The 54,851-nt window shown below is 64.5% G+C and carries 56 protein-coding genes and 2 pseudogenes (1 of these 58 running past the window's edge); 39 read left to right on the top strand and 19 right to left on the bottom strand.

Annotated features, from left to right (window positions below):
• The 7 genes from ACTJI6_RS10100 to ACTJI6_RS10070 form a co-directional block, all read right to left on the bottom strand.
• A protein-coding gene (locus ACTJI6_RS10100; RefSeq protein ID WP_440800318.1) for a 3-hydroxyacyl-CoA dehydrogenase NAD-binding domain-containing protein crosses the window boundary here: on the bottom strand, positions 1-1,458 show its 5' portion. Its footprint begins 726 nt before the window's first position; 1,458 of the gene's 2,184 nt are visible here — the first part of the coding sequence; the start codon lies at positions 1,456-1,458; the stop codon falls past the left edge of the window.
• The gene (locus ACTJI6_RS10095) at positions 1,455-1,934 is read right to left on the bottom strand and encodes a cupin domain-containing protein (protein WP_440800316.1); all 480 of its coding nucleotides are present in this window, start codon (positions 1,932-1,934) and stop codon (positions 1,455-1,457) included. The genes ACTJI6_RS10100 and ACTJI6_RS10095 overlap by 4 nt, the downstream gene beginning before the upstream one ends.
• Positions 1,934-3,145: an acetyl-CoA C-acetyltransferase gene (locus ACTJI6_RS10090; RefSeq protein ID WP_440800314.1), complete on the bottom strand. Its 1,212-nt coding sequence runs from the start codon at positions 3,143-3,145 to the stop codon at positions 1,934-1,936. The genes ACTJI6_RS10095 and ACTJI6_RS10090 overlap by 1 nt, the downstream gene beginning before the upstream one ends.
• On the bottom strand, positions 3,142-3,783 hold the full coding sequence (locus ACTJI6_RS10085; protein WP_440800312.1) for a glutathione S-transferase family protein: 642 nt from the start codon (positions 3,781-3,783) through the stop codon (positions 3,142-3,144). Before ACTJI6_RS10085 ends, ACTJI6_RS10090 begins: the two co-directional genes overlap by 4 nt.
• Before the next feature lie 274 nt (positions 3,784-4,057).
• A complete protein-coding gene (locus ACTJI6_RS10080; RefSeq protein WP_440800310.1) occupies positions 4,058-5,830 on the bottom strand; it encodes an acyl-CoA dehydrogenase C-terminal domain-containing protein in 1,773 nt (590 codons plus the stop codon).
• Between the two features lie 4 nt (positions 5,831-5,834).
• Positions 5,835-6,233, bottom strand: coding sequence for a MerR family transcriptional regulator (locus ACTJI6_RS10075; protein ID WP_126155917.1), 399 nt, complete (start codon positions 6,231-6,233; stop codon positions 5,835-5,837).
• A gap of 122 nt (positions 6,234-6,355) precedes the next feature.
• Positions 6,356-6,736: a MerR family transcriptional regulator gene (locus tag ACTJI6_RS10070; RefSeq protein ID WP_126155918.1), complete on the bottom strand. Its 381-nt coding sequence runs from the start codon at positions 6,734-6,736 to the stop codon at positions 6,356-6,358.
• Between the two features lie 142 nt (positions 6,737-6,878).
• On the opposite strand from ACTJI6_RS10070, the gene ACTJI6_RS10065 reads away from it, so the two are divergent.
• From ACTJI6_RS10065 to ACTJI6_RS10055, 3 genes are read left to right on the top strand one after another with little or no spacing between them, the layout of a single operon-like run.
• Positions 6,879-7,301 carry a PaaI family thioesterase gene (locus ACTJI6_RS10065; RefSeq protein WP_440800307.1) on the top strand — a complete coding sequence of 141 codons (423 nt, stop codon included), beginning with the start codon at positions 6,879-6,881 and terminating at the stop codon, positions 7,299-7,301.
• A complete protein-coding gene (locus ACTJI6_RS10060) occupies positions 7,301-7,804 on the top strand; it encodes a PaaI family thioesterase (protein ID WP_126155919.1) in 504 nt (167 codons plus the stop codon). Before ACTJI6_RS10065 ends, ACTJI6_RS10060 begins: the two co-directional genes overlap by 1 nt.
• Before the next feature lie 10 nt (positions 7,805-7,814).
• Positions 7,815-9,113 (top strand): MATE family efflux transporter, encoded by a 1,299-nt coding sequence (locus ACTJI6_RS10055; RefSeq protein ID WP_440800304.1) that lies wholly within the window; start codon positions 7,815-7,817, stop codon positions 9,111-9,113.
• Positions 9,114-9,157: 44 nt separating this feature from the next.
• On the opposite strand, the gene ACTJI6_RS10050 is transcribed toward ACTJI6_RS10055, so the two are convergent.
• The gene (locus ACTJI6_RS10050) at positions 9,158-9,475 is read right to left on the bottom strand and encodes a DUF1476 domain-containing protein (RefSeq protein ID WP_126155921.1); all 318 of its coding nucleotides are present in this window, start codon (positions 9,473-9,475) and stop codon (positions 9,158-9,160) included.
• A gap of 129 nt (positions 9,476-9,604) precedes the next feature.
• Between ACTJI6_RS10050 and purC the strand changes: the two genes are divergently transcribed.
• The 8 genes from purC (at position 9,605) to ACTJI6_RS10010 (ending at position 16,749) form a co-directional block, all read left to right on the top strand.
• The gene (gene purC, locus ACTJI6_RS10045) at positions 9,605-10,366 is read left to right on the top strand and encodes a phosphoribosylaminoimidazolesuccinocarboxamide synthase (RefSeq protein ID WP_126155922.1); all 762 of its coding nucleotides are present in this window, start codon (positions 9,605-9,607) and stop codon (positions 10,364-10,366) included.
• An 11-nt stretch (positions 10,367-10,377) separates the two neighbouring features.
• Positions 10,378-10,617, top strand: coding sequence for a phosphoribosylformylglycinamidine synthase subunit PurS (gene purS / locus ACTJI6_RS10040; RefSeq protein ID WP_126155923.1), 240 nt, complete (start codon positions 10,378-10,380; stop codon positions 10,615-10,617).
• A gap of 81 nt (positions 10,618-10,698) precedes the next feature.
• Complete coding sequence (locus tag ACTJI6_RS10035; protein ID WP_440800301.1) at positions 10,699-11,493, top strand: ABC transporter ATP-binding protein; 795 nt, start codon at positions 10,699-10,701, stop codon at positions 11,491-11,493.
• A gap of 27 nt (positions 11,494-11,520) precedes the next feature.
• Positions 11,521-12,246 carry a transporter substrate-binding domain-containing protein gene (locus ACTJI6_RS10030; protein WP_440800299.1) on the top strand — a complete coding sequence of 242 codons (726 nt, stop codon included), beginning with the start codon at positions 11,521-11,523 and terminating at the stop codon, positions 12,244-12,246.
• A 45-nt stretch (positions 12,247-12,291) separates the two neighbouring features.
• Positions 12,292-13,173 (top strand): ABC transporter permease, encoded by an 882-nt coding sequence (locus ACTJI6_RS10025; RefSeq protein ID WP_440800297.1) that lies wholly within the window; start codon positions 12,292-12,294, stop codon positions 13,171-13,173.
• The gene (locus ACTJI6_RS10020; RefSeq protein WP_440800295.1) at positions 13,170-13,994 is read left to right on the top strand and encodes an ABC transporter permease; all 825 of its coding nucleotides are present in this window, start codon (positions 13,170-13,172) and stop codon (positions 13,992-13,994) included. The genes ACTJI6_RS10025 and ACTJI6_RS10020 overlap by 4 nt, the downstream gene beginning before the upstream one ends.
• 4 nt (positions 13,995-13,998) lie before the next feature.
• Positions 13,999-15,330, top strand: coding sequence for a glutamine synthetase family protein (locus tag ACTJI6_RS10015; protein WP_440800293.1), 1,332 nt, complete (start codon positions 13,999-14,001; stop codon positions 15,328-15,330).
• 312 nt (positions 15,331-15,642) lie between these two features.
• A complete protein-coding gene (locus ACTJI6_RS10010; protein WP_440800291.1) occupies positions 15,643-16,749 on the top strand; it encodes an AAA family ATPase in 1,107 nt (368 codons plus the stop codon).
• Positions 16,750-16,844: 95 nt separating this feature from the next.
• Here ACTJI6_RS10010 and ACTJI6_RS10005 read toward each other — a convergent pair.
• A pseudogene (locus ACTJI6_RS10005) lies at positions 16,845-16,943 on the bottom strand (type I restriction enzyme endonuclease domain-containing protein); the annotation flags it as partial.
• A 541-nt stretch (positions 16,944-17,484) separates the two neighbouring features.
• On the opposite strand from ACTJI6_RS10005, the gene ACTJI6_RS10000 reads away from it, so the two are divergent.
• The 18 genes and pseudogenes from ACTJI6_RS10000 to ACTJI6_RS09915 all read left to right on the top strand — a co-directional run bounded on the left by ACTJI6_RS10000 (position 17,485) and on the right by ACTJI6_RS09915 (position 34,982).
• The gene (locus tag ACTJI6_RS10000) at positions 17,485-18,531 is read left to right on the top strand and encodes an ABC transporter substrate-binding protein (protein WP_440800289.1); all 1,047 of its coding nucleotides are present in this window, start codon (positions 17,485-17,487) and stop codon (positions 18,529-18,531) included.
• A 24-nt stretch (positions 18,532-18,555) separates the two neighbouring features.
• A complete protein-coding gene (locus tag ACTJI6_RS09995) occupies positions 18,556-19,599 on the top strand; it encodes an ABC transporter substrate-binding protein (protein WP_440800287.1) in 1,044 nt (347 codons plus the stop codon).
• On the top strand, positions 19,599-20,675 hold the full coding sequence (locus ACTJI6_RS09990) for an SIS domain-containing protein (RefSeq protein ID WP_440800285.1): 1,077 nt from the start codon (positions 19,599-19,601) through the stop codon (positions 20,673-20,675). Before ACTJI6_RS09995 ends, ACTJI6_RS09990 begins: the two co-directional genes overlap by 1 nt.
• A complete protein-coding gene (locus ACTJI6_RS09985) occupies positions 20,672-21,532 on the top strand; it encodes a carbohydrate kinase family protein (protein WP_440800283.1) in 861 nt (286 codons plus the stop codon). The genes ACTJI6_RS09990 and ACTJI6_RS09985 overlap by 4 nt, the downstream gene beginning before the upstream one ends.
• On the top strand, positions 21,529-22,575 hold the full coding sequence (locus ACTJI6_RS09980) for an ABC transporter ATP-binding protein (RefSeq protein ID WP_167621974.1): 1,047 nt from the start codon (positions 21,529-21,531) through the stop codon (positions 22,573-22,575). Before ACTJI6_RS09985 ends, ACTJI6_RS09980 begins: the two co-directional genes overlap by 4 nt.
• Positions 22,568-23,485 (top strand): ABC transporter permease, encoded by a 918-nt coding sequence (locus tag ACTJI6_RS09975; RefSeq protein ID WP_167621975.1) that lies wholly within the window; start codon positions 22,568-22,570, stop codon positions 23,483-23,485. The genes ACTJI6_RS09980 and ACTJI6_RS09975 overlap by 8 nt, the downstream gene beginning before the upstream one ends.
• Positions 23,486-23,493: 8 nt before the next feature.
• Positions 23,494-24,285 (top strand): ABC transporter permease, encoded by a 792-nt coding sequence (locus ACTJI6_RS09970; RefSeq protein ID WP_440800280.1) that lies wholly within the window; start codon positions 23,494-23,496, stop codon positions 24,283-24,285.
• Positions 24,286-24,302: 17 nt separating this feature from the next.
• The gene (locus tag ACTJI6_RS09965) at positions 24,303-25,418 is read left to right on the top strand and encodes an SIS domain-containing protein (protein WP_440800278.1); all 1,116 of its coding nucleotides are present in this window, start codon (positions 24,303-24,305) and stop codon (positions 25,416-25,418) included.
• Positions 25,415-26,392, top strand: a complete 978-nt coding sequence (locus ACTJI6_RS09960; protein ID WP_440800276.1) for a carbohydrate kinase family protein — start codon at positions 25,415-25,417, stop codon at positions 26,390-26,392. Before ACTJI6_RS09965 ends, ACTJI6_RS09960 begins: the two co-directional genes overlap by 4 nt.
• Positions 26,389-27,186 carry a BtpA/SgcQ family protein gene (locus ACTJI6_RS09955; RefSeq protein ID WP_440800274.1) on the top strand — a complete coding sequence of 266 codons (798 nt, stop codon included), beginning with the start codon at positions 26,389-26,391 and terminating at the stop codon, positions 27,184-27,186. Before ACTJI6_RS09960 ends, ACTJI6_RS09955 begins: the two co-directional genes overlap by 4 nt.
• Positions 27,183-28,082 (top strand): polysaccharide deacetylase family protein, encoded by a 900-nt coding sequence (locus tag ACTJI6_RS09950; protein WP_440800272.1) that lies wholly within the window; start codon positions 27,183-27,185, stop codon positions 28,080-28,082. The genes ACTJI6_RS09955 and ACTJI6_RS09950 overlap by 4 nt, the downstream gene beginning before the upstream one ends.
• Positions 28,079-28,972, top strand: a complete 894-nt coding sequence (locus tag ACTJI6_RS09945) for a polysaccharide deacetylase family protein (RefSeq protein ID WP_440800270.1) — start codon at positions 28,079-28,081, stop codon at positions 28,970-28,972. The genes ACTJI6_RS09950 and ACTJI6_RS09945 overlap by 4 nt, the downstream gene beginning before the upstream one ends.
• Entirely contained in the window at positions 28,969-29,625 is a 657-nt protein-coding gene (locus tag ACTJI6_RS09940) for an aspartate/glutamate racemase family protein (RefSeq protein ID WP_440800268.1), read from the top strand. Before ACTJI6_RS09945 ends, ACTJI6_RS09940 begins: the two co-directional genes overlap by 4 nt.
• Positions 29,622-31,118, top strand: a complete 1,497-nt coding sequence (locus ACTJI6_RS09935; protein ID WP_440800266.1) for an amidohydrolase family protein — start codon at positions 29,622-29,624, stop codon at positions 31,116-31,118. The genes ACTJI6_RS09940 and ACTJI6_RS09935 overlap by 4 nt, the downstream gene beginning before the upstream one ends.
• A 238-nt stretch (positions 31,119-31,356) precedes the next feature.
• Positions 31,357-32,811, top strand: a complete 1,455-nt coding sequence (locus tag ACTJI6_RS09930; RefSeq protein ID WP_440800264.1) for a Na+/H+ antiporter family protein — start codon at positions 31,357-31,359, stop codon at positions 32,809-32,811.
• Between the two features lie 319 nt (positions 32,812-33,130).
• On the top strand, positions 33,131-33,511 hold the full coding sequence (locus tag ACTJI6_RS09925) for a hypothetical protein (RefSeq protein ID WP_440800262.1): 381 nt from the start codon (positions 33,131-33,133) through the stop codon (positions 33,509-33,511).
• Positions 33,512-33,513: 2 nt separating this feature from the next.
• A pseudogene (locus ACTJI6_RS09920) lies at positions 33,514-33,921 on the top strand (TniQ family protein); the annotation flags it as partial.
• Between the two features lie 413 nt (positions 33,922-34,334).
• Positions 34,335-34,982 (top strand): hypothetical protein, encoded by a 648-nt coding sequence (locus tag ACTJI6_RS09915; RefSeq protein WP_440800619.1) that lies wholly within the window; start codon positions 34,335-34,337, stop codon positions 34,980-34,982.
• A gap of 243 nt (positions 34,983-35,225) precedes the next feature.
• Here the strand turns inward: ACTJI6_RS09915 and ACTJI6_RS09910 are convergent, their stop codons facing one another.
• The 4 genes from ACTJI6_RS09910 to surE all read right to left on the bottom strand — a co-directional run bounded on the left by ACTJI6_RS09910 (position 35,226) and on the right by surE (position 38,219).
• Entirely contained in the window at positions 35,226-35,522 is a 297-nt protein-coding gene (locus ACTJI6_RS09910; protein ID WP_275106165.1) for a PRC-barrel domain-containing protein, read from the bottom strand.
• 66 nt (positions 35,523-35,588) lie between these two features.
• Positions 35,589-36,716, bottom strand: coding sequence for a LysM peptidoglycan-binding domain-containing protein (locus ACTJI6_RS09905; RefSeq protein WP_440800259.1), 1,128 nt, complete (start codon positions 36,714-36,716; stop codon positions 35,589-35,591).
• Between the two features lie 37 nt (positions 36,717-36,753).
• Positions 36,754-37,407, bottom strand: coding sequence for a protein-L-isoaspartate(D-aspartate) O-methyltransferase (locus ACTJI6_RS09900; RefSeq protein ID WP_126155930.1), 654 nt, complete (start codon positions 37,405-37,407; stop codon positions 36,754-36,756).
• Positions 37,404-38,219 carry a 5'/3'-nucleotidase SurE gene (gene surE, locus ACTJI6_RS09895; protein ID WP_440800257.1) on the bottom strand — a complete coding sequence of 272 codons (816 nt, stop codon included), beginning with the start codon at positions 38,217-38,219 and terminating at the stop codon, positions 37,404-37,406. The genes ACTJI6_RS09900 and surE overlap by 4 nt, the downstream gene beginning before the upstream one ends.
• 172 nt (positions 38,220-38,391) lie before the next feature.
• On the opposite strand from surE, the gene ACTJI6_RS09890 reads away from it, so the two are divergent.
• From ACTJI6_RS09890 to ACTJI6_RS09880, 3 genes are read left to right on the top strand one after another with little or no spacing between them, the layout of a single operon-like run.
• A complete protein-coding gene (locus tag ACTJI6_RS09890) occupies positions 38,392-39,306 on the top strand; it encodes a sulfite exporter TauE/SafE family protein (RefSeq protein WP_126155932.1) in 915 nt (304 codons plus the stop codon).
• Positions 39,306-40,124: a TIGR02186 family protein gene (locus ACTJI6_RS09885; protein WP_440800255.1), complete on the top strand. Its 819-nt coding sequence runs from the start codon at positions 39,306-39,308 to the stop codon at positions 40,122-40,124. Before ACTJI6_RS09890 ends, ACTJI6_RS09885 begins: the two co-directional genes overlap by 1 nt.
• 15 nt (positions 40,125-40,139) lie before the next feature.
• Entirely contained in the window at positions 40,140-40,703 is a 564-nt protein-coding gene (locus ACTJI6_RS09880; protein ID WP_440800253.1) for a DUF2585 domain-containing protein, read from the top strand.
• 18 nt (positions 40,704-40,721) lie between these two features.
• Here ACTJI6_RS09880 and ACTJI6_RS09875 read toward each other — a convergent pair whose 3' ends face one another.
• Complete coding sequence (locus ACTJI6_RS09875; RefSeq protein ID WP_440800251.1) at positions 40,722-41,678, bottom strand: L-malyl-CoA/beta-methylmalyl-CoA lyase; 957 nt, start codon at positions 41,676-41,678, stop codon at positions 40,722-40,724.
• A gap of 151 nt (positions 41,679-41,829) precedes the next feature.
• On the opposite strand from ACTJI6_RS09875, the gene ACTJI6_RS09870 reads away from it, so the two are divergent.
• Positions 41,830-42,690, top strand: coding sequence for a D-amino-acid transaminase (locus ACTJI6_RS09870; RefSeq protein WP_440800249.1), 861 nt, complete (start codon positions 41,830-41,832; stop codon positions 42,688-42,690).
• A gap of 106 nt (positions 42,691-42,796) precedes the next feature.
• Here the strand turns inward: ACTJI6_RS09870 and ACTJI6_RS09865 are convergent, their stop codons facing one another.
• Together ACTJI6_RS09865 and pepN are read right to left on the bottom strand one after the other, a co-directional pair.
• On the bottom strand, positions 42,797-43,705 hold the full coding sequence (locus ACTJI6_RS09865; protein WP_440800247.1) for a 1-acyl-sn-glycerol-3-phosphate acyltransferase: 909 nt from the start codon (positions 43,703-43,705) through the stop codon (positions 42,797-42,799).
• 42 nt (positions 43,706-43,747) lie between these two features.
• A complete protein-coding gene (gene pepN, locus ACTJI6_RS09860; protein ID WP_440800245.1) occupies positions 43,748-46,339 on the bottom strand; it encodes an aminopeptidase N in 2,592 nt (863 codons plus the stop codon).
• 199 nt (positions 46,340-46,538) lie between these two features.
• Between pepN and ACTJI6_RS09855 the strand changes: the two genes are divergently transcribed.
• The 5 genes from ACTJI6_RS09855 to ACTJI6_RS09835 all read left to right on the top strand — a co-directional run bounded on the left by ACTJI6_RS09855 (position 46,539) and on the right by ACTJI6_RS09835 (position 52,241).
• The gene (locus ACTJI6_RS09855) at positions 46,539-47,192 is read left to right on the top strand and encodes a hypothetical protein (protein ID WP_440800243.1); all 654 of its coding nucleotides are present in this window, start codon (positions 46,539-46,541) and stop codon (positions 47,190-47,192) included.
• Between the two features lie 172 nt (positions 47,193-47,364).
• Positions 47,365-48,936 (top strand): Re/Si-specific NAD(P)(+) transhydrogenase subunit alpha, encoded by a 1,572-nt coding sequence (locus ACTJI6_RS09850; RefSeq protein ID WP_440800241.1) that lies wholly within the window; start codon positions 47,365-47,367, stop codon positions 48,934-48,936.
• 10 nt (positions 48,937-48,946) lie between these two features.
• Positions 48,947-50,389 carry an NAD(P)(+) transhydrogenase (Re/Si-specific) subunit beta gene (locus ACTJI6_RS09845; protein WP_440800239.1) on the top strand — a complete coding sequence of 481 codons (1,443 nt, stop codon included), beginning with the start codon at positions 48,947-48,949 and terminating at the stop codon, positions 50,387-50,389.
• A gap of 55 nt (positions 50,390-50,444) precedes the next feature.
• Positions 50,445-51,752: a DUF3422 family protein gene (locus ACTJI6_RS09840; RefSeq protein WP_440800237.1), complete on the top strand. Its 1,308-nt coding sequence runs from the start codon at positions 50,445-50,447 to the stop codon at positions 51,750-51,752.
• Between the two features lie 147 nt (positions 51,753-51,899).
• Positions 51,900-52,241, top strand: coding sequence for an arsenate reductase family protein (locus tag ACTJI6_RS09835; RefSeq protein WP_440800235.1), 342 nt, complete (start codon positions 51,900-51,902; stop codon positions 52,239-52,241).
• A 1-nt stretch (position 52,242) separates the two neighbouring features.
• Here the strand turns inward: ACTJI6_RS09835 and ACTJI6_RS09830 are convergent, their stop codons facing one another.
• The 3 genes from ACTJI6_RS09830 to ACTJI6_RS09820 form a co-directional block, all read right to left on the bottom strand.
• Positions 52,243-52,668, bottom strand: coding sequence for a TIGR01244 family sulfur transferase (locus tag ACTJI6_RS09830; RefSeq protein ID WP_440800233.1), 426 nt, complete (start codon positions 52,666-52,668; stop codon positions 52,243-52,245).
• 86 nt (positions 52,669-52,754) lie between these two features.
• A complete protein-coding gene (gene gph / locus ACTJI6_RS09825) occupies positions 52,755-53,432 on the bottom strand; it encodes a phosphoglycolate phosphatase (RefSeq protein ID WP_440800231.1) in 678 nt (225 codons plus the stop codon).
• Positions 53,429-53,983: a thioredoxin family protein gene (locus tag ACTJI6_RS09820; RefSeq protein ID WP_440800229.1), complete on the bottom strand. Its 555-nt coding sequence runs from the start codon at positions 53,981-53,983 to the stop codon at positions 53,429-53,431. The genes gph and ACTJI6_RS09820 overlap by 4 nt, the downstream gene beginning before the upstream one ends.
• 180 nt (positions 53,984-54,163) lie before the next feature.
• Here ACTJI6_RS09820 and ACTJI6_RS09815 point away from each other — a divergent pair.
• Positions 54,164-54,851 (top strand): IS30 family transposase (locus ACTJI6_RS09815; RefSeq protein ID WP_440800227.1); only part of this gene is annotated, 688 nt, incomplete at its 3' end.

Here is a 54,851-nt window from a genome sequence, read left to right as displayed (position 1 = left end):
CAGCGCCTTGGCGACGGCGCGCGGGCCGGTCTGGCGGCCCTTGATGATCTCGACCAGGGCCATCTTGTCCACCGGGCTGAAGAAATGGATGCCGATGAACTGATCGGGCCGCCCGCTGGCTTTCGCCAGATCGCTGATCGGCAGGGTCGAGGTGTTGGTGGCGAAGATCGCGTCCGGGGGGATCACGGCCTCGGCGCGTTTCGTCACATCGGCCTTGATGGCGGGGTCTTCGAAGACCGCCTCGACGATCAGGTCGCAGCCTTCCAGCATGGCGTAGTCGGTGGTGGCGGTGATGCGGGCCAGCACTTCGGCCTTCTTGTCCTCGGTCGCCTTCCGGCGGCTGATGGCCTTGTCCAGCAGGTCTGCGGAATGCGCCTTGCCACGGTCGGCGCTGTCCTGTTTCGCGTCGATCAGCACCACCTCAATCCCCGCCATCGCGCTGACATAGGCGATGCCCGCGCCCATCATGCCCGCGCCCAGGATGCCGACCTTCCTGACCGACTGGTCCGGCGCCTCGGGGCGGTTGGCGCCTTTCTCCAAGGCTTCCTTGTTGATGAACAGGCTGCGGATCATCGCGGTCGAGGACGGGTTCATCAGCACATTCGTGAACCACCGCGCCTCGATTTTCAGCGCCGTGTCGAAGGGAACCTGCGCGCCTTCATAGACGGCGGACAGCAGCGCCCTGGCGGCGGGATAGACGCCCATCGTCTTGCCGTTCACCATGGCCGAGGCGCCGACGAAGGTCATGAACCCCGCCGGGTGATAAGGCTCCCCGCCCGGCATCTTGTAGCCCTTCTGGTCCCAGGGCTTGACCAGATCGGCGTCCTTGGCGTTCAGCACCCAGTCGCGTGCAGCCGCGACGGGATCCTCGACCACGTCATCGATCAGGCCAGCGGCCTTGGCCTTCTTCGGATCGGACAGCTTGCCTTCCAGCAGGAACGGCGAGGCCGCCATTGCGCCCAGCTTGCGGGTCAGGCGGATCGTGCCGCCGCCGCCGGGGAAGATGCCGACCATGATTTCCGGCAGGCCGATCTTGGCCTTGGGATTGTCGGCGGCAAAGATGCGATGGGTGGCCAGCGGCAGTTCCAGCCCGATGCCAAGCGCGGTGCCGGGCAGGGCGGTGGCGATGGGCTTGCCGCCCTTCAGGGTCTTGGGGTCCATGCCCGCGCGCTCGATCTTGCGCAGGACGTGGTGCAGCGACATGATCCCGTCAAAGACCTGCTGCGCGCCACCCTGCCTCATCCCCGCGATGACGTTCAGGTCCATTCCGGCGGCGAAATCCTTCTTGCCGCTGGTGATGACGATGCCCTTCACCGCATCATCTGCCAGGGCGTCGTCGATCAGCGCGTTCAGTTCGGCGGCGCCGTCCAGAGAAAGCACGTTCATCGACTTGCCGGGCACGTCCCAGGTGATGACGGCCACGCCGTCGGCGTCCTTCTGCATGGTGAAATCGGTCATTCGTTCTCTCCCTCGGGGGCATAGAGCCGCCCGTCCTTATGGGTATAGGTCGCCACCCCGTCCTTCAGGGTCAGCACCAGATCGACATCGGAATAGGTCGCCACTTCCTCGGCCGCCTTGCTGCCGATCACCAGAAAGCGGGCCGGGGCGGTGCTGCGGTTGACGAAGTGATGCCCGTCAGGGGTGTTGGCGGGAAATCCCACGCAGTCGCCGGGACGCATGATCTCCTCGCCGTCATCGGTGATCATGACGCATTCGCCCTCGGTCACCATGACGAACTCGTCCTCGGCCCGGTGCCAGTGGCGCAGCGAGGACAGGGCGCCGGGTTCCAGCGTCACCAGGTTCACGCCGAACTGAGTCAGCCCCGCCGCCTGGCCCAGGCGCAGGCTGGACCTCCCCGCCATCATCGCCGCGTAGGGCGCGGGATAGATCGAGCCGGTCTTGACCGGCACCGCGGTCAGATCAAGCTTTCGCATCACACCCGCTCGATGATGGTGGCGGCGCCCATGCCGGATGCGATGCACAGCGTGGCAAGGCCGATTTCCTTGTCCTGGCGCTCCAACTCGTCCAGCAGCGTGCCGATGATGATCGCGCCGGTTGCGCCCAACGGATGGCCAAGCGCCATTGCGCCGCCGTTGACGTTCACCTTGCCGGGATCGACCTGGAAGGCCTGCATGAAGCGGAGGACCACGGCGGCAAAGGCCTCGTTCACTTCGAACAGGTCGATGTCGCTGATAGACATGCCGCTGTCGGTCAGGATTTTCTCGGTCACGGGAACCGGGCCGGTCAGCATGATGGTCGGATCGGTGCCGATCTTCGCCGTGGCGCGGATCCGGGCGCGGGGCTTCAGGCCATGGGCCTTGCCGAACTCTGCGTTTCCGATCAGCACGGCTGCCGCGCCATCCACGATGCCCGAACTGTTCCCGGCGTGGTGGATGTGGTCGATCCGGTCCAGATGCGGATATTTCAGCATTGCCACCTTGTCGAAGCCGGGCATCGTCTCGCCCATGTCCTTGAAGGCGGGCTTCAGCTTGGCCAGATCCTCCATGGTCGTGCCGGGGCGCATGTATTCGTCCCGGTCCAGGATGGTCAGCCCGTTCTGGTCCTTGACCGACACGAGGGATTTGGCGAAGCGCCCTTCGTCCCAGGCCATGGCGGCGCGGCGCTGGCTTTCGACGGCCAGCTTGTCGGCCTCCTCGCGCGAGAAGCCGTATTCGGTGGCGATGATGTCGGCGCTGATCCCCTGCGGCACGAAATAGGTTTTCATCGCCAGGCTGGGATCGACCGCGATGGCGGCCCCGTCACTGCCCATCGCGACGCGGCCCATCATCTCGACCCCGCCGGCGATATAGGCGCTGCCCGCGCCGCCCCTGATCTGGTTGGCGGCGAGGTTCACGGCCTCCATGCCGCTGGCGCAGAAGCGGTTGATCGACAGGCCGGGAATGCGTTCGTCCAGATCCGAGGCCAGCACGGCGCTGCGCGCCAGGCAACCGCCCTGTTCCTTGACCTGGGTGACATTGCCCCAGATCACATCCTCGACCGCGTGCCCTTCCAGGTTGTTGCGTTCCTTGACGGCGTTCAGCAGACGGGCGGACAGCGCCAGAGAAGTGACTTCGTGCAGGCTGCCATCGGGGCGGCCCTTGCCGCGCGGGGTACGGGCGGCGTCATAGATATAGGCGTCGGTCATGTGTCCTCCTTCGGCGCCCGGTCGGCAGGATTGCCGGGCATCAGGTCATAGGGGTGTTTCCAGCCGGGCAGGGCGCTGATAGCCTCCAGCCAGCGGTCGATATGGGGCCAGTCCTTGCGGTCGAAACCGAACGGCTCAGGGTAAAACAGATAGCCGCAGCAGGCGAAGTCGGCGATCGTGGGGGCGGTATCGGCGATCCAATTCCGCGAGGCGAGGTGGTCGTCCAGCACCTTGAAGGAGGCCTTCAGCCGCCCTTGCAGATATTCCGCCGCGCCTGCCGGGCGCTTCGCCTGGGGCACGAAGTTCAGCAGGAACCGCGCCGGGCCCGCCTGACCCGACAGCCTGTGATTGTCGAACATCAGCCAGCGGAGCGTTTCATTGCGGTCGGCGCCCAGGAATTTTCCGGTCCGTTCGGCGATATGCATCTGGATCACCGCCGATTGCGTCAGGGTCAGGTCGCCTTCGCGGAAGACCGGTACCTCGCCCATGGCGTTGATTGCGCGAAAGGCGGAGCTGCGGGCCTCTCCGTTGAAGAAATCGACATAGACCGGCGACCAGTCGTAACCGGCCAGTTCCATGGTCAGCGCCGGCTTGTACGCATTGCCCGATTCGCCAAAGCACCAGAGTTGCGCGGTCATCCTGTTCCTTTCACCGCCGGGGGCTTCGCGCCCCCGGACCCCCGCGGGGTATTTCCTGCAAAGAAGAAGAGCCGTTAAGTCTTCTTCAAGCTTTTCATCCTATCCCGGTCATTGCGGTACAGGCTGGGGAGCCGATGACCGCCAAAGGAGAAGCCGTCCCGGTTCCTGGCTGAGACATGCCATACCTGTCGGAAGGCAGGAGGGGCCGGGACGCACCTGCTTGTGCTTCTTCTTTGCACAAATACCCATACCGACCCCGCCACACGTGAACCCGTCAGAACGCCTCTGCCTCAAGCTCCATCACCGGCGCGGCCCCGGACTGGATGCGCGCCAGATGCGTCGCGGTCATCGGCAACTGCCGTTTCATATAATAGCCCCCGGTGGCCAGCTTGGTCTTCAGGAACGCCGCGTCACCCGTCCCCGCGTCCAGCGCCGCCTGTGCGGCGGCCGCCATTTGCGCCCACATGAAGCCCAGCGCGACATGGCCGAACAGGTGCATGAAGTCATAGCTGCCAGCCAGGGCATCGTTCGGGTTCTTCATGCCACGTTCCATGAAGAACATCGCCGCCGTTTGCAGATCCTTGGAGGCGGCCTTCAGAGGGCCCACGAAGTCGGCGGCGATGGGGCTGTCGGCGTGGTCCTTGCAGAATCCCTTGATCAGTTCGAAGAAGGCCATGACATGCTTGCCGCCGTCTTGGGCCAGCTTGCGGCCGACCAGATCCAGCGCCTGCACACCGTTCGCGCCTTCATAGATCATCGTGATCCGGGCGTCGCGAACGAACTGGGACATGCCCTGTTCCTCGATATAGCCGTGGCCGCCATAGACCTGCTGCGCCAGCACCGCGGTTTCGAACCCCTTGTCGGTCAGGAAGCCCTTGATGACGGGCGTCAGCAGCGACACCAGCCCCTCGGCATCCGCGTCGCCATTGTGGCCCTTGTCGATCAGGTGCGCGCCCCACAGCGCCAGCATCCGCGCGCCTTCCAGGAACGACTTCTGATCCATCAGGCTGCGGCGGATGTCAGGGTGGACGATCAGCGGATCGGCGGGGCCCGACGGGTTCGCGGCCCCCGTTACGGCGCGGCCCTGCAAGCGGTCCTTCGCATAGGCCACCGCGTTCTGATAGGCGGGCACCGCGCAGGCATAGCCTTGCAGGCCGACACCCACGCGCGCCTCGTTCATCATCGTGAACATGGCCCGCATTCCCTTGTGCAGGTCGCCCAGCAACCAGCCCTTCGCGCCGTCATAGTTCATGACGCAGGTGGCGTTGCCGTGGATGCCCATCTTTTCTTCCAGCGCGCCGACCGTCACGCCGTTGCGTTCGCCAAGGCTGCCGTCCGCGTTCACAAGGAATTTCGGCACGATGAACAGGCTGATGCCCCTGGTGCCCTCGCCGCCGCCGGGGGCCTTGGCCAAGACCAGGTGGATGACGTTTTCAGCCAGGTCGTGATCGCCGGCCGAGATGAAGATCTTGGTTCCGGTGATCAGATAGCTGCCGTCTTCCTGCGGTTCGGCCCTGGTGCGCAGCATCCCCAGATCGGTGCCGCAATCCGGTTCGGTCAGGTTCATGGTGCCGGTCCAGTCGCAGCTGACCATCTTCGGCAGATACATCGCCTTCTGTTCGTCCGTGCCGTGGGCATGGATAGCCGAATAGGCGCCGTGGGTCAGGCCCTGATACATGTTGAAGGCCATGTTCGCCGACACGAACATCTCGCCCGTGGCCACGCCCAGCACATAGGGCATTCCCTGCCCGCCATAGTCCGGATCGCAGTCGAGCGCGGTCCAGCCGCCCTCTTTCATCGCCTGGAAGGCCTGGTCGAATCCCTCGGGCGTGCGCACCACGCCGTTTTCCAGCCGGCATCCCTGCCGGTCGCCCACCGCGTTCAGCGGCGCCAGAACCTCGGCCGCCAGCTTGCCCGCCGCGTCCAGCACGGCTTCGGTGAAGTCGCGGTCCAGGTCATCGTGCCCCGGCAGGCCGGATTGCGACAGCTTCAGCACATCATGCAGCGCGAACTGCATGTCGCGGACAGGCGGGATATAGATCGTCATGGCATTACCCTGTGGTCGTGTCGTTGGACGCGGCGGCAAGTCGGGTTTCTGCGTCGGAAAGCTGGGACTTGAGATCGACAATCGCCTCGCTCAGTTCAGCATATTGGCGTTCCATGTCGGCAAGGCGTTGGCGCCCGACCGTGATGGTCGCGGCGATCTGCGCCTTGTTCGTCCCGCCCGGCTCGTACAGTTCAAGCAACTGGCGGATTTCCTCGAGGCTGAAGCCGAACCGCTTGCCGCGCAGGATCAATGTCAGCCGCGCCCGGTCCCGGCGGTCGTACAGGCGATGCTGCCCGCGACGTTCGGGAAAGATCAGCTCGCGCGCCTCATAGAAACGCAGCGTGCGGGGGGTGACATCGAACGCATCGCACATCTGGCGAATCGTCATCAGCTCGTCGGACATGGATCGCGGTTCCTCCTCGTTCACCGTCTGCCGTCCTTGACCACAGATATAGGGGCAAGTTGACGCGAACGTAAGCGAGACGCCGCGTCACAGGCGAAGTCAAGGCGATACCTGACGTATGGTCAAGCCATATCGGACAATTCCCGCGCCGCGGTTTCGCGCAGGGCCTTCAGATCGGCGCGCGCGGCCGTCAGGTCGGCGATCTGTTCATCAAGGACGGTAAGCTGCCGGTCCGCCAGATCCAGCCAGACCTGATACTGTTCGCGCGACCCCTTTTGTTCATAGATCAGCAGCCATTGCCGGATATCCTCCAGCGAGAAGCCGAACCGCCTTCCCCGCAGGATCAGGGTCATGCGGGCGATCTCGCGCGGTCCGTAGAAACGCGACCGGCCTTCCTTCCGGGGGTTCAGCAGTTCGATATATTCGTAATAGCGCAGCGTCCGGGGCGTCACGTCGAAGCGCGTGCACATCTCCTTGAAGCTGACTGTCTGCTCGCCCGGCATCGGCCCCTCCCGTCATCGTCAGGGCGAAGGCTATCCGGTTGGCGCGCCTGTGCGCAAGGGACGGGGGTTGAGTGCGCGCCCCTGTCGCGGATAGCGTGGCGGCGGCAAGCGGGGGGAAAACGCGATGGACAGGGATGCAGGCATGGCGGATTCGGACCAGACGCGGATCGCCCAGCAATTCATCGAGGCGATTCCCCATGCCCGCGCCCTGGGAATGCGGGTCGATGCGCTTGGCGCGGGGATGGCGACCATCAGCATGCCCTGGGCGGAACATCTGGTCGGCGATCCGCGCAGCGGGGTCGTGCATGGCGGGGTGGTGTCGGCGCTGATGGACACCTGCTGCGGGGCGGCCGTGATGGCCCATCCCGAAGGGCCGCCGTCGACCGCGACCATCGACCTGCGCATCGACTATATGCGGTCCGCCACGAAGGGGCAGCGGATCACGGCGCGGGCCGAATGCTATCACATCACCCGCACCGTGGCCTTCGTTCGCGCCGTGGCCCTGGACCAGGACGAGGACAAGCCCGTCGCCGCCGCCACCGGCGCCTTCACGGTGGAACGGTGATGGCCATGGACCGCCGCGAACCGCTGGACCAGATCAAGTCGCGCCGCGATTCGGCGCTGTCGGCGCTTGTGTCGGGGGTGCCCTACCTCGCCTGGCTGGGCATCCGCTTCGACCGGCGCGGGGACGAATTGACCGCGATCCTGCCCTATGACGAAAAGCTGATCGGCAACCCGCTGCTGCCCGCGCTTCATGGCGGCGTGACGGCGGCGTTCCTGGAGACAACCGCGATCATCGAACTGGCCTGGACCGCCATGTGGGAGGATATGGAATCGGGCCGTGCCGTTCCCGATGCGGCGGTCGCCATCGCCCCGCCGCGCCTGCCCAAGACCATCGACTTCACCGTGGATTACCTGCGCAGCGGCCTGCCGCGCGACGCCTATGCCCGCGCGCGGGTGGTCCGGTCCGGGCGGCGTTATGCGTCCGTGCAGGTCGAGGCCTGGCAGGACAACCGCTCGCGGCTGCTGGCGCAGGCGACCGGGCATTTCCTGATGCCGCAGGGCTGAGCCGGACCGGATGGACCGGCTGACCAACCGGCGGGTGCTGTCGATCGCGCTGCCGATCGTCCTGTCGAACGTCACCGTGCCGCTGCTGGGGTTGGTCGATACCGGCGTGATCGGCCAGCTTGGCCGGCCCGAGGCGATCGGCGGGGTGGCCATCGGCGCCGTGGTCCTGACCAGTATCTACTGGATCTTCGGGTTCCTGCGCATGGGCACCTCGGGCCTGGTGGCGCAAAGCCACGGCGCGGGCCAGGGGGCGGAAAGCGGCGCGCATCTGCTGCGGGCACTTGCCATCGCGGCGGCGGCGGGGCTGGGCTTCATCCTCCTGCAAGGCGCGGTCTTTGGCGCGGCCTTTCGGATCGCCCCCACATCCGTCGCGGTCGAGGCGTTGGCGCGCGATTATCTGGCGATCCGCATCTGGGGGGCGCCCGCGACCATCGGCCTTTACGCCGTCACCGGCTGGCTGATCGCGGTCGAGCGCGCCCGGTCGGTGCTGGTGCTGAACCTGATTCAGAACGGGCTGAACGTGGCCCTGTCGATCTGGTTCGTGCTGGGCCTGCATTGGGGCGTGCAGGGGGTCGCGGGGGCGACGCTGTTGTCTGAATGGTGCGGGCTGATGCTGGGACTGTGGATGACGCGCAAGGCCGTCGCACAGGGTCTGACGGCGGCCGGGCTGTTCGCGCGGGACAAACTGACGCGGCTGGCGCGGGTGAACAGCGATATCATGATCCGGTCGGTGCTGCTGCAAGCCAGCTTTACCAGCTTCGTGTTCCTGGGCGCGGGGCAGGGGGACGTAACGCTGGCCGCCAATCAGGTGCTGCTGCAATTCCTGTCGATCACCGCCTATGCCCTGGACGGCTTCGCCTTCGCCGCCGAAAGCCTGGTCGGGCAGGCGGTGGGCGCGCGCAGGCCCGACCGGGTGCGGCGGGCCTCGGCCCTGACATCGGCCTGGGGAATCGGCGGCGCCTTCGCCCTGGCCCTGGCCTTCTGGTTCGGCGGCGGCGCGATCATCGACCTGCTGACCACCTCGCCCGAGGTCCGGGCCGAGGCGCGGGTCTATCTGCCCTGGCTGGGCGCGGCGCCGCTGATCGGGGTGGGCGCCTGGATGCTGGACGGCATCTTCATCGGCGCGACGCTGACCCGCGACATGCGCATGGCGATGATCTGGTCGGCCCTGGTGTTCCTGGCGGCCGTCCTGCTGCTGCCGCCGGTCTGGGGAAACCATGGGCTGTGGGCAGCCCTGACCGCCCTGAACCTGTCACGCGGCGTCGCCATGGCCCTGCGCTATTCACGGGCCGAGGCTGCGGCGGCATGAAAAAGGGGCCGCAAGGCCCCCGATCCAGCGCCGCCGAAAGGCCGTTACTGGGTCTCGTCCAGAATCTGACGGCGTGCGACCTCCATCAGTTCGGCCATCTTGGTGCGGATCTCCGATTCGCCCGCCTTGCCCTCCAGATCCGCCGCCAGCTTGCGGAAGACATCCTCGTATCCCGGTTCCTCGAAATCCGAGGTGACGATGGTCAGCGCATAGGCGCGGGCATCGTCGCCCTCCTTGCCCAGAAGGCCCGCCGCCCATTCGCCCAGCAGGCGGTTGCGGCGCGCGTCCGCCTTGAAGCGCAGGTTGGCGTCGTGGGCGAACTTGGATTCGTAACCGCGTTCGCGGTCGTCGAAGGTGGTCATCGTGGCCTCCTGGTTGTCTTGGTCCGGATCTTAGCCCGCCTGCCGCCGGGCGCAAGCCTCTCGTATTGCCCCCAGGGCCGCTTGTAAGGTAAGGCCCGTGGGACAAGGACATGCGAAAGGACGCCCGCCATGGCACCGCGCCGGAAGAAAGTTTACGAAGGCAAGGCGAAGATCCTTTACGAAGGCACCGAACCCGGCACCCTGGTCCAGTATTTCAAGGACGATGCCACCGCCTTCAACGCGCAGAAGAAGGCCGTGATCGAAGGCAAGGGCGTCCTGAACAACCGCCTGTCCGAATTCTTCATGAACGGGCTGACGAATATCGGCGTCCCGAACCACTTCATCCGCCGCATCAACATGCGCGAGCAGCTGATCCGCCAAGTGGAGATCGTGCCTCTGGAAGTGATCGTGCGCAACTTCGCCGCCGGGTCCATTTCCAAGCGCCTGGGGCTTGAGGAAGGCACGCTGCTGCCCCGTCCCATCGTCGAATACAGCTTCAAGAACGACGAATTGGGCGACCCGATGGTGTCCGAGGAATACATCATCGCCTTCGGCTGGGCGACCCAGCAGGATCTGGACGACATCGTGTCGCTGGCCTTGCGCGTCAACGACTTCCTGTCGGGCGTGTTCTACGGCGTCGGCATCAAGCTGATCGACTTCAAGATCGAGATCGGCCGGGTCTGGGACAACGACTTCATGCGCCTGATCGTCGCCGACGAGATCAGCCCCGACAGCTGCCGCCTGTGGGACATGAAGACCGGGCAGAAGCTGGACAAGGACGTGTTCCGCCGCGACCTGGGCAACCTGACCGACGCTTATACCGAGGTCGCGCGCCGTCTGGGCCTGATGCCCGCCAACACCACCAGCCTGAAACCGACCGCGATCAATTGAAGGAAGACGCCATGAAAGCCCGTGTCACGATCATGCTGAAGGATGGCGTCCTTGACCCGCAGGGCGAGGCGATCCGCCACGCGCTTGGTGGCCTTGGCCATCGGGGCGTCTCGGGCGTCCGCCAGGGCAAGCTGATCGAACTGGATCTGGACGCGACCGACGCCGCCGCCGCCAAAGCCGAGGTCGAGCGGATGTGCGAGGGCCTGCTGGCCAATACCGTGATCGAGAAATACGCGGTCGAGATCGTCTGACGCTGCGGCAACCTGCGCTTATCGGCAGGTTGCCTTGCAGACCCCGTTGCAAAAGCGCGGGGATTATCGCCCAATGCGCCGATGATGAACGACAATACCGCCCTGAACGATGCCGCGCCCGTGATCCGGATCCAGGGGCTGTACAAGGCCTATGGCCAGGTCGAGGTGCTGAAGGGCGTATCCCTGACCGCGCCGCGCGGCCATGTCGTCAGCCTGATCGGATCGTCGGGTTCCGGCAAGTCCACGCTGCTGCGCTGCTGCAACCTGCTGGAAAACAGCCAGGCCGGTGAGATCAGCTTCGAGGGCGAGGCGGTGCGGTGGAAGGGGCAGGGCATGGCCCGCGTGCCCGCCGACCGCGCACAGGTGATGCGGTTCCGCACCAACCTGTCGATGGTGTTCCAGCAGTTCAACCTGTGGTCCCACATGACGATCCTGCAAAACGTCATGGAGGCCCCGGTGACGGTTCTGGGACAGGACCGCGCCCAGGTCGAGGCTCGTGCCCGCGCCCTGCTGGACAAGGTGGGGATCGGCGACAAGGCGGGCGCCTGGCCCGCGCAGCTTTCCGGCGGCCAGCAACAGCGCGCCGCCATTGCCCGCGCCCTGTGCATGAACCCCAAGGCGCTGCTGTTCGACGAACCGACAAGCGCGCTGGATCCCGAATTGCAGCAAGAGGTCGTGCGCGTCATCAAGGATCTGGCGGGCGAGCACCGCACCATGATCATCGTGACCCACGACATGCGCCTGGCCGCCGATGTCAGCGACCATGTGGTGTTCCTGCACCAGGGCCTGATCGCCGAGGAAGGCCCGCCCGATCAGCTTTTCGGCGCGCCCCGGACCGACCGGCTGCGCCAGTTCCTCAGCGCCTCGACGCACTGACAAAACGACCAACAGGAGAGACGACCAATGAAGAAACTGCTGCTTGCCGCGACCGCCTTGGCCCTAACCGCAGGCATGGGCCTGGCCCAGACGACCGTCCGCATGGGAACCGAGGGCGCCTATCCTCCGTACAACTTCATCAACGAGGCGGGCGAGGTCGCCGGGTTCGAGCGCGAGCTGGGCGACGAGCTGTGCAAGCGCGCCGAACTGTCCTGCACCTGGGTCAAGAACGACTGGGATTCGATCATCCCCAACCTCGTGTCGTCGAACTATGACACGATCATGGCGGCGATGAGCATCAACGAGGAACGCAAGGCCGTGATCGCCTTCACCCAGGATTACCTGCCGCCCGCGCCCTCCTCCTATGTCGCGTTGCAGGAAGGGGTCGACCTGGAGGGCGGGGTGATCGCCGTGCAGACCGGCACGGTGCAGGCGTCCCATATCGCCGAGACGGGCGCGACGATGCTGGAATTCCCGAACATCGACCAGGTTCTGGCCGCCATCCGCAACGGCGAGGCCGATGCGGGCTTCGGCGACCACGAGGTCATGCGCCCCTTTGTCGAGGACAGCAACGATCTGGTCTTCGTGGGCGAGCAGGTCAAGCTGGACGAAGGCATCGGCGTGGGCCTGCGCCAGTCCGACACCGAACTGCGCGAAAAGCTGGACGCGGCCATCACCGCGATGAAGGAAGACGGCAGCCTCAACGCGCTGATCAAGAAGCATTTCGGCGACGACGCGCAGACCTATGAATGATGCCTCGGGCTGCGGGGCGACCCGCGGCCCCGATCGGGACGGATGATGTTTTCCTATTGCAGCGATCCTTCGGTGCTGGACGGCTTTGCGTGGTTGTCGTGCTATCTGACGACCGGCACGCATATGCTGTTCTATGCCAGCTTCGGGGTGGTCCTGCTGTTGCTGGCGATCACCGCGCCCATCGCGCTGCTGTTCGGTTACGGCGGTGCGATGGCGTCGCGGTCGCGCATCGCCCCGATCCGCTGGTTCGGGCGGATCTATACCGCGATGGTGCGCGGCGTGCCCGACATCATCTTCTTCCTGTTCGTGCCGATCGCGCTGGACCAAGGCCTGGAATGGCTGCGCCACAAGGCGCTGTGCGACAGCGATGCGCCGGTGCGGCAGGGCAATGATTTCGTCGTCTGCGCGGCGGCCAAGCTGCCCCTGTCCACCAGCCCGGAATGGGTCCATGACCTCTATGCCATGACGCTGGCCGTGATCGCCTTCTCGGTCGTCTTCGGCGCCTTCGCGGCCAATGTGCTGTATGGCGCCATGCAGGCGGTGCCGCGCGCGCAACTGGAAACGGCCGAGGCTTACGGCATGACGCCCCGCCAGGTCACGCGGCGGATCTTGGTCCCGCAGATGTGGACCTATGCGCTGCCAGGCCTGTCGAACCTGTGGATGATCCTCATCAAGGCCACGCCCCTGCTGTTCCTGCTGGGGATCGAGGATATTGTCTATTGGGCGCGGGAACTGGGCGGTGCCAAGACCAGCTCGTTTGCTTATCCGCATCCCGACTGGCGGCTTTACTATTTCCTGGTCGTGCTGGTCTTTTACCTGCTGATGACCTGGGTATCGGAACGGGTGCTGGGCCGGGTGACGGCGCGGCTGACCCAAGGCCAGGCCACCCTGGCGGGCGAGGCGCAGCGCAAGGCGGTCGCCCCATGAGCTGCGCGCAGACCATCCTGGATTACGGGTTGCGGTCGCTGGGAATCGGCGAACGGCTGCTGCCGCGCAGCGATTTCACGCTGTGCCAGCAGGTCACGCTGATCGGGTCGGGGCTGATCTGGAACCTGTATTTCGCCTTCTTCGCGCTGCTGTTCGGCTTCTTCCTGGCCACGGGACTCGCGCTTGCCAAGACCAGCACGAATCCCTGGCTGCGCAAACCGGCCGACGGCTTCATCTTCCTGTTCCGGGGCAGTCCCCTGTTCATCCAGTTCTTCCTCGCCTACGAGGCCCTGGTCCTGCTGCCCCGCGCGGGGGTCGAGATCTTCGGCCTGACCGTCGCGACAAGCTGGCTGGCCAAGGCCTGGGCAGGGGCGCTGATCGTGCTGACGCTGAACACCGCCGCCTATTCCGCGCAAATCTTCCACGGCGCGCTGATGTCGGTGCCCAAGGGCGATATCGAGGCTGCCGAGGCCTATGGCATGACCGGCTGGACCAAGTTCAGCCGCGTCTTGTGGCCCACCATGCTGCGGCTGGCCTGGCCGTCCTATACCAACGAGGCGATCTTCCTGTTCCACGCCACGACGCTGGTGTTCTTTTCGGGCTTCCCGGCGTTCCAGCAGCGCGGCGACAGCCTGTATTACGCCAGCTATTTCGCCGGCCAGACCTTCAACCCCTTCGTCGCATATCCCATCGTGGCGGGATATTTCATCCTGTGCACGCTGGCGCTGATCGGGCTGTTCGGTATCGTGAACCGGCGCCTGAACCGCCATCTTCCGGGTGCCGTCCGGCGCATCCGCTATCGTCCGCAAGTGATCCGGTAAAGTTATGGACTGGCTGAAAGAACATCCCGAGGTCAAGACCATCCGCGTCGCCGCAGCCGACCTGAACGGCGTCGCGCGCGGCAAGCGCATCCCCGCCCGCTATGCCGGCAAGCTGCTGGAAGAAGGCACCAAGTTTCCCTATTCCGTGCTGAACTTGGACATCTGGGGCGAGGATGTCGAGGACAGCCCCCTGGTGTTCGAGATCGGCGACCCGGACGGGCTGCTGCTGCCGACGGAACGGGGCTTTCTGCCGATGCCTTGGCTGGACGCGCCGACCGCGCTGCTGCCGCTGTGGATGTTCCACCCCGATGGCCGCCCCTATGAGGGCGATCCCCGGCAGGCGCTGGCCCGCGTGGTCGAACGCTATCACGACGCGGGGCTGACTCCGGTCGTGGCGACGGAACTGGAGTTCTTCCTGATCGACGATTCGGGCCGTCACCTGCGCGTGCCGCCCAGTCCCCGATCCGGCAAGCGCCGTACCGGCGGCGAGGTTCTCAGCCTGCGGGCGCTCGACGCCTTCGACCAGTTCTTCACCACGCTGTATGACGCCTGCGAAAGCATGGACATCCCCGCCGATACCGCGATTTCGGAAGCCGGGCCGGGCCAGTTCGAAATCAACCTGATGCACCAGCCGGACCCGCTGAAGGCTGCGGACGACAGCTGGCTGTTCAAGATGCTGGTCAAGGGCATCGCGCGCCAATACGGCTTCGCGGGCAGCTTCATGGCCAAGCCTTACGAGGCGTTTTCGGGGAACGGGATGCACATGCATTTCTCGATCTTGGACCGGAACGGACGCAACATCTTCGACAATGGCGGCGACGAGGGCACGGCGGAACTGCGTCACGCGGTCGCCGGATGCCTGCGCGCCATGCCGGGTTCCACGCTGCTGTTCGCCCCGCACGAGAACAGCTATGATCGGCTGGTGCCGAACGCCCATGCGCCGACCGGGATCGGCTGGGCCTATGAAAACCGCACGGCGGCGATCCGCATCCCGTCGTCGGGGCCGAAGGCGCGGCGGATCGAACATCGCGTGGCGGGCGGCGATGTGAATCCCTATCTGACGGTGGCGGCGATCCTGGGGGCAGCGCTGAACGGCATCCAGGAAAAGCTGGAGGCGCCCGAACCGTTCCGGGGCAACGCCTATGATCAGAACCTTGCGCAACTGCCCGCCAGCTGGGGCGAGGCGATCGACGCCTTCCACGCCTGCCCGGAAATGCAGCGCATCTTTCCGGCCCATCTGATCGAAAACTTCGTCATGACCAAGAGGCAGGAACTGCACTACATGGCAGAATTGTCGGACGAGGAAACGGTCGAACTGTATCTGGACACCGTCTGAAAAGGTGTTCCGGCTGGCATAAAACTTCCTTTCGGCCGGATCCGCTTCCTTTTTGACAACCATAAAACTTCCACCGCCTAGGCTATTCAATCAGTTTCCCGAGAAAGTCAGAGGGTTGCCCTCATTGGCGTCTGATCCGGGTCATCGCCCTCGCGGTTCTTGTTCATCTGGCGCCCCAGCTTGACGGCTGCTCTGGCCGCTTGCATGGCTTCCTGAGAGACCCGGGTTCTTCCTGAAATTCAGCATCAGCGCCGCATGATCTGGCGGGAGGCTCGTCCGCCATGCGACGCAGCGACCAGTCGAGGAACCCCGATGTCACGCTTTCCGATCATGAAGGCCACGTTTCCGGATCCTTCTCTCAATCCGCGACAGATCAGCTCTCACTTGGCCAAGCACCTGAAGTGGTTGCGCGCCCGACATGCGGGTGTCGATCTGTCGAAAGAGGTGAAAGAGGAGCGGCACTGGCCGATCGAAGGCGAGGAGAGCGAGAGGATTAGGCTGTCCCTAGACGATATGAAGCGCGTGGATCGACATGCGGTGCGCCTGCATGACGGGGTCCTGCGCAGAACGGGCCTGAGCCACTTAAATCGGGAGGATCGCCAGAACCTCTCGTCCTTGAAGAACGGTGTCGCCCTGGCTCGCATCTCCAGCCTGGATCATGCCGACGAACTGGCCGCACGCCTACACGGCGAGATGCCTTGGATGGCGCCTGCGACCGAGCACGCTTGGCATGCTATGCGTCGATCGGTGCGCGAAGGTTGGGCGGGCTTCCGCATGCCGCCAGTGATCCTCGACGGACCGCCGGGCATCGGGAAGACTTATTGGGTGCGTCGATTAGGAGCGCTGATCGGCACCGCTAAGGTGGACGTGGATGCGACAGGCGAGAACGCCTCTTTCGGTGCCGTCGGCTGTCAGCGTGGCTGGTCGAGTGCCCGGCCAGGGAGAGTCCTAGAGTGCATCATGGCTAAACTGACCGGAAACCCCATCGTCATGATCGACGAGCTGGAAAAGGCGGGCAGCGCCAAGTCTGGACGAAACCAATCCTTCAGCCTCGCGGAGGCGCTGCTGCCTCTGCTGGAGTCCAGCACCGCTGCCGACTGGAGTTGCCCCTATTATCGTGTGCGCTTTGACATGTCTTATGTGAGTTGGATCCTGCTCACCAACAGCCTGTCCCCGCTGCCGCCGCCACTGCTCAGCCGCTGCACGATCCTCCGTCTCCGGGAGATCGGCTTGCCGGACCTGATCACCTTCGCCCAGCGCGAAGGTCAAGGGCGCGGCCTCTCGGCCGCGTCCGTCTGGTCTGTCACCGAGGCACTGTCCAGGGCCGCACCCGCTGCTCCCTCTCGTCCGAGCCTGCGCACTGTCCTGCGGATGCTCGATCGTGCGGCGGAATTGGAGAACAGGCCGATCATCACGTGACCAGTGGCCACCAAGGCCGTAGGTTCTGTGTTCCTCATTGGGCCAGGTGACGGGGTATCTTTATGTGCGACCTTGCAGGCTCCAAGCGCTTCAGCCTGTCGAAGGACAATCTCTACGGCACCTGACGTCAGGGCGGGCGGGTAGTCGTGGTGATTTAAGATGCGCTTGATCGCCCCCCGCATCTTGGCGCGAACGTTCTCCCGCTTCCATCAGTCGACGCCCGAGTTGTTCCGAACTGTCGTATCCAAACATCGTCGCGATGACGCCCGACTCCTCATTGCTCATGAGCTGCAACGCGCAAGATCGAAGCAAGTCAGTGCCTGAGGAAGGAAGCTCGTCAGCAAGGGTGCCTCAGGCACTGCCGTTCCAATTTGCAGCTGACGACATTCGACCGGCAAAATGACGGAAGGACGGGATGAAAGCTTGCTTGGGCGGCGTTTCTTTGCTTCACTTCGGATATGGACCGTTCCGTCGCCATGAGAATCGCATCGCTAGGGGGCTCTTGTAGCTCCCCTACGACTGCCTGCAAATCTCGGCGCCGCCTCACCAGCTGGAAATCACGGTCTTGCCGCTTGTATGTGACGTTGCTTCATACGATCGGCAACGACAGACACTGAGCGGTCTCGCTCCGACCTGCGGAATCTTCTGACATAATAGATCCTGAACGGACGTGCCGCTGCGCGGCTTCAGGGTTCCGCTTTTCGACTTCATCATCCTCAACAGGGAGTTTCAGGTATGGACCTGGATCGTCGAAGCATGCTTGGCATGTTCGGCTCTGGCATCGTGTTGGCCGCGTCGGGGGCGCTTCCGACCTTGGCCCAAGGAAGCCGTGAGCTTGTCATCGTAACCTACCCGGGGGCGCTGTCAGATCCTCACCGCTGGTTGGCAGACCAGATCGAAGCCAAGCACCCGGGCCTGCGGATCCGGCTCGTTCCATCGGACAGTCAGGACATCGTGGCGCAGATAAAGGCTGCCCAAGGCTACGTTCCCTACGACGCGGGACCAAACGATGAGCCACCTCATCTGATCGGTCTGTCCGAAGGCTACCTGGCTGCGCGAGATGACGGACAAATTCCCAATCTTGCGAACGCCTTGCCGGATTTTGTGGCAAAAAGCCAAGGCGCCGGCGTGCCTGCGACGTATTCGCTGGTCGGACTTGCAGTGAATACCAACGTTGTGTCGGAGCTTCCGCAGACTTGGGCCGATCTCTGGGCTCCACGTTTCGCAGGACAAGTTGGCATCGCACGGACCTCATCAAACCTGGGTTTGGCTACTCTCGTGCAGGCTTCCAAGACTTTCGGGGGCTCCGAGGACGATCTCGAGATCGGCTGGCAGAAGCTGAAGGAACTGCAGCCACGCGCCGCCAGGTCACCTGCGGCGCTGACACAGATGCTGGAGCGTGAAGAAATCGCCATTGCTCCACTTTGGAACAACAACACGGCCGGTTTGGCGCAGATGGGCTTGCCCATCTCCTTCGTAAAACCTGCTGACGGGCCGGTCGCAATCCTGTCCTTCTTTTCGGGGTTCGCTAATTCGGCTCACCCTGAGCTTGTGGCGGAGTGGCTGAATGGGATCTTGTCGAAAGAATATCAGTCCCATGCAGCCGGCGCACCCTACTATTTCGGGCCTACGGTCACCGGAGTGGAGGTTCCTCCTGAGGCGGCGCCGTTCACTCCCAGTTCAGCTGAGGAAATTGCCGCGCTGCAGACCATTGATTGGACTCGGATCGTGCCGCAGCGGTCCGAGCTCGTCGACCGCTTCGATCGTGAATTCTCCGTCTGATCCTTCATGAACAGGATAAAACACATGACCCTTTCCCGTCGTCACTTCCTCGGAACCGGTGCGGCACTTGGCGCCGCGACCTTTGCCATGCCCGGCATCCTCCGTGCCCAGGGTTCGCGCGAACTGATCGTCGTCAGTTTCGCCGGACAACTGCAGGAACCGCACCGTTGGCTGGCTGACCAGATGGAGGCGGACATATCCGGCCTTACTGTTCGTCTTGTGCCAAGCGAGAGTCAGGACATCGTGGCGCAGATCAAGGCGGCGCAAGGTTTCTCGCCCTATGACGTGATGCCCAATGGCGAGCCTCCACATTTGATCGCGCAGACGGAGGGCTATATCGAGCCGCTGGATGCCGCAGCGGTTCCGAATGCGGCCAATGTCGATCCGAAGTTTATGGAACTTGCAAACGGGTTCGGCGTGCCGACCAGCTATTCGTTGATCGGGGTCGCTTACAACGAAGCAATGGTCGAAACGCCGCCGACCTCGTGGGAGGACCTTTTCGCCCCCGAGCTCAAAGGTAAGGTCGGCTTTCCCCGTGCCTCCTCCAACCTGGGCCTAGGGGCCTTGGTTGCGATGGCACGACTGCGCGGCGGATCGGAGTCGGATCTGGAACCAGGTTGGGCCGCGTTGGAGGAGTGGCGGCCCGTGATCGGCCGGTCTCCCTCGCAATTGATCCAGATGCTGGAGCGTGAGGAAATTGCCATGGCGCCGATCTGGAACAATGATGCTGCGGGGGCAGCGGGTAAGGGGCTGCCGATCCGGTTCGTGATGCCTGATCCAGGTCCGATTGTGGTGCTGTCGATGACGTCCCAGATCAAGGGCACGCAGCATCCTGATCTGGTTCACGAGTGGATGAACCGCCTTCTGTCGCCCGAATATCAGGCCCGCGCTGCCGATGCCCCTTACTTCTTCGGACCCACTGTTACTGGGGTAGAGGTTCCTAGCGCAGCCGCCGAATACACACCGACCACACCCGAGGCGATGGCCAAACTGCAAACCGTGGACTGGTCTGTCATCGCGCCGCAGCGTGGTGAAATCGTCGACCGCTTTGACAGGACCTATTCCTGATGCTGGCTGACCGCTTGTTCATGAAAGACGACATCGGGCGCCAGCCCGATGTTCTACGCGATCTCGCTCCGAGGTTGGTGGTTCTCCGAGATCATGCAGCCGGAATTGCCTCCCAAAATCCGTTGGGTCGTGTGTGGGTCATCGGCTGCGGTGACGGTCTATTTGCGGCCGAAACTGTCAGTCAGGCGGCTAGTCAAGCGGGTCTGGATTGGCAGGCCGTCGGCCCGATGGATTTGCTTGTAGAGCCAGAGCGCATCTGCGCAGGCGATGTCGCGGTTCTATTGTCGATGTCGGGCAACGTGGATCGCACTGTCGAGGCGGCCCAATTGGTTCACGATCGCGGGCTGCGCCTGCTGGCTATCGTGAACGGGACGGGCGGCCGCCTGGGGCAGTTGGTGCCCGACCGCTGGTCCATGGATGTAGCCGATCTGGCGCCTTTCCTTTGCGGAACGTCGAGTTTCGCGGCAACCATTGCCGCGCTTCTTGCCCTGATTTCGGGACTGTCGGGCAGACCCGGCCTCGATCTCGAGGAAAGTGCAGGGATCCTTGCCGAGGCTGACCGGACAGCTGGTGCTAAGTTGGGCGATCTCGACTTGGGCGGCGTGACCGGCCTGCGGTTCTTGGGCGCCGGAGCCGGGATCGGTCTGGCCCGCTATGGCGCGGCGAAATGTGTTGAGGTTGCCGCCCGGCCTGTTTGGGCAGCTGAGATCGAGGAATTTGCTCACAGCCAGTTCTGGACCATGCCCCCGGGTGATCTGGTGGTGCTGATCGTTACTTCGCCGGCACAGGCAGCCTATGCCGACGCTTCGGCGGACGCGCTGGCTGAGATGGGGACGCAGACACTGGCTCTGGACAGCGATGACGCGCCCGTCCTGCGCGCATCGTTACGCCTCACAGTCCCGCGGGTCGGACCGGCTGGCTTGTGTCATCTGCCGGGTCTCCAGCATCTGGCCTACGCGGTCGGCGTTGCCGACGGCCTCGACCCGAACCGCCGCCTGCACCTCAAGGCCGACGAGGCGCGCTTCCGCACCAGCCGCCTGCTGACCCGCCGATCCCTGTTGGGAACCGGCGCATGACCCATGTGAGCGTCCTGGGCTACTTGTCGATCGACAGCCTGTCGCATGACGGCCGTGCCGCAGGGCAGCAGCCCGGCGGTGCCGCGCTCTATGCGGCTCTTGGCGCACGGCACGCAGGAGCGGCCCCAGAGATCGTGGCAAGTGTGGGTCCCGATTGGCCTGAGGGCTGGACCCGTGCTCTGTCGGAGTGCGGCATTGTCGCCGGTGGCGTGACACGTCGCCCAGAACTCACCCGCCGAACCCAGATCCTGCACGGAAAGGGAACACGGAAATCGCCTCACTTCCAAAGATCAGAATGGATCGCTGCCACAATGGCCCATCAGCCCAATCCCGCAGGCGCTGTCGGCAAGGTGTTGGTTGCGGCCCCCCTGCCGGTTTCAGGTTTGACGGCTGTGCTGAACGCGGCAGGTGACCGTCCTGTTGTTGCCGACACATCTGAATGGGTGTCGGCAAATGAGGCTGACGAATTGCTGGCCATTCTGGGGCGGCTGACCATTTTTGCGCCGAGTTGCGAGGAAACCCGGCTTCTCTGCCCAGGCTTGGGCGACGATGAGGCCGCATTGGCGCTGGCGGCGTCTGGCCCGTGCATCGTGCAGAAGCGCGGTGCGCAGGGGCTCGTGGTGGTGCAGGGAACTATGCTGCATCGACTTTCCGCCCATCCCGCTCGGGTCGTGGATCCTACAGGCGCCGGAGACGCGGTTGTAGGGGCCATTGCCGCAGGCCTTGCTCTGGGGCTGACGCCCCTTTTTGCCGCGCAGGCTGCCCTGACCACCGGAGCCCACGCGGTTTCGGGTATGGGTCCCGTTGGACTTGGTCTGTCCGTGCCTGCGCAAACCATTCCTGAGGAGATCCTATGAGCGATCTGGAAATCGACCGCCTGTCCAAAAGTTATGGCAAGCTGCAGGTTCTGACTGAATGCAATCTGGTGGCCGAAGGGGGTTCGGTCGTAACACTCCTGGGCCCTAGCGGCTGTGGCAAGACGACCTTGCTGCGCAGCATCGCGGGATTTGTTGATCCTGACGCAGGTCGGGTGATGGTAGGCGGCCGCGACATCTCGATGCTGCCGCCGAACCGGCGCGATGTGGCGTATGTTTTTCAGAATTACGCGCTCTTCCCGCATCTGACGGTGGCGCAGAACGTGGCCTATGGCCTGACAATCCGCCGCCGCCCCAAGGCCGAGATCGCCCGGCGCGTGGATGAGGCCTTGGGCCTCGTTGCCTTGGCCGATTTCGGCGGCCGCTATCCCAAGCAGATGTCGGGCGGCCAGCAGCAGCGGGTAGCAATTGCCCGGGCGCTGGTGCTGGAACCGCAGGTCCTTCTTCTGGACGAACCCTTCAATGCTCTGGACGCGCAGCTGCGCCTCACCATGCAGGTCGAGCTTCGCAAGCTGATCGACAGGATTGGTATCACCTCGATCTTTGTCACCCATGATCAAGCCGAAGCAATGATCCTCTCCGATAAAGTCGCCGTCATGCACGGCGGCCGGATTGAACAATTGGCAGCTCCGCTGTCGATCTATGATCAACCCTCCACCCCGTTCGTCGCAGATTTCATCGGCCGCGCAAATGTTATGCCGGTGCAGGTCCGGGGCGGGTGCACCGATACTCCGCAGCCGGTCGCTACCCAGCGCCCTGATGGGCCGGCCGTGATGATTGTGCGCCCCGAAAACTTCGAAGTGGTGCCAGGCACTTCCACTGGTTGGCCCGGACGCATCGGATTTGCCACCGCCTTGGGCGCAACAATCGAATACGAGGTGGACTGCGGCATGCCCGAGGCCTTGAGGGTTTCGATGGCACGTGCCCCGGGTGCAGGCCCGCTGGCCCCAGGGACGAATGTGACCCTGCGCGTGCGATCTCCTGAAGGCGCAATCGTGCTGGGTAGGGAGGGTGCACATGTCTGACGCAACCTTGGGCGCCTTGCCCGCCCGCCGCCCCTCCTGGCGCCGGCGGATCCTTGAAGGGGGCGGCATCTGGCCCGCAGTTCCGGCGCTGGTCTATCTTGCAGTGTTCTTGGTCGCGCCCATCGTGACGCTGCTGGGGTTCGGCTTTGTCACCCTCGACCGAGGACAGGTTGCAGACAACAGCTTCACCTTGCAGCATATGACGGGCGTGCTCACCGATCCGCTGGTCTGGCAATTGACCTGGCGCAGCTTCTGGGTTGCGGCCGTGGCCACGACTCTGACGCTGATCCTGGCCTATCCGGTTGCCTACGCCTTCAGCCATGTGCACGGCATCTGGAGGACGCTGCTGCTGGTGGCGATCATCTCTCCGCTGCTGACTTCTGCATTGGTCCGGGCCTACGCGTGGATCGTGATCTTGGGAGGGCGGCGAGGGCTACTCAACCAAACGTTGCTGTCAACAGGACTCATCGAACAGCCGCTGCAGATCTTGAACACCTCAACAGCAGTGCTGATCGGCATGACGCAGATCCACCTTCCCTTCATGATCCTGCCGCTGCTGGCGGTTCTAGCCGAACGAGACCGCCGCTACGAGGAAGCATCCCTGAACCTAGGCGCGGGTCAGGTAGCCACATTTTTCAAAGTTGTCGTTCCCATGAGCTTGCCGGGCATCGTCGCCGGCTTCGCACTGGTGTTCGCGGTATCCTACACGAACTTCATCATTCCGCAGCTTCTGGGCGGGGGCAACTACTCGACCCTGGCAGTGCAGGTCTATGAACAGACGATCGTGGTGCTGGACTGGTCGCGCGGGGCCGCGCTTGCAACCCTGCTGCTGGGTAGCTGCTTCCTCCTGATCCTGTTGATCACCGCGGCCGGCGCACGCCTGACCCGGTGGAGCGAGGTTCCCAAATGACGCATTCCTTGGCTGATCGCATCGGCAAGGCAGTCCTGATCGGGCTGGCAAGCCTCTCGATCCTCCTGCTGGTCGGGCCAAGCCTGATCGTAATCGCCATCTCGTTCGAGCCACGCGGTTACATCGCCTTCCCGCCCTCCGGCTTCTCGCTTCGCTGGTATGGCGAAGTGTTCCAGAACCGGCAGTTGATGGATGCGCTGATGACCTCGCTGCGTGTGGCGGGGCTGGTGATGCTGGTCTGCCTGGTTCTGGGCATTCCGGCGGCCTTTGCCGCGATACGGGGACGGTTCGGCGGCAAGAGCGCGCTGAATGCGTTCCTTCTTTCGCCCCAGATGATGCCAGGGATGGTCATCGGTATCGCAACTCTGTTCTTCGGGGCGTATTTCGCGTGGCGGCAGTCCGACCTGATGCTGGTCGTCAGCCTGTCGGTCTTCTGCCTGCCCTTCGTGGTGCGGATCGTAATGGCTCGGCTGGCCGCCCTTGATCCCGGTCTGGACGAGGCCAGCGCCAATCTGGGTGCAAATCGGTCAGAGACGTTCTTCCGGATCACGTTGCCGCAACTCGCGCCTTCTGCAGTAGCTGCGGCAGCTTTCACCTTCATTGAAGCCTTCGACAACGTCACCGTGGCATTGTTTACTTCTGATGTGAGGGCACGCCCCCTTCCGGTCGAGCTGTATTACCTCGTGCAGTTTGAAAGCACCCCGATGATCGCGGCAATATCTGCGCTCCAGATCGGGTTTTCACTGGTCGTGCTGGTCATTCTTGCCCGCTCCATTGGGCTGGACCGGATCGGACGATAAAAAACATGGACAATAGAATGATCGATTTTTCGGCGCGTCTTCGGGCGCTGACTTCGGAACCCTCACGCGATGATGCGCGTAACGAGGCGCGGCTTGGCCGCGTCCAGCGCACGCGCGACGAGATGGGGGGGCAGGGCAAGGCCATTCGCGACACGCTGGCAAGTGCGGCCGAAGGACTTGAGAAGCTGGCCTCTGCCGCAGCCCGGACGCCCTTCCGGCAGATTGCGGTATTCGGCTGCGGCGACAGCTGGTTTGCCGGCATGGCCATGCGCCATGCCATGGAGGCTGCGTCGGGCGTGCCCGTTCTTGCCGTGCAGGCCCTGGAGCATGCACATTATCCGTCGGCGGCGGTCGGTGCGGGCACATTGGCCATCGGTATCAGTTCGGGCGGGAATACACCCGCCGTGATGCAGGCCCTCGCTGCTGCTGCGCGGCAAGGAGCGGTGACAGTGGGGCTGACCAATACCCAAGGCAGTCCGATTACCGCCGCATGCGACATGTCGCTGATGGTCCAGGCCACACGGCGCGGCTGGCCCACGCAGGCAACCTCGGCGACGATGGCGCTGCTTGTGGAGATCGCGTCCTGGATCGGCGACGAGGGACGGGGCATCAGCAGCGCGGGGCTTCTCGGGGATATGGCTTCTATCATCGATGAGCAGATCGTCGGGTTGGACGAACGGTGTCGGGTTCTGGCGGGTGGCATCGCTCCTGCCAGTTTGGTCCTGACCACGGGACTTGGACCAAACTTTGCAGCCGCCGGGATTGGCGCCGCAAAGATCCGCGAGCTTTCGCCCATTCATGCCTTCGCCTTGCCGCTTGAAGAGGTTCATCACTATCGCTCGTTCAAGCGTGGCGACCCGGTGGTCCTGATCGCCACGGATCCCATCGCAGAAGAACGCGCGCTCGACACGGTCCTGGTAGCCGAGGATGCCGGGGCTCCGGTCATCGCACTATTGTCGCGCCCGGCAGCACAAATCGAAGCCCGTGCAGAGGTTCTTCATATCCCTGAGGTGCCAGCAGGGTTCGAAGCCCTTGTGGCGATCGCGCCTCTGCATCTGCTGGCCTACCATCTCGCGGTTATTCGCGCCGAGTTGGGTCTGGGTGCGCCCGTCAATCTGGTGCCGGTTCCATGACTGCTCCGAAGGCCATCGCTTGCGGCGGCATCCTGATCGACAGTGTGGTGACAGCCTGCGGCCGTGTGAATGAGAAGGCCTTGGGCGGCAATGCTGTCTATTCAGCCGCTGGCCTTCGCCTGTGGTTGGGGGCAGGGCAGGTCGGGATCGTGGGCCACATCCCCGTCAACTATCCCGACGACCTGCTATGCCAGCTGCAGAACGCGGGCATCCTGACCGATGGCATCCATCGGTCAGGGGTCTCGGTGCGGGGACCCGAGTGGTTCTATTATGCGCCGGACGGGTCGCGCCTGGATGAGATATCCTCGCCCGCAGACGGGGATGTAGAGATGGACTTCCCGGCATTTCGCCGGGCACATCCCATCCGACCTAACGACATTCCCGTCGTGTGGCGGGACATCAGGGGGATACATCTGGCAGGCAATGATCCCGTCGCAACGCGGGATCTTGCAGCCACATTCAGGGGTGCTTCCATCACCTTGGATCCGGGGGCACGCGCGGCTGATCTGGCGGCCTATCCTGATCAACCGAAGGTGCTGGCTGCCGTCACGGCGGTGATCCCGAGTCTCAAGGAGCTACAGCTGTTGGTCCCGGATCAGGCACCTCAGGCCGGACTTTTCCACCTTAGCCAGCGGGGCGCGCCACTGGCACTGGTCAAGCGGGGGAGCGAAGGCGTCCTTCTGCGGCATCCAGACGGACAACTGACCGAAATTCCCGCCATTCCCGTCTCTGCGCTGGACCCCACAGGAGCCGGTGACAGCTTTTGCGGGGGCTTCCTTGCAGGCCTGCTGCTGGGCCGCGATCCGGTCACGGCAGCCTGCATGGGCACCGTGGCCGCCTCGTTTTCTGTCGAGAACTTCGGCCCCGCCAGCCTACTGGCTGCGCCACGCGAGCAGCGCGACGACCGCCTTGCCAACCTGATGGCACTGGTAGGGCGGCATTCTTCATCCCAGACCAAAATGAGATCTTCATGACCCATCCGACCCTTGCCCATTCTGCAGAAGATCCGCTGATCGTCGGTGCTCTGCATTTGCCCGATCTCTCGGTGAACCGAGATTTGACCCTGTCCCAGCTGGAGGATTTCGCACTGTCAAATGCCGAGGCATTCCTCGCAGGCGGCATGCGACGCATCATGCTGCAGGACCAGACACGACAATTCGGGCCCGCCGTGCCGGAAACGATTGCCCTGACCGCCGCCATAGGCCGCAGCCTCAAGCGCGCCTTTCCTCAGATGTCGCTGGGCATCATCGTCCAAGCGCATGATGCCGAGGCACCTTTGGCCATAGCGCGGGCAGCGGGTGCCGATTTTGTGCGCCTGAAGGTCTTTGTCGGTGCTGCAATGACATTCGAGGGAGCGCGCGACCCGCTTGCAGTCCGTGCTGTTACCTATCGCCATCACCTGCGTGCGGCAGACATTGCGATCATGGCCGACGTGTTCGATCGAACTTCGCGCCCGATGATCGATGTGCCCCCGGCCGAGGCTGCAGTGGCTGCCCAGAAATATGGTGCCGACGCGCTAGTGCTGACCGGATCAAGATTCGGGGACAGCTTGGCCCGGATTGCCGCGGCACGCCAAGCCGGTGTCACACGCCCGATCCTGATCGGCGGCAGCGTAGACCAGGACAACATCGTGCAGGCCTTGGCCGCCGCCGACGGGGCCATTGTTTCGACGTCTCTGATGTCACGCCAAGGCGGACTGTCGGCGTGTTGGGATCGCGATCTGGTCGGCCGCCTGATGGACACCGTTCGGGAAAGAGCGCCTGCATGATCAGTCGACGCGATTTCGCACCCCCGAGCCATTCATCAGACTGGCGCTGGCCCGGGGGCGCCGGGCTGGCTGTGTCGGTGGTTGTGAACGTTGAGGAGGGCGCTGAACTAAGCCTGGGCGACGGCGATGAGGTGAACGAGTATATCTATGAAGCGGTTGAAGAGGTCCGTGGCGCCGTCGACCTCTGCATGGAAAGCCATTTTGAATACGGACCGCGCGCAGGCTGGCCTCGTATTCGTTCAGTGCTGGCCAAGCGCAATGTGCCAGCGACGCTGAATGCCTGCGGGCGCGCCATCGCGCGCACCCCGTGGATCGCCACCGAGGCGATAGCTGATGGTCACGAGGTCTCGGCACATGGCTGGCGCTGGGAACGTCACGTCGGCATGAACCGCGATGACGAGGCGGCGGTCATTGCCAAGACCGTCACCGCGATCACGCAGGCTGCAGGCGTACCGCCAGTGGGTTGGCACACCCGTTCCGCCACCTCGCCGCACACCCGCGCGCTTCTCCAGGAGCAGGGCGGGTTCCTGTATGACTCCAACGCCTACAACGACGACATACCCTTTCTGGAAGGCGAACATGTCGTGCTGCCTTATGCCTTTGACACCAACGACATGCGCTTTTTCAACCGGGGCGGCTTCATCTTCGCCGAGGATTTCTCCCGCTATTGCATCACGGCCTTTGACCGTCTGCTGGCGGAATCAGCCCATGCCCCGCGCATGCTGTCGATCGGACTTCATACGCGTATCATCGGGCGCCCAGCGCGCATAGCCGGGCTTGAGCAGTTTCTGGATCATGCGCTGTCCAAGAAAGGCGTCTGGTTCGCGCGCCGCGACCAGATTGCCCATCATTGGCGTGCTCTTAACGGACTGGCGGATTGGAAACCCCGGGTATGAGCCGCGATCTTGAAGGGTATGGCGGCGTTTGGCCAGACATGGTGTGGCCGGGGGGACACCGATGCGCGGTGTCGGTTGTGCTGAACTATGAAGAGGGCGCGGAAATGCAAGTCGGCGATGGCGACCCCTGGTCCGAGCCGATGGGCGAGGTTCTGAGTGTTGTTCCAAAGGGCCGCCCTGATCCCGGCCAGGAACAAATCTTTGCCTACGGTACGCGGGCGGGTTTGTGGCGGATGGCTGCGGCACTGCGTGATCATGCCATTCCAGCGACCATCTTTGCCTGCGGCAGGGCTGCCGCGCGCGCCCCCCGCGGTCTTGCGCGGTTGGCCCAGGACGGACACGAAATTGCCTCGCACGGCTGGCTTTGGCGCCCTCATGCCGATTTTGACAGCCCCGAGGATGAAGAAGCTGCATTGGTGCGCACCGAGGAGGCCATCCATGCCGCCACTGGGCAGCGTCCCGTGGGTTTCTTCTGTCGTGGAGCTGAAAGTCCCTGGACGCGAGATCTGCTGACGCAGAGAGGATACCTCTATGCCTCCAACGGTTTCGACGACGATCTGCCCTATTGGGATGCGGCTCCTGGCGGCCTGATCGTGGTGCCTTATGCGTTGGACAGCAACGACATGAAGTTCTTCCATCCCAACGGCTTTGTTCGTGCCAAAGACATGGTGGATTACGTCGGCGATGCGCTGGATGTGTTATTAGCGGAGAGCCGTGCTGGTCGGTCTCGTCTACTGAACATCGGCTTCCACCTGCGGATCTGCGGCCGCCCAGGGCGCTTTCCGGCTTTCACCGGGGTGCTGGACGAGTTGGCTCGCAGGCGCGATCAACTCTTCATCGGCACCCGAGCCCAGATTGCCAAGACATTCGCCGAACAGGTGCCAGCGTGAAGATCGCCTTGATCAATCCCAACACCAACGCCGACACGACTATGCGCATGGTACGGATTGCCGCTCCTCACTTTGCCGGCCAGATAGACGGGCTGACTGCCGGCTTCGGATCGACTCTAATCACCACAGAAGATGCGCTGGACACGGCCAGAAAGGCAGTCTTGGCCCTGCAGCCGCAGCTAGAGGGCTATCAGGCGGTCGTGGTCTCTGCGTTCGGAGATCCAGGGCAAGAAGCACTTGCCAAAGCCTTAAGTATGCCGGTGGTGGGCATTGCCCAAGCGGCTATGGGTGAGGCGTCCACCGTCGCATCCCGCTTCTGCGTTGTCACGACGACACCCGGGCTGGTTGCCCGGATAGCGCAGCGTGCCAGCGAACTTGGCCACGGGTCCGCTTTCGCAGGCACATGGATCACCCCAGGAGACCCGGTTGCCCTGACGGCTGATCCGGATCGCCTGTTGGCAGCTTTGCATGATGCGACCGTCGCCGCTCTGTCCGATGATCCTGCCATTGAGGCGGTCATCATCGGCGGCGGTCCCTTGGCAGAGGCCGCAAAAGCTTTGGCAGCCCAGGTTCCGGTGCCGATCGTCCAGCCCATTCCTGCCGCGCTGCGTCTTGTGCAGCTGAGCCTTTCGACCCAGGACCTCCACACATGAGCGTACCCCTGCTGATTTTCGCCGATACCATCCTGACCGGCTTCGACCCGGACGGGACGCCGATCCTGCTAGAACAGGCTGCATTGCTGATCCGTGACGGGCGGATCGCCGATGCAGGCACTGCGGACACAATGCGGCGCAGACATCCCGAGGTTGAGGCCATGGGAGGTCGAGGCAAGGCAGTCCTCCCAGGCCTGATCAATGCCCATCATCATGTCGGGGTCACACCCTTCCAGATGGGCGCACAGGATCATCCGTTGGAGTTGTGGTTCGCCGAACGCCTCCGCATGCGCGATGTGCCGCCAGACCTCGATACGCTCTATTCTGCATTCGAGATGGTTGCCTCTGGCGTTACAACCGTCCAGCATCTGCACAGCCGCGCGCCAGGAGATGTAACTGCCGTCCTGGATCGCGCCAACCGCATCATCGGCGCCTATGACCGGCTGGGTATGCGGGTCAGCTACTCCTTTGCAATGCGCGACCAGAACCGGGTCCTCTATGACGACGACCAAGTGTTCTTGGATCTTCTGCCAGCCCCGATGAGGCCAGTCGCGGCACGCTATCTCGCCGGCTTCGGGCTGAGCCTCGACGAACAAGCGCAAGTCTTTCACGAATTGCGCAATCAACACAGCGGCAAAGAACGGATCGCGATCCAGATCGCTCCTGCCAACTTGCACTGGCTCTCTAACGCAGGTCTGGAAATGGCTGCCCGTCTGCATGACGCAACCGGGGCGCCGATGCACATGCACCTGCTAGAGACACCTTACCAACGAGACTATGCAGTCATACGCGGCCAAGGAAGCGCGGTCGACCAGATCCAACGATTTGGCCTGCTGGGGCCTGACCTGACCATCGGCCACGGTGTCTGGCTTAGCCGGGACGACCTAGCTTTGTGTAAGGAAAACGGCGTCTGCATCTGCCACAACTGCTCCTCTAACCTGAGGCTGAAAAGCGGAACGGCTGACCTGAATGCCTTTTTGGCAACCGGCCTTCCCATAGCCTTGGGGATTGATGAGGCGGGGATCAACGACGACCGTGACATGCTGCAAGAGATGCGCATGGCTCTGACCTTGCACCGTCCATCAGGACATCAATCACCCGCACCAACGGCGGCACAGGTTCTACAAATGGCCACCCGCCACGGGGCCGCCACGACGCCGTTCCGCGAGCGGATTGGTGGGCTTGCGAAAGGACAGGCGGCGGATCTTGTTGTGCTCGATTGGGATCGGGTGACTTATCCATGGCAGGATCCACGAAACGGCTTTGCCGACGTGCTTGTGCGGCGTGCCAAAGCAGAGGCCGTCGCTCAGGTCATGGTTGCAGGGCGCACAGTCTATGCCGATGGAGCCTTCGTGAACGTCGACCGCAAGGCTGAACTGGATCGTCTGAAAAAGTGGCAGAGTCGGCCACGGACAGCCCTAGACGAAGAAATGGCAGAGCTGGCGGATGCAGCAATCGATGTGGTCCACGATTATTATAAGAGCTGGCGGTAGGTAGGTCGAACTGCGACTGGTCTCTGTCATCTACCTTCAGGGGCTGTGAGTGCCTCCCGCCAAGCTCACTTCATGCAAGTGTCCGCCGTGAGGTGGGTCGTAACACCGCTTGACCTCGACAGTGATTTCAAGACCCATCCGAAGAGGTGGCACAGACAATCCGGTTGAATTTCTGTCCCCGTGCGACGTATCGCCGTGCGTGCCGGGCTTTGGGCCCGGACCCTTCAAGAGAATGACCATGACTGATCTGCCCATGAGCTTTCCTTCCGACGGAGAGTTCCTTCGCAAGCGCGTGCTCCCCGTGTTTGGCCTGTCTGCAGCGATCTACGGAGGCTCGCTCGTGGCGGGCCTACACATCAACGCCGTCGTCCTGTCGATCGCTGTGATGATGACGCTCTGCCTGCTGCGACTGCCCGTTGCCATCGCCCTGGTCTCGGCGGCCGTGCTGGGCGGCTTGCAAGCAGGCGTGTCGATGACCGAGACGATCACTGCGCTGAACGAGAACCTGCTCATCGGCTCGCAAGTCGGCATGACCTACATCATGATCGGCGCCTTCGCCGTAGCGCTGGCGCGCAGCGGCCTGCTGGAACTGCTGGCCGCGAAGATCTCGGGACGGCTGGGGACGGGTGAGGCCGCCACTGGCAAGAGCATCAAGTGGACCTTGCTGCTGATCCTCTGCGCCGCCTCTGTCATGTCGCAGAACCTCATCCCTGTTCATATCGCCTTCATCCCGGTGCTGATCCCGCCGCTCCTGGGCATCATGAACCGGCTTCGCATGGACCGCAGGGCCGTCGCCTGCGTGCTGGCCTGCGCGATCAGTTCCAGCTACCTGCTTTTGCCGACAGGCTTCGGGGCAATCTTCCTGAACGACATCCTTCTGACCAACTTGAACAATGTTGGCGCAGACCTTGGCCTGATTGTTACAGCCGATATGGCGCCTAAGGCAATGTTTCTGCCGGTGATGGGGATCCTGGCCGGGATGTTCGTCGCCGTCTTCATCACCTACCGCAAGCCGCGCGACTATCACACGATCGAGAATGAGGCACCGGCTGCCGCCAAGGTCCCTGTCACCCTTGACCTCACGCAGCTGCTGGCAACGATCGCTGCGCTGCTGGTGGCTTTGGTGTGCCAGATCAAGTTCGACTCGCTCCTGATCGGGGCCATGGTCGGCTTCGTTATCCTCAGCTTTGCGGGCATCTTCCGCTGGCGGGACCAGGACGACGTCTTTACCGAAGGCCTGCGGATGATGGCGCAAGTGGCGGTAATCATCACTATTGCTTCGGGTTTCGCGGGCGTGCTTTCCGCCACCGGAGAAGTTCAGCCGCTGGTCGCTGCATCGGCAGCGTTCATCGGCGAGAACAAGGCTCTTGGCGCGGCGATCATGTTGCTTGTTGGCCTGTTCATCACGATCGGCTTCGGCGACTCTTTCGCCTCCGTCCCGATCCTCGCGCCCGTCTATGTGCCCCTGGCCCTCGCGCTTGGCTTCTCGCCGCTGGCGACAGTCGCCCTTCTCGGTGCCGCGGCGGCTCTGGGCGATGCAGGATCGCCCGCGTCCACCATCACGCTGGGCGCAACGGCAGGCCTGAACGCGGATGGCCAGCACGACCACATCAAGGACAGCGTGATCCCGACCTTCATCCATGCGAACTTCGGCATGGTGCTGTTTGCTTGGGCGGCGGCGCTGATGCTTTGATGATCAGCCCCAACCAAGCTGTTGTTTGACTGGAACATAGATGGCGGATCAACGTCCGCGGTGACAACGCTGAAGCTTGGCGTCGCGCATGTGGTTCATGGCTGGCCAGATTTCCTTCGAGGTCGCTCCAATCCCCGGAGAGTGATGTCTGGCCAGCCATCTTCTGCGGAATGCAGCAGTGTCGTCTCCAGCACCCATGGCTTCTCCGCCCTAGGGCGCCCAATGGCGTCGACTGCATCTCCACCAAGGCGAAATAGGCAGTTATGACAGCTGTCCCTGGGGATGCTGGGTCCGTTCCTGATCGACAGGGGTATTTCCCTTGCGACAGTGGGCCTGCTCAACGGCTTTGGCAGCTTGGTTCTGCGCCGCAACCGACGGGGAAGACTTTCACGATCTAATCGAGGCCTATTGTGCACAGGCGGACCTGAGGTTGCACCTGTCTGCTGATCTCGTCGCGAGGCTGTTCCATGCGTCGCGCTATCGGTTCGGGCGCAGCATCGAAACTGCCCTGAACGCCATCGAGGCGGCGCTCGGCAGCGGCGACGATGGTCTGACCAACGACCATTTCGCCCAAGCTTGGGCCATGCTGGAAGGCTGCGCCCCGGGACGAAATGTCTTCCTGGTCGATGATTGGAGCAGCATCGACCCCGACCGTGATGACAGTGAGCCCATGGTTCGGCAGCGCGGACGGAGGCACTGATCATGCTGCAGTTGTTTTCGCACCTGCGGTTCGAGACTGATGAGACGCCGGCATCCTGGGCCGCTCGTCTGTCGGTGCTTCATGGCTGTTCCACCCTCAGGACGTTCCTGTCTGATCAGGGCATCGCTTCTTCGGATTTTCTGCACGGGCGCCGCAGCGTCATCGATCGCCTCTGCGAGGCTGCGGGGCAGGACGCTGCGCCAGTCTGGCACAACACTGCTGCATCCGTGGGCAATCAGAACTTCACCCTTCGCGCCGAACCTCTTCCGGCCTCCATGATGGTGAGGGAGGAAACGCGGTTCTGCCCCCTCTGCCTGCATCAAGACGACCTTCTTGGTGGCGATCCGGGGATCTGCCGACGTGACCGGTTGGCTTGGAGCCTTCGTGTCGTGACGACTTGCCCTGAGCACGGCATCGCCCTGATCTATCGGGGTCGGGATCACCGGGACAAGATGCAGCGCAAGCTGATTGAACATATTCCGGAGCGGGGCGGCGCCCTTGTTGCCTTGGCGGAAAAAGCGACGCGCCGGGAGCCATCACCCCTGCAGACCTACGTGCTGGGCCGCCTCGAAGGCCAGTCAGGCCCTCAGTGGCTGGATGGACAAACCCTCGAACAGGCGGTCAGGACAACACAGATGCTCGGTGTCGTCATGGCCTTTAGCACCACGATCAACTTGGGGTCTGTCGACCGAGACGGCTGGGACCTGGCGGGCCGCATGGGGTGGAGATGGGTGGCAGCAGGTGAACCCGGCCTGCACTCCGCCTTTGCAGAGCTCCAGGCCGCGGCCTTTGAGCGAGGGCAGGCAGGCAGAACTATTTCACCGTGTTCGGCCATCTTTATCGCTGGCTGCTCGAGCCAGGAAATCGCCCGGATCACGGCCCCATCAAGCAGTTGTTGCGCGACTACATTCTGCAGAAGATGGATGTCTGCGTCGGGCGCGACCTGCTGGGTGAATGCATCGAACGCCGGAGGAAATACTCGGTGCAATCGCTTGCCCTGCAGTCCGGTCTGCATCCGCAGACCCTCGGCAGAGTCTTGGTCGAGCGCCGATTGCTCGAGGCGGAGAATGCAGACAAGCCTGCCTCCATCCTGCTGGTTGATGCAGACGAAGGTCGCCAAGCGGCGGCTTCGCTGAGCCGTTCGGTCCCGTTCGTGCAGCTGCCTGCGCTGCTGGGAGCAACTCGACCGATCGCCAGCTGCCTGATCGACCTCGGCGTCCTCACGCCGCTGACCCGCAGCCAGGGAGAGAACACCCGAGACAAGTGCGGTTTCGACGCCCTGGAAGTAGAGCAAGCTTTGGAGCAGATCCATGTCATGGTGCCGGAGATGTCGGATGTGCCAGCGGAATGGGTATCGCTGAACCAGTGTTCGAAGCGTGCGCGCATCCCGATGCGCGATCTGCTACAGATGATCCTTTCTGGTAAACTTCGGCAGATCGGACGCGCGCAGGGAGAACTCGGGTTCAACTAGTTGCGAATCAGCATCGAGAACATTCGCCTCGTGACCTCATAATTGGCCAAGGATCCAAAAAAATTCGGAAATGGCCGCCTCAGGCGGCCATTTTTCTTGAACTTTCGATGGCAGTTTTATGCGTGTCGAATGGCAACTTTCGTCCGCCGTCTGAAGAGAGGCAGCCGCGTATACGCTGAACACGATGGTAGTTTTACGTGTGTCTGCACAAAAGGCGACGGAAAAACCGCCGCCCTTCGCCGTTCAATCCCGGTGTTCGGGCAGGGCCTTCAGGTGTTCCTTGTCCCACCGCGACACGGCGTGGACCACCCCGTCGCCGTCCCGCATCACGTCCAGATCCGACACGGGAACCAGCACCGGCTTCGACCCGATGCCCAGGAACCCGCCCACGTCGATCACCACCTGGGCGCTGCTGCCCGAGCCGTGCACATGGGATACGGTGCCGACCGTTTCGTCTCCGGGACCATAGACGGTGGCGCCCGTCAGCACGGCATCGGTCATTTCATCCGGCAACAGCCGGGGATGTTCGGAATGGTCCATGTCCTATCCTCCGTTTGGACTGCGTGTGGCAGGCAAACGTCCGGAACAGGGGGCCGTTCCATCTGGTCAGTTGAGGTATTTTTCCGGGTCCACGCTGTCGAATCCCTGGCGTACCTCGAAATGGACGAAGCCGCCCCGACCGGCCTTGCCGATGGACTGGCCTGCGGAAATGCTGTCGCCCTTGGCCACGTCCAGGCCGTCCAGCCCGGTATAGACGGTCATCAGGTTCCCGTCGTGGCGCACCACCACGATGGGCGCGCCCGAGGTGTCCTTCGTGACCGCCGCGACCGTGCCGCGACCCGCCGCCTTCACGGCAGTCCCGGCGGTGGCAGAAATGTCGATGCCGTCGTTCCTGCCCTTTTCATAGACCCGGATGATCGACCCCGACACCGGCATCTGGAACCGCCCAGCGGCGGATGCCGCTGTCCGCGTGGCCCCCAGGTCGGTCGTGGGCGCCTTGGGGCCGGGATCGGCGGCGGGGGCCGTCGTCTCGGACGGCAGGGGCTGGGCGGCCGAGGGCGGGCGCGGGGTAGGGCTGCCGGTGCCAGGCGCGGTGGTGACGGCAGTCGGATCGGGGGCCTTCTTCCCGGCCACGGGCACGATCAGCCGCTGACCGACGCGCAGCGACATGGAGGAGGGCAGTCCGTTCCAGGCCGCCAGATCCTGCACGCTGACATTGTATTTCCGGGCGATGGACCAGGCCGTCTCGCCCGAGGCGACGACATGCTGCGCCGGATTGGCCGGGCTGGGCGCCGGTTTCGCGGCGGCGGCGGGCGTCGTCCCGGATCGCGCGGCCTGTCCCGCGAAGGGATCGGTGACGATGCCGCCGCGCCCCGCCGCCGCTCCGCCTGCGGCCACGCGCTGCGACAGGACCAGGGTCTGCCCGGCGCCCAGCGGGGCGTTGGCGGGCAGGGCGTTGTGCTGGGCCAGCCGCGCGGCATCGACGCCCAACCGCGCCGCGACGCTGCCCACGGTATCGCCGCTGCGCGCGACGACGACCTGATAGGTGGGGAAGGTGATCACGCCCCGGTCGTCGGGCTGCGGGCGCGGGGCGGCGCGGGCGGCGGCATCGGCCGTGTTCAGCGCCCCCGGCATCCAGCCGCGCAGATCCGGGTCGAATCCCGTCGCCCCGCAGGAAGCCAAAAGAAAGGCCGCGGCCCCAATGCTGGCGGCCTGTCTGAAACTGCTGCTCATGTCCGTCGTCCTTAACCTGCCATGCCGCAGATCCGGGTCATGTCGGTCCCAACCCTTCGACCAGCGGCACAAATCGCACCTGACGCAATTCGTCATAGTCATAGCCGGTTTCCGTCCGCGTCACGCGGATCAGCGTCTGGACCGCATCGGACTGGCCCACCGGCACGACCATGATACCGCCGATCTTCAACTGTGCCAACAGCGGCCCCGGAGGATCCTCGGCGGCGGCGGTGACAAGGATGCGATCAAAGGGGGCCTGGTCCGGCAAGCCGCGCGACCCGTCGGCCACCTGCGCGGTGATGTTGTGCAGGCCCAACTGGCGGAAGATCGCCTCGGCCTCGGTCACAAGGCGTCGGTGGCGGTCCACGGTATAGACGCGGCGGCACAGCCCCGACAGGATGGCCGCCTGATAGCCCGATCCCGTCCCGATCTCCAGCACGGTGTCGCGCGGGCCGGGTTGCAGCGATTGCGTCATCAGACCCACGACCGAGGGCTGGCTGATCGTCTGGCCGCAGGGAATGGGCAGGGGCGTGTCCTCGTACGCGCGGTCGGCGAACTGGCCGCGCACGAACAGGCCCCGGTCGATCTTTTCCATCGACGCCAGCACGCGCGGATCGGTCACCCCGCGAGAGCGCAGCTGGAACAGGAACCGCATCTTGCGTTCGGCGGGATCGTCATGGCCTTCGGTCATGGGGCGCCCGCCCCGATGGGGTCGTCATCGAACAGATTGGTCATTTCCAGCAGCGAGGCGTGGCAGGTCAGATCCGCCCGCATCGGCGTGACCGAGATGAAGCCGTCCATGTTCACCGCCACGTCGGTCTCGGGCGCGGCCGGGGCATCCTGCGCGCCGCCTGCCGCCCACATGAAGCGCCGGCCGTTCGGCGCGGTATAGGGCACGACGCCGAAATTCGTCCCCCGCCTGCGCCCCTGCCGCACGACGCGGGCGCCGCGCACCGCCGCCGCCGGGACAGGCGGGAAGTTGATGTTGTAGAACAGCCGGAAATCCGCGTCCGAGGTCCAGTCGCCGTAATCAAGAAGCCGCCGGATCACCGCCGCGCCATGCTGGCGGGCGCTTTCGAACGGGTCGGCCAGGCTGGCCGTCTGCGGACCCAGGTATTGCGACAGGGCGATGGCGGGCAGGCCCTGCAACGCGGCCTCCATCGCGCCGCCGATGGTGCCGGAATACATCGCGTTTTCGCCCGAGTTGTTGCCCCGGTTCACGCCCGACAGCACCAGGTCGGGCGGGCCGTCCGCCATGATGTCGCACAAAGCGGCCAGCACGCAGTCCGCCGGGCTTCCCTCGGTCGCATAGCGGCGTTCGTCCAGGCGCGCGACCATGGTCGGGTGGGCATAGCTGATGCAATGGGCGACGCCCGACTGTTCGAAGGCGGGGGCCACCGTCCAGACCTGCCCCGAGGGACCGGCCAGGGTCGCGGCGATCTCCTCCAGCACCGCCAGGCCCGGTGCGTTGATGCCGTCGTCATTGGTGATCAAGATGCGCATCGTCCGTCCGCACGGTCCTGCGGCGCCGCGACAGCGCCCGTTCACATTGTCGTTCCTGCTTAGCCGGGCGACCCGCCCGCTTCAAGCGCTCAAGGACAGGCAAGGCCCGAAAGCGGTTTGACGGGACTGCCGGGGCGTTGCATCCTTTCCGCCGACGCAAACGGCGCGGGTCATGCAGATTTATCTTCCCATCGCAGAGGTATCGGTCAACGCCTTCACGCTGATCGGGCTGGGCGGTCTCGTCGGATTGATGAGCGGCCTGTTCGGCGTGGGCGGAGGTTTCCTGATCACGCCGCTGCTGTTCTTCATCGGCATCCCGCCCGCCATCGCCGTGGCGACAGGCGCGAACCAGGTGGTCGCGTCGTCGGTATCGGGCGTGCTGGCCCATGTGAAACGCAAGAGCGTCGATTTCAGGATGGGCGGCGTGCTGCTGGCCGGGGGCCTGGTCGGTTCCTGGCTGGGGGTCTGGGTCTTTACCCTGCTGCAACGGGTGGGCCAGGTCGATCTGGTCGTCCAGCTTTGCTATGTCGTCTTTCTGGGCCTGATCGGCGCGATGATGTTGCAGGAAAGCATTCGCGCCCTGCGGCGGTCGAACGCGCCCGGCTATCGCAGGCGGCTGCATCAGCACAATTGGGTCCATCGCTGGCCTCTGAAGATCAAGTTCCGCGCCTCGGGCCTGTATATCAGCGCCTTTCCCCCGCTGCTGGTGGGGGTGGCCGTGGGGGTGCTGGCCGCCATCATGGGGGTGGGCGGCGGCTTCATCATGGTGCCCGCGATGATCTATCTGCTGGGGATGCCGACCAAGGTCGTCGTCGGCACCTCGCTGTTCCAGATCACCTTCGTCACGGCCTTCACCACCCTGATGCACGCGGTCAGCTATAACACCGTGGACATCATGCTGGCGGTGCTGCTGATCGTCGGCGGCGTCGTCGGCGCGCAGTTCGGCACCACGCTGGGCGCAAAGCTGCGGGCCGAGCAACTGCGGATCCTGCTGGCGCTGCTGGTGCTGGCGGTCTGCGGCAAGCTGGCGCTTGACCTGTTCCTGACACCGGACGATTTTTACGTCATCCAGCCGGGGATCGGCTGATGCGGGGCCGGATCGCCGGGCTGTTGCTGCTGGTCCTGGCCAGCACCGCAAGCGCGCAATCCCCCGTGCCGCCGATCGAGGCCACGCCCACCGCCGATCCGCCCCCGGCCGAGACGGTGGTCGCGGGCCTGTCCAGCGACAGCGTGGCGATCACTGCCAGCTTCGATGGATCCGACATCCTGATCTATGGCGCGATCAAGCGCGAGACCCCGATCCCGCCCGGCCCGCCCTTGCAGGTGATCGTCACCGTCGAGGCCCCGTCCCGAGGCGTCACGGTCTGGCGCAAGGAACGCAAGGCGGGGATCTGGGTCAACGCCGAATCCGTGCGGATCGGGGCGGCGCCGGGCTTCTATGCCGTCGCCACATCCGCCGCCCTGGACGACATCCTGCTGCCCGAATGGGACAGCCGGTATCGGATTTCGCTGTCGCACGCGATGCGCGCCTTCGCGGGCCAGATCGCGGTGGAAAGCGCGGTGCCATTCACCGAGGCCCTGATCCGCATCCGCGAGGACCAGGGCCTGTACCGCCTGGACGAGGGCAGCGTGTCGCTGATCGACCAGACGCTGTTTCGGGCCGATGTCAACTTGCCCGCCAACCTGGTCGAGGGCGCCTACAAGACCCGCATCTTCCTGCTGCGCGACGGGCAGGTGATCGACGTGTTCGTGGCGCCGATCAACGTGCGCAAGGTGGGGCTGGAACGCTGGCTGTACCGTCTGGCCTTCGACCAGCCGTTCCTTTACGGGTTGATGTCGCTGGGGGTCGCGGTGTTCGCCGGATGGGGCGCATCGGCGGCATTCATGAAGCTGCGGCGACCGTAAGGAATTCAGCGCAACGTGTTCACTAAAAAGGCTTTTCCCTATTGGTGCGTGGCCGCCGTGATTGCCGCGGCGGCGCTGATCTTGCTGGCGGCGGGCCGAGTGCCGATCTGCGACTGCGGCTATGTGAAGCTGTGGCACGGCCAGACGGTCAGTTCCGAAAACTCGCAACATCTGAGCGACTGGTACACGCCCTCGCATCTGCTGCATGGGATCATCTTCTATGCGGCGCTGTGGCTGGTGGCGCGGCGGCTGCGCTTTGGCTGGCGGCTGCTGATCGCCACGGTCATCGAGGCCGCCTGGGAGATCGTCGAGAATTCGGATGCGGTGATCGAACGCTATCGCAGCGTCACGATCTCGCTGGATTATTACGGCGACAGCGTGATCAATTCGGTCGCCGACATCCTGGCGATGGTCGCGGGGTTCTGGCTGGCCCGCTGGCTGCCGGTCTGGCTGTCCGCCGCCCTCGTCATCGGGTTCGAGATCCTGACGATCTGGCTGATCCGCGACGGGCTGGCGCTGAACGTGCTGATGCTGCTGTGGCCCATGGATGCGGTGAAGGCGTGGCAGGCGGGGGCGTGACGCCCCCGCAGGACGCGTTTATCCCGCGATCAGTTCCGCCTGGCGCACGATCACCTCGGCCTGCTTGATCGAGGCGATGTCGACCAGGCGGCCCTTGTAGACCGTCGCCCCCGCGCCCTCGGCCTTGGCCTTTTCCATCGCGGCAAGGATCTCTCGCGCCTCGGCCACTGCGGATTCGCTGGGGGAAAACACCTCGTTCGCCAGCGCCACCTGGCTGGGATGGATCGCCCATTTGCCGACCATGCCCAAGGTGGCCGAACGCCGCGCCTGGGCCACGAAGCCGTCGGAATCGCTGAAATCGCCGAAGGGGCCGTCGACCGGCAGAAGCCCATGTGTGCGGCAGGCGGCAACGATGGCGGTCTGCGCCCAGTGCCAGGGATCGGGCCAGTATTTCTGCCCCTCGCGGATCATGTAATAGTTTTCCTGCGTCCCGCCGATGCCCGTGGTCGCCATCCCCATCGAGGCCGCGAAATCGGCGGCACCCAGGCTGATCGCCTGCATCCGGGGCGAGGACGCCGCGATCTCCTCGACATGGCAGATGCCCGCCGCGCTTTCGATGATGACCTCGAAATTGATGCGCTTGGTCCGGCCCTTGGCGCGTTCCACCGCCGTCGCAAGCGCGTCCACGGCATAGATGTCGCCGGCATTCCCGGCCTTGGGGATCATGATCTGGTCCAGCCGCTCGCCCGCCTGTTCCAGCAGGTCCACCACGTCGCGATACCAGAAGGGCGTGTCCAGCCCGTTGATGCGCACCGACAGCGTCTTGTCGCCCCAGTCGATGTCGCCGATGGCCTGGATGACGTTCGCCCGCGCGCGGTCCTTGTCGTCGGGGGCGACCGAATCCTCCAGGTCCAGGTTGATCACGTCTGCGGCGGATTTCGCCATCTTCTCGAACAGGCTTTCCCGCGAACCGGGGCCGAACAACTGGCAGCGGTTCAGGCGGGCGGGGGGCAGGGGTTGGGTGCGAAAGCTCATGGGATCCGTTCCGAAAAGATTTGCGTCCTGTCCAGCAATAATATTTCGCAGCCGCAGCATCAAGGGCTGCGTTGCAGCATCTTGGCCGACTTGACGCGGCCTGGCTTTGGGCGCAGGACCGCAGCGACGAAAAAGCGACGCTGGGGGCATCATGACGCGCACGGTCTATGTGAATGGCGACTATCTTCCCGAGGATCAGGCCATGGTGTCCGTCTTCGACCGGGGCTTCCTGATGGCCGATGGCGTCTACGAGGTCGTCAGCGTCCTGGACGGCAAGCTGCTGGATTTCGACGGCCACCTGGTCCGGCTGAAGCGGTCCCTGGACGAACTGTCGATGGACAACCCCCTGTCCGACGACGATTATCTGGCGGCGTTCCGCGCCCTGGTCGAAAGGAACGGGATCACCGACGGGATGATCTATCTGCAAGTCACGCGCGGCAATCCGGGCGACCGCGATTTCGCCTATCCGCCCGCGGGCATGCGCCCGACCGTGGTCATGTTCACCCAGTCCAAGCCCGGCCTGGCCGATGCCCCCGCCGCGAAAACCGGCTGGAAGATCATCAGCATTCCCGATCAGCGTTGGGCGCGCCGCGACATCAAGACGGTGCAGCTTCTGTATCCCTCGATGGCCAAGATGGAGGCCAAGGCCCGCGGTGTGGACGATGCCTGGCTGGTCGAGGACGGGCTGGTCACGGAAGGCACCAGCAACAACACCTATATCGTGAAGAACGGCACCATCGTGACCCGCGCGTTGTCGAACGACATCCTGCACGGCATCACCCGCGCCGCCGTGCTGCGCTTCGCCGCCGAGGCGCAGATGCAGGTCGAGGAACGCAGCTTCACGATCGCCGAGGCGCAGGCGGCGGATGAGGCGTTCATCACCTCGGCCTCGGCCTTCGTGATGCCGGTGGTGGAAATCGACGGCGCCGCGGTCGGCACGGGGCAGGTGGGTCCGGTCGCCACCCGGCTGCGCGAGATTTATCTGGAGGAAAGCCGCAAGGCGGCGATCTGAGCAGGATTGCCCTACCGTGCAGCCAGGCGGAGGCCGGGGGCTGTCTGCCCCCGGACCCCCGTGGATATTTCCGCACAGAAGATAAGGCGGGTCGCGGGCTGGATGTTCAGGCCAGGCCCTTGGTTCCGCGCACCAGCCGGGCCTTGCCGCGATCCTGCATCAGGCGCGCGGCGTCCGGGCCGAGCGCGGGCAGGGCCAGCACCCGGTCGCGCAGGACGGTGATCGCGTCCTCTCCCTTGGGCAGGGTAGCGGGGTCGATGGGCGCGCCGATGGCGATGCGATAAGGCTGGCGGCGCTTGTTCAGCACCTCGTTGAACAGCGTCACGTCGCGTAGCGTCGGATGGATCGCGTCCAGCAGATAGAACAGAGCCGAATTTCGGGCGCGGATGTTCATCGGAATGACCGGCACGCCGAACTTGCGGGCGATCATCGCCGCGCTTGCCATCCAGGGCCGTTCATGCAGCGTCATCCCGTGCCGCTTGGCCAGCCGCCCGGACGGAAAGATCAGCCCGATCCGCCCCGCCGCAAGCGCCTCTCGGGTATAGTCCATCGTCGCCTTGGTCTTGGCATGGCTGCGCTTTTCCAGGCGCCATTCGACCCCGGCGATCAGGTCGGCGGTCTGCGGCAGCACCCGGATCATGTCGTGGTTGGCATAGATGAACAGGTCGTCGCGCAGATGCGACATCAGCGCATGGACGACGATCCCGTCGGCGATCCCGGTCGGATGATTCGCGACGATCAGCGCGGGGCCGCTGGCGGGGATATGCTCCATCCCCTCGACCCGGACGTCGCGGACGATCAGATCCGACATGCGGCGCATGATCTCGGCCGTGGGAAGGTCGCGGAACTCGGCGCCCAGGCGCAACGTCGTGGGATAGCGCAGCAGGCCCATCATCGCCCATTTCGCCAGCCGGTGATGCGGCTTGCCGGAATAAAGCCAAGGCGCCCGCTCGGCGATCAGCGGGTCCAGACGGGCCTGCATCTCGGCCTTGGCATCGGCGTGGCGGTCAGTCATTCCGGCCTTTCTGCCCCGGCGCGGGGCCTGCCGCAAGACGCATCATGCGCCCGCCGCGATCATCCGCGACACCATCTCGCGGGTGTTCCTGCTCAAACCCTCGGCCGAGGCGATTCGTTCCAATGCGGCCAAGGCCTTGGCGCGCCGCCCGGCGTCGTAGCGGGTCCAGGTTTCAAAGGCGGTGGACATGCGGGCGGCGATCTGGGGGTTGACCGGATCCATCCGCAGCAACCAGTCGGCGGTGAAGTCATAGCCCGATCCGTCCGCCGCGTGGAAACCGGCGTGATTGGCCGACAGGCCGCCCAGCAGCGCGCGGAAGCGATTGGGGTTCTTCCAGTCGAAATCCCGCCGCGTGGCCAGGTCGCGGGCGATCTGCGCCGCCTGGGCGGGCGGGGCGGCCATCGGCTGCACCGCGAACCATTTGTCCATGACCAGCCGGTTGTCGACGAACTGGTCATGCAACGCCGCCAGTTCCGCCTGCCCGCGCCCGCGCCGCAGCAGGGCGGTCAGGGCGGCCATCCGTTCGGTCATGTTCCCCGCGACGCCGAACAGCACCTCGGCCCGTTCGCCGCCGTCGATGCGGGTCAGCAGCGCCAGCACCGCATTGCGCAGGGACCGGCGGGCGGTATCGGCGGCATCGGGGCGATAGGGCCCGGCAACCGTCATGTCCTGATAGATGCGCGCCAGCAGGTCCAGGTGGGTTTCGGCGATCCGCCTGGCGAGGCTTTCCCGCGCGGCGTGGATCGCATCCGGGTCCGGCGTGATTCCGCCCGTGGACAGGCGGGTCGCGATCTCCTCCTCTCCGGGCAGGTTCAGGCACAGGGCGCGGAAGGCGGGATCGGCCGCATCGTCGGCTATCAGGCGGCCGATGGCCTGGACGTAATCGCCGCCGGTGGCCTGGCCCTGCGCGGCGGCGGTCAGCGCCGACAGCGCCAGGTCGCGCCCGGCCTCCCAGCGGGCAAAGGGGTCGGTGTCATGGGCCAACAGGAAGGCGCGGGTGGCGTCGTCCAGGTCGCGCGACAGCATCACCGGGGCGGAAAAGCCGCGCAGGGCCGATACGACCGGCCGCGCGCCCAGTCCTTCAAAGGCAAAGGTCTGGCTGGCTTCGGTCAGTTCCAGCACCTGGGTCGGAGTCACCTCGTCGCCATTGGGTCCGATCAGGCCAACGGCGACCGGAACCACGCGCGGCAGTTTTTCCGGCTGTCCGGGCGTTGGCGGCGTCTGCTGGCTGAAGGTCAGCGCCAGCGTGCCGCCCGCCTCGCCGGGCCGCCAATCCTCGGTCATGGTCAGGCGCGGGGTGCCGGCATCGGTATACCACCGCTTGAACTGCGCCAGGTCGCGGCCGGTCGCGTCCTCGAACACCTTCAGCCAGTCCTCGATCGTGGCGGCGTCACCGTCGTGGCGGTCGAAATACAGATCCAGCGCCCGGCGGTAACCGTCGTCGCCAACAAGACGTTTCAGCATCCCGATCACCTCGGCGCCTTTTTCATAGACGGTCGCGGTGTAGAAGTTATTGATCTCCTCATAGCGGTCCGGGCGCGGGGGATGGGCCAGCGGGCCTTGATCCTCGCGGAACTGGCGGGCGCGCAGGGCCTGGACATCCTCGATCCGCTTGACGGCGGCAGAGCGCATGTCGCTGGTGAACTGCTGGTCGCGGAAGACCGTCAGCCCTTCCTTGAGGCAGAGCTGGAACCAGTCGCGGCAGGTGATCCGGTTGCCGGTCCAGTTGTGGAAATATTCATGCGCGATCACGGCCTCGATCCGCTCGTAGTCGCCATCGGTCGCGGTTTCCGGGCTGGCCAGAACCAGTTTCGAGTTGAAGATGTTCAACCCCTTGTTTTCCATGGCCCCCATGTTGAAATCATCGACGGCGACGATGTTGAAGACATCCAGGTCGTATTCGCGGCCATAGACATCCTCGTCCCATTTCATCGACTTGATCAGCGATTCCATCGCGAATCCCGCGCGGCCCTGGTCGCCCGGACGGACCCAGACGTTCAGCGCGACCTGGCGCCCCGACCGGGTGGCGAAGCTGTCGCTGACCGCCACCAGATCGCCCGCGACAAGCGCGAACAGATAACTGGGCTTGGGCCAGGAGTCGTGCCATTCCGCGCGGCCCTGCGACTGGCCGACCGGATTGCCGTTCGACAACAGCACCGGCAGGTCGCTGTCGATGGTGACGTGGAATGTCGCCATCACGTCCGGGCGGTCGGGATAGAAGGTGATGTGGCGGAACCCCTCGGCCTCGCACTGGGTGCAGAACATCCCGTTCGAGATATACAGTCCCTCGAAGGCGGTATTGGACGAGGGGTCGATGCCGACCTCGGTTTCCAGCAGGAAAGGATGGCGGGGCAGGGCGGCTGCGGCGACGGTCAGGGTTTCGCCGTCGCGGGTCACATGGGCGGGATCGGGGGCTTCGCCGTCGATGGTCAGGGACAGCAGGCGGACCGCCTTGCCGCCGTCCAGCACCAGATCCTCGGGCCGTTCCGGGTCGCGGGGTGCCAGCGACAGTTCGGTGCGCACCCGCGTGTCGGTCGCGGCCAGGGCGAACCGCATCCGGGTTGCCGACAAAACAAAGGGATAAGGCCGGTAATCGGCAAGATATTGCACATTTTGCCCTGGGTTGGTGGTCATCGCATCCTCGGCATGAAGAAAGCTGCTCCGGCTGGCGGAACCGTATCAGGACCAAGGTGTTAGTCGCATGAAGGCCGGGTCGCAAGTCGGCTGGCTTCGCTTACCGCCCGACAGGTCGAATTGACAGCGGACGGCAGGCAGGACAGACCGGAGGCGGCACTGAAACCGGTGTCTCAACACAGAAATTTGGAGGCCAGCAATGACCCATGATCCAAACGACCCGAACCGCACCCGGCCCGCCGATCCTGCTCGTCCCGCCGATCCGCTGGTCCGCAACGAGACCTATGTGGAACCGGTCGAACGTCGCTCCTCGCCTCTGCCGCTGATCATCGGCGTCCTGCTGGCGCTGGCTCTGGCGTATTTCGTGCTGCAACGCTTTACCGGCGATGACACCGTGGCCGTCGATGGCGACACCACCACCGTGACCACGACCGACGCGCCTGCCGCCACCGGCGCGGCCAGCGACGCTGCGGCCGATGCCGAGGCTGCCGCGGCCGATGCGGAAGCCGCCGCCGACAGTGCCGCCACCGCGACGGAAAATGCCGTCGACAATGCGACCGCCGCGACCGAGGATGCGGCCGAAGACGCTGCCGCCGCTGCTGAGAACGCGGCCGACAGCGCCGCATCGGCTGCCGATAATGCGGTCGATGCCGCCGGTACCGCCGCGCAGGACGCGGCCGCTGCCGCCAGCGACGCGGCCGACAGCGCGGCCGATGCCGCTGCCCAGTCGGCTAACGACGCCGCTGAAGCCGTGGACGACGCCATCTCGGTCGAGGAAGCGCCCGCTGCTACCGCCCCGGCGACCACCACCCCCGCCACCCCGGCGCCTGCCACCCCCGCGCCCGCGAACTGATCGCGGCCCAAGTCTGAATTCGTCGCCCAAGGCTCCGGTCTTGGGCGTTTTCTTTTGCCGCCACCCCCACGACATTCGTCCCGCATCGGCGTTGCACGGACTTGTGAAAGAATCTTTCACGGTGCTATCTGTCGGGCGACCGAAAATGAAACGAGCGGGGGACAACACAGCCATGAAGATTGGCGCGTTGAAGGAAGGTTTCGAGGGTGAGGCGCGGGTCGCCATTACGCCCTCCTCTGCCGGGCATCTGATGAAGCTGGGGCACGAGGTGTTTGTCGAAAGCGGTGCCGGGGCGCGGGCGGGGTTTTCGGATGACAGCTATCGCGCGGGGGGGATCACCGTGGTGCCCACCGCGGCCGAGCTGATCGGGGCGGTGGATGTCGTCGCCAAGGTGCGCCAGCCCTCGGATGCCGAGATCCGGCAGATGCGCGAGGGGCAGACGCTGATCTCGTTCTTCTATCCCGCGCAGAATCCCGAACTGCTGGCCCTGGCCAAGGAACAGGGCGTCACCGCCATCGCGATGGACATGGTTCCCCGGATCAGCCGCGCGCAGAAGATGGACGCGCTGAGCTCGATGGCCAATATCGCGGGTTATCGCGCGGTGATCGAGGCCGCGAACAATTTCGGCCGCTTCTTCACCGGCCAGGTGACGGCGGCGGGCAAGGTGCCCCCGGCCAAGGTGCTGGTCGTGGGTGCGGGCGTGGCGGGCCTTGCCGCCATCGGCACGGCGGTGTCTCTGGGCGCGCAGGTTTATGCCTTCGACGTGCGCCCCGAGGTCGCCGAGCAGATCGAATCCATGGGCGCTGAATTCGTGTTCCTGGACTTCGAGGAAGCCCAGGACGGCGCCGCGACCGGCGGCTATGCCGCGCCCTCGTCCCCCGAGTTCCGCGAAAAGCAGCTTGCCAAGTTCCGAGAGCTTGCGCCGCAGATGGACGTGGTGATCACCACCGCGCTGATCCCCGGCCGCGACGCACCGAAGCTGTGGACCCGCGACATGGTCGAGGCGATGAAGCCCGGCAGCGTGATCGTGGATCTGGCCGCCGAGCGCGGCGGCAACTGCGAACTGACCATCCCCGACGAACGCCATGTGACGGAAAACGGCGTGACGATCATTGGCTATACCGACTTCCCCTCGCGGATGGGCGCGCAGGCCTCCGAGCTTTACGGCAACAACGTTCGGCATTTCCTGGCCGACCTGACGCCCAAGAAGGACGGCGTGATCCAGCACAACATGGAGGACGACGTGATCCGCGGCGCCACCGTGACCCGCGACCACGACGTGACCTGGCCGCCTCCGCCGCCGAAGATCGCCGCCATCGCCGCGCAGAAGCCCAAGGAAAAGCCGAAGGCGCTGACGGTCGAGGAACGCCGCGCCGCCGAGGCCGCCGCCTTCAAGGCCGAGACGAAATCCCAGGTCACGCTGCTGGGCGTGGGCGCCATCGTGCTGCTGCTGATCGGCGCGGTGGCGCCCGCCAGCTTCATGGCGCATTTCATCGTTTTCGTGCTGGCCTGCTTCATCGGCTTCCGGGTGATCTGGAACGTCGCCCATTCGCTGCACACGCCGCTGATGGCGATCACCAACGCCATCAGCTCGATCATCATCCTGGGCGCGCTGATGCAGATCGGGTCGGGATCGTGGTGGGTCGTGGCTCTGGGCGCCTTGGCCGTGCTGATGGCGGGCGTCAACATCTTCGGCGGTTTCATGGTCACCCGCCGCATGCTGGCAATGTTCCAGAAGTCGTAAGGGGGAACGCATGGAATACGGATTCACCACCGCGGCCTATGTGGTCGCAGCCGTGCTGTTCATCCTGTCGCTGGGCGGGCTGTCGGGACAGGAAAGCGCCAAGCGCGCGATCTGGTACGGGATCGTCGGCATGGCGCTGGCCGTGCTGGCCACGCTGTTCGGGCCGGGCGCGGGCAACTGGCTGCTGTCGCTGGTCATGATCGCCATCGGCGGCAGCGTCGGCTGGGTCGTGGCGCAGCGCGTGCAGATGACGGAAATGCCGCAGCTTGTCGCCGCCATGCACTCGCTGGTCGGTCTGGCGGCGGTCTTCGTGGGCTTCAACGCCCAGATCGAACTGGCCCGCGTGCTGCGCGCCAAGGCTGAGGGCGGGGTGCATGTCTTCCACGGCTTCGCCGCCGTGCTGGCCCACAAGACCCCGGCCGAGATCGCCATGCTGAAGATCGAGGTTTTCCTGGGCATCTTCATCGGCGCCGTGACCTTTACCGGGTCGGTCGTGGCCTTCGGCAAGCTTGCGGGCCGCGTGGACGGCAAGCCGAAGAAGCTGCCGGGCGGGCACATGCTGAACGCGGGCGCCCTGGCGCTGTCGGTGCTGCTGGGCATCCTCTATTGCGCGGGCGTCGGCCCGGCGATCCTGTGGCTGATCCTGATCACGCTCTTGGCCTTCTTCATCGGCTATCACCTGATCATGGGCATCGGCGGGGCCGACATGCCGGTCGTGGTGTCGATGCTGAACAGCTATTCCGGCTGGGCGGCTGCCGCCATCGGCTTCACACTGGGCAACGACCTGCTGATCGTGGTCGGCGCCCTGGTGGGCTCGTCGGGTGCGATCCTGTCCTATATCATGTGCAAGGCGATGAACCGCAACTTCGTCAGCGTGATCCTGGGCGGCTTCGGCGGCGAGACCGGCCCCGCGGCGGAAATCACCGGCGAGCAGATCGCCATCGACGCCGAGGGCGTGGCCGCCGCGCTGAACGACGCCGACAGCATCGTCATCGTGCCGGGCTATGGCATGGCGGTGGCGCAGGCGCAGGGCGCGGTCAGCGAACTGACCCGCAAGCTGCGCGCGGCGGGCAAGGAGGTGCGCTTCGCCATCCACCCCGTCGCGGGCCGCCTGCCGGGCCACATGAACGTGCTGCTGGCCGAGGCCAAGGTGCCCTATGACATCGTGCTGGAGATGGACGAGATCAACGACGACTTCCCGAATACCGACGTGGTGATCGTCATCGGCTCGAACGACATCGTGAACCCGGCGGCGCAGGACGATCCGAACAGCCCCATCGCCGGAATGCCGGTGCTGGAGGTCTGGAAGGCCAAGCAGGTCTTCGTCAGCAAGCGCGGCCAGGGCACCGGCTATTCCGGCATCGAGAACCCGCTGTTCTTCAAGGAGAACACCCGGATGTTCTATGGCGACGCCAAGGACAGCCTCAACAAGCTGCTGCCTATGATCGACTGAGGGGGCAGGGGGCGGGAAACCGCCCCCTTTCGCCGCACGGGGAATGGGGACTGGCGTGGGGACGGACATCGAACATCCGCTGCGATACGATCTTGTCAATGAACTGCACGCCAGGCCCTCGCCCCGCCTGACAGCCCCGGCGACCTGCGCCTTCGTGGCCTTCAAGGAACCGAGGGACGCAGCCAACCGCGACCGGCGCCGGGACTTGAATCATCTGACCGCGCTGACCGCCCGCCATGGCGGGCCTCGTCCCGACCCCGAGGATAGCCATTACCAAGGGCGCCTGGGCCGTCACGAACTGAAATGGGAAAGCCATACGGAATTCGTGACCTATATGGCGACCACGCCCGGCCTGCCGATCCGGCCCTTCGATCCAAGCGCGGGCGCGATCTTCCCCGCCGCATGGCAAGCCGATGCGCCGGGACGCCGCATCGCCGCCGTGCTGGTGCAGGTGGACATCCTGCCGGAAAATCCCGCCGAGGCGCTGTCCCGGATCGAGACCTGGTTCGCCAAGGACAGCCTGACCGCCGTCTGGGTGCTGGAGGAAGCGGCGATGATCGCCGGGGATTTCCGCATCGACCCCGATGGCTGGATGCGCTTTGCCGTCTTCGTGCGCCCCGAGGTGGGACCGGGGCGCATCGGGCGGATCGTGCATCGGCTGGTCGAACTGGAAACCTACCGCGCGATGTCGATGCTGGGTCTGGGCCGGTCCCGCAGCCTGTCGCGCCGCCTGAACGAGCTGGAGCCGCGCCTGTCCGCCATCGTCGATGGAATGCACGACGACGCCCGCCCGGCCGAGGCGGTCCTGCACGAATTGCTGGGAGTGTCGGCGGAGCTAGAGGGGCAGGCAGTCCAGCATTTCTTCCGCTTCGGCGCCACCAAGGCCTATGAGGCGATCGTCATGGACCGGGTGACCGCCCTGCGCGAGACACGGTTTCTGGACCGCCAGATGCTGACCGAATTCATGCGCCGCCGCTATCGCCCGGCCATGCGCACCGTCGCCTCGGCCGAGGATCGGCTGCGGGCGATGATCGAACGGACCCGCCGTGCCGCCGATCTGTTGCGGACGCGGGTCGATGTCGAACGGTCCGCGCAGAACCAGGCGCTGCTGGAACGCATGGACCGACGCGCCGACCTGCAACTGCGCCTGCAACACACGGTCGAAGGGCTGTCGGTCGTCGCCATCAGCTATTACGCGGTGGGGCTGCTGTCCTATGCGCTGTATCCGGTGGCGTCGGCCCTGCATGTGGACAAGGCCTATCTGATCGCGGCGCTGACGCCGGCGGCGGTTCTGGTCGTCTGGTGGGCCATGCGGCAGGTGCGCCGCAGCCTGCACAAGCATGGGCCCGCGCATGATTTGTGACTTGCCGTCCCCGCGGCGTGGTGGGAAGAACCGGCCGGTATCCTGTCGTCGGAGCGATCGTGAAACTGTTCCTTGCCCTTGCGGCCGTCCTGACCCTGGCGGCCTGCGGCGTGCCGCTTGTCCCTCTTGTATGATCCGAGGCCTGCCATGACATCCCTGACCCTGTATGGTCTGGCGCATTGTTCGACCTGCCAGAAGGCCCAGTCCGATCTGGAACAGCACGGCTGGACCGTCGATTTCCGCGATGTCCAGAAGCAACCCTTGTCTGAATCTGAACGCGCCCGCCTGGTCGCGGATTTCGGCGACAAGATCATCAATCGCGCCAGCCTGACATGGCGCGCGATGTCCGATCAGGAACGGGCAGCGGATCCGGTGGCGATGATGGGCGCCAAGCCCAGCGTGATGAAACGGCCGGCCATCGTCGCGGGCGACCTGCGCCTGCTGGGCTGGACCGCGAATGTCAAACGGGCGCTGAACGTCCCGGCCTGAACTACCGGCTGGCGCCTGCCAGCGACCGCATCAGCGGCACCACGCCCGACAGGTCATAGCCCGCCTGCGAGGCGGTGTTCAGCACCTCGGCCTCGGACAGCTTTCCGGCATGGGCAAGCGCCCACAGGACGGTGGACCGATTCCCTGACCGGCAATAGGCGACCGCAGGCTTGGCTCCGTCAAGAGCGGCGGCAAAGCCTTGGATCAGATCGGGCGTGACCTGTCCGGGACGGAAGGGAAGATAGTGGTATTCCATCCCCGCATCCGCCGCGGCATTGGCCATGGCCTGATGATCGACGGCCCCGTCCTCGTCGTCGGGGCGGTTGTTGATCAGGGTCTTGAAGCCTGACCGGGCCAGCACGGCCACGTCAGACAGGTCGATCTGCGGAGAGACCGCGAGATTCGGGGTAAGCTGGCGCAGATCCATGGCAAGGCCCTTCCGTAACGCTGTCCCGGATTGGCGCATCTGCGCCCGCAATGTCAAGCGCACAAGGCGGGGTCAGCGGTCGGGGATCACGCCGCCTGCATCTCGACCATGGCGGGCAGGTCGGCGAAATCGTCGAACGCCGCCAGATGCGGCAGATCCTCGACGGGCGTCTGTCGATACCCCTGGGTATAGATCAGGAACGGCACCGGCACTGCCGCCGCGCAGGCCGCATCGAATTCGCTGTCGCCCACATAGATTGCCTTGGGCCGCGCAGGATCGGCGCCCAACCCTTGCAGCGCCGCGCGCAAGGGTGCGGGATGCGGCTTGCGTTCGGGAACGGAGTCGCCGCCGATGACGCAGCCGAACAGCTGCGCGATGCCGAAATGCGCCAGGATGGCCCGTGTTACCGCCAGCGGCTTGTTGGTGCAGATGCCCAGCGGATGCCCCCGATCGGCAAGCGTCTCCAGGGTCTGGGTCACATTCGGGAACAGCCGCGTCAACTGCGTCGCGTCTTGATAGCAGGTCATGAAGGCGGCGATATAGTCGGGCTTCCGGGCGTCCTGAAGCTCTTGCGCGGCGATGACCTTTTGCCACAACACGTCCACGCCGCCGCCGATGAAGCTGCGCACCTGATCCAGCGTCAGCAGCGGCGTGCCATGCTGGCCGAGGACATGGTTCACGCAGGCATGGATGTCGGGGGCGCTGTCTATCAGTGTTCCGTCAAGATCGAAGACAATCGGGCAGGGGGCAAGGCAAACATTCATGCGGTTTTCCACTTGATCGAGCAACCCATTGAGGGAACCTGGTTTTCCGGTCCCTTTCCGGTTTCCGCGATTTGCAGCATCGCCTCGAGCAGCTCGCGGCGCGCCTCGGCCGGTCCCGGCGTGCGGGCCGAAGCGTCGAAACGACCGCGATACTGTAATTCTCCGTCGGCGTTGTAGCCAAAGAAATCGGGTGTGCATTCGGCCCCATAGGCCCGCGCCACAGCCTGCGTCTCGTCATAGAGATAGGGAAAGGTGAAGCCGTGTCGCGCGGCCTCGGTCTTCATCTGGTCCGGTCCATCCTGCGGATACTCGGCCACGTCATTGGCCGAGATCGCCACCACACCGATACCCGCAGCCTGCATCTCTCTGGCGTCGCGGACGATCCGGTCGATGATCGACTGAACATACGGACAGTGATTGCAGATGAACATCACCAGCGTGCCGCGCGGACCCGTGACATCAGCCAGGCGATAGATCCGGCCATCCGTGCCGGGCAGTTCGAAATCATTCCAGGGGGCGCCGAAATCGCATACGGGGGGTGAGACTGCCATGAATCCTCCGATTGGGCTGGGTCAAGGTTTCCGCAAGATAGCGCCCGCAGCAAGACGGGCAATGGTCGCAGAGATATAAATTCCATAATACGGATTATTGACGATAAGCAACTTGGGGAGGCACATTCCATTCTGGAATGCATCACTCGATAGTTTCCTGAAGCTATTCAGGAGGATGTGATGAGGTGCCCTTTCACCAACCTGACGCTGGACGAACGCCGCGTGATTGCGCGTTTGTTGCAGGCCAAGGTGCCGAAGACGAAGATTGCGCAGATGCTCGGCCGCAGTCGCTCGACCATCACCCGCGAGGTCAAAAGGAACTGGTGGCATGACAAGGATGTCCCGCAGGCTGATGGCTACTGGCATGTGACGGCTCAGTCCCAGGCCGACCGCAGGCGTTCCCGCCGGCGCAAGCTCGAGCGTCTTCCGGACTTACGCGCCGAAGTGATCCACTGCCTTCAGGAAGGCTGGTCTCCCGAACAGATTGCAGGTCGGCTCAGGATAGAACCCGGTGCCCCGCACCGGCTCTGCCATGAGACAATCTACCAGTATGTCTATTCTGCCGAAGGCCAGTCAGCGCAATTGGCGCGCCTCCTGCCCGAGCGGCGCCGAAAGCGGAAGCCGCGCTATGCCCGCACGCCCCGCAACCGGGTTTTTCCTGCGGAAACAAGCATCCATAACCGGCCGTCCGAGATCAACGATCGCAGCCAGTTTGGGAATTGGGAAGGCGACTTGATGATCTTTGAGCGAACTCAAGGCGATGCCAATGTGGCGACGCTGGTCGAACGCAAGACCCGCTACACCGTTCTGCTGCGCAACAATGACCGGAAGTCTCGGCCCCTCATGAACCGTCTGATTCATGAGATGT

The sequence above is a fragment of the Paracoccus sp. 22332 genome, from assembly GCF_052045125.1.
GTDB lineage: Bacteria > Pseudomonadota > Alphaproteobacteria > Rhodobacterales > Rhodobacteraceae > Paracoccus > Paracoccus haematequi_A.
This window is presented reverse-complemented; position numbering and strand designations above follow the sequence as displayed.

Coding starts and splice junctions, on each gene's coding strand:
- ACTJI6_RS10095 (WP_440800316.1), bottom strand. CDS start 1,934: ATGCGAAAGCTTGATCTGACCGCGGTGCCGGTCAAGACCGGCTCGATC.
- ACTJI6_RS10090 (WP_440800314.1), bottom strand. CDS start 3,145: ATGACCGACGCCTATATCTATGACGCCGCCCGTACCCCGCGCGGCAAG.
- ACTJI6_RS10085 (WP_440800312.1), bottom strand. CDS start 3,783: ATGACCGCGCAACTCTGGTGCTTTGGCGAATCGGGCAATGCGTACAAG.
- ACTJI6_RS10080 (WP_440800310.1), bottom strand. CDS start 5,830: ATGACGATCTATATCCCGCCTGTCCGCGACATGCAGTTCGCGCTGCAT.
- ACTJI6_RS10075 (WP_126155917.1), bottom strand. CDS start 6,233: ATGTCCGACGAGCTGATGACGATTCGCCAGATGTGCGATGCGTTCGAT.
- ACTJI6_RS10070 (WP_126155918.1), bottom strand. CDS start 6,736: ATGCCGGGCGAGCAGACAGTCAGCTTCAAGGAGATGTGCACGCGCTTC.
- ACTJI6_RS10065 (WP_440800307.1), top strand. CDS start 6,879: ATGGCGGATTCGGACCAGACGCGGATCGCCCAGCAATTCATCGAGGCG.
- ACTJI6_RS10060 (WP_126155919.1), top strand. CDS start 7,301: ATGGCCATGGACCGCCGCGAACCGCTGGACCAGATCAAGTCGCGCCGC.
- ACTJI6_RS10055 (WP_440800304.1), top strand. CDS start 7,815: ATGGACCGGCTGACCAACCGGCGGGTGCTGTCGATCGCGCTGCCGATC.
- ACTJI6_RS10050 (WP_126155921.1), bottom strand. CDS start 9,475: ATGACCACCTTCGACGACCGCGAACGCGGTTACGAATCCAAGTTCGCC.
- purC (WP_126155922.1), top strand. CDS start 9,605: ATGGCACCGCGCCGGAAGAAAGTTTACGAAGGCAAGGCGAAGATCCTT.
- purS (WP_126155923.1), top strand. CDS start 10,378: ATGAAAGCCCGTGTCACGATCATGCTGAAGGATGGCGTCCTTGACCCG.
- ACTJI6_RS10035 (WP_440800301.1), top strand. CDS start 10,699: ATGATGAACGACAATACCGCCCTGAACGATGCCGCGCCCGTGATCCGG.
- ACTJI6_RS10030 (WP_440800299.1), top strand. CDS start 11,521: ATGAAGAAACTGCTGCTTGCCGCGACCGCCTTGGCCCTAACCGCAGGC.
- ACTJI6_RS10025 (WP_440800297.1), top strand. CDS start 12,292: ATGTTTTCCTATTGCAGCGATCCTTCGGTGCTGGACGGCTTTGCGTGG.
- ACTJI6_RS10020 (WP_440800295.1), top strand. CDS start 13,170: ATGAGCTGCGCGCAGACCATCCTGGATTACGGGTTGCGGTCGCTGGGA.
- ACTJI6_RS10015 (WP_440800293.1), top strand. CDS start 13,999: ATGGACTGGCTGAAAGAACATCCCGAGGTCAAGACCATCCGCGTCGCC.
- ACTJI6_RS10010 (WP_440800291.1), top strand. CDS start 15,643: ATGTCACGCTTTCCGATCATGAAGGCCACGTTTCCGGATCCTTCTCTC.
- ACTJI6_RS10000 (WP_440800289.1), top strand. CDS start 17,485: ATGGACCTGGATCGTCGAAGCATGCTTGGCATGTTCGGCTCTGGCATC.
- ACTJI6_RS09995 (WP_440800287.1), top strand. CDS start 18,556: ATGACCCTTTCCCGTCGTCACTTCCTCGGAACCGGTGCGGCACTTGGC.
- ACTJI6_RS09990 (WP_440800285.1), top strand. CDS start 19,599: ATGCTGGCTGACCGCTTGTTCATGAAAGACGACATCGGGCGCCAGCCC.
- ACTJI6_RS09985 (WP_440800283.1), top strand. CDS start 20,672: ATGACCCATGTGAGCGTCCTGGGCTACTTGTCGATCGACAGCCTGTCG.
- ACTJI6_RS09980 (WP_167621974.1), top strand. CDS start 21,529: ATGAGCGATCTGGAAATCGACCGCCTGTCCAAAAGTTATGGCAAGCTG.
- ACTJI6_RS09975 (WP_167621975.1), top strand. CDS start 22,568: ATGTCTGACGCAACCTTGGGCGCCTTGCCCGCCCGCCGCCCCTCCTGG.
- ACTJI6_RS09965 (WP_440800278.1), top strand. CDS start 24,303: ATGATCGATTTTTCGGCGCGTCTTCGGGCGCTGACTTCGGAACCCTCA.
- ACTJI6_RS09960 (WP_440800276.1), top strand. CDS start 25,415: ATGACTGCTCCGAAGGCCATCGCTTGCGGCGGCATCCTGATCGACAGT.
- ACTJI6_RS09955 (WP_440800274.1), top strand. CDS start 26,389: ATGACCCATCCGACCCTTGCCCATTCTGCAGAAGATCCGCTGATCGTC.
- ACTJI6_RS09950 (WP_440800272.1), top strand. CDS start 27,183: ATGATCAGTCGACGCGATTTCGCACCCCCGAGCCATTCATCAGACTGG.
- ACTJI6_RS09945 (WP_440800270.1), top strand. CDS start 28,079: ATGAGCCGCGATCTTGAAGGGTATGGCGGCGTTTGGCCAGACATGGTG.
- ACTJI6_RS09935 (WP_440800266.1), top strand. CDS start 29,622: ATGAGCGTACCCCTGCTGATTTTCGCCGATACCATCCTGACCGGCTTC.
- ACTJI6_RS09930 (WP_440800264.1), top strand. CDS start 31,357: ATGACTGATCTGCCCATGAGCTTTCCTTCCGACGGAGAGTTCCTTCGC.
- ACTJI6_RS09910 (WP_275106165.1), bottom strand. CDS start 35,522: ATGGACCATTCCGAACATCCCCGGCTGTTGCCGGATGAAATGACCGAT.
- ACTJI6_RS09905 (WP_440800259.1), bottom strand. CDS start 36,716: ATGAGCAGCAGTTTCAGACAGGCCGCCAGCATTGGGGCCGCGGCCTTT.
- ACTJI6_RS09900 (WP_126155930.1), bottom strand. CDS start 37,407: ATGACCGAAGGCCATGACGATCCCGCCGAACGCAAGATGCGGTTCCTG.
- surE (WP_440800257.1), bottom strand. CDS start 38,219: ATGCGCATCTTGATCACCAATGACGACGGCATCAACGCACCGGGCCTG.
- ACTJI6_RS09890 (WP_126155932.1), top strand. CDS start 38,392: ATGCAGATTTATCTTCCCATCGCAGAGGTATCGGTCAACGCCTTCACG.
- ACTJI6_RS09885 (WP_440800255.1), top strand. CDS start 39,306: ATGCGGGGCCGGATCGCCGGGCTGTTGCTGCTGGTCCTGGCCAGCACC.
- ACTJI6_RS09875 (WP_440800251.1), bottom strand. CDS start 41,678: ATGAGCTTTCGCACCCAACCCCTGCCCCCCGCCCGCCTGAACCGCTGC.
- ACTJI6_RS09870 (WP_440800249.1), top strand. CDS start 41,830: ATGACGCGCACGGTCTATGTGAATGGCGACTATCTTCCCGAGGATCAG.
- ACTJI6_RS09865 (WP_440800247.1), bottom strand. CDS start 43,705: ATGACTGACCGCCACGCCGATGCCAAGGCCGAGATGCAGGCCCGTCTG.
- pepN (WP_440800245.1), bottom strand. CDS start 46,339: ATGACCACCAACCCAGGGCAAAATGTGCAATATCTTGCCGATTACCGG.
- ACTJI6_RS09855 (WP_440800243.1), top strand. CDS start 46,539: ATGACCCATGATCCAAACGACCCGAACCGCACCCGGCCCGCCGATCCT.
- ACTJI6_RS09850 (WP_440800241.1), top strand. CDS start 47,365: ATGAAGATTGGCGCGTTGAAGGAAGGTTTCGAGGGTGAGGCGCGGGTC.
- ACTJI6_RS09845 (WP_440800239.1), top strand. CDS start 48,947: ATGGAATACGGATTCACCACCGCGGCCTATGTGGTCGCAGCCGTGCTG.
- ACTJI6_RS09835 (WP_440800235.1), top strand. CDS start 51,900: ATGACATCCCTGACCCTGTATGGTCTGGCGCATTGTTCGACCTGCCAG.
- ACTJI6_RS09830 (WP_440800233.1), bottom strand. CDS start 52,668: ATGGATCTGCGCCAGCTTACCCCGAATCTCGCGGTCTCTCCGCAGATC.
- gph (WP_440800231.1), bottom strand. CDS start 53,432: ATGAATGTTTGCCTTGCCCCCTGCCCGATTGTCTTCGATCTTGACGGA.
- ACTJI6_RS09820 (WP_440800229.1), bottom strand. CDS start 53,983: ATGGCAGTCTCACCCCCCGTATGCGATTTCGGCGCCCCCTGGAATGAT.